42 protein-coding genes, 1 tRNA gene and 2 pseudogenes are annotated in these 44,799 nt (G+C 64.9%); 24 read left to right on the top strand and 21 right to left on the bottom strand.

Going from position 1 to position 44,799, the window contains the following annotated elements; translation table 11 throughout:
* From FJ414_RS28520 to FJ414_RS28510, 3 genes and pseudogenes are all read left to right on the top strand, one after another.
* Positions 1–674: pseudogene (locus FJ414_RS28520) on the top strand (EmrB/QacA family drug resistance transporter); the annotation flags it as partial.
* A gap of 149 nt (positions 675–823) precedes the next feature.
* Positions 824–1,114, top strand: coding sequence for a hypothetical protein (locus FJ414_RS28515; RefSeq protein WP_246672520.1), 291 nt, complete (start codon positions 824–826; stop codon positions 1,112–1,114).
* A 224-nt stretch (positions 1,115–1,338) separates the two neighbouring features.
* Positions 1,339–1,770, top strand: coding sequence for a cupin domain-containing protein (locus tag FJ414_RS28510; RefSeq protein WP_140647696.1), 432 nt, complete (start codon positions 1,339–1,341; stop codon positions 1,768–1,770).
* 42 nt (positions 1,771–1,812) lie between these two features.
* Here the strand turns inward: FJ414_RS28510 and FJ414_RS28505 are convergent, their stop codons facing one another.
* The gene (locus tag FJ414_RS28505; RefSeq protein ID WP_140647695.1) at positions 1,813–2,268 is read right to left on the bottom strand and encodes a carboxymuconolactone decarboxylase family protein; all 456 of its coding nucleotides are present in this window, start codon (positions 2,266–2,268) and stop codon (positions 1,813–1,815) included.
* Positions 2,269–2,449: 181 nt separating this feature from the next.
* Between FJ414_RS28505 and FJ414_RS28500 the strand changes: the two genes are divergently transcribed.
* Positions 2,450–3,205 carry a copper homeostasis protein CutC gene (locus FJ414_RS28500; protein WP_140647694.1) on the top strand — a complete coding sequence of 252 codons (756 nt, stop codon included), beginning with the start codon at positions 2,450–2,452 and terminating at the stop codon, positions 3,203–3,205.
* A complete protein-coding gene (locus tag FJ414_RS28495; protein WP_181181740.1) occupies positions 3,205–3,714 on the top strand; it encodes a GNAT family N-acetyltransferase in 510 nt (169 codons plus the stop codon). Before FJ414_RS28500 ends, FJ414_RS28495 begins: the two co-directional genes overlap by 1 nt.
* 133 nt (positions 3,715–3,847) lie before the next feature.
* On the opposite strand, the gene FJ414_RS28490 is transcribed toward FJ414_RS28495, so the two are convergent.
* The 4 genes from FJ414_RS28490 to FJ414_RS28475 form a co-directional block, all read right to left on the bottom strand.
* Positions 3,848–4,870 carry an acyltransferase gene (locus FJ414_RS28490; RefSeq protein ID WP_140647693.1) on the bottom strand — a complete coding sequence of 341 codons (1,023 nt, stop codon included), beginning with the start codon at positions 4,868–4,870 and terminating at the stop codon, positions 3,848–3,850.
* A 208-nt stretch (positions 4,871–5,078) separates the two neighbouring features.
* A complete protein-coding gene (locus tag FJ414_RS28485; protein ID WP_140647692.1) occupies positions 5,079–5,876 on the bottom strand; it encodes a xanthine dehydrogenase family protein subunit M in 798 nt (265 codons plus the stop codon).
* A gap of 12 nt (positions 5,877–5,888) precedes the next feature.
* Positions 5,889–8,237, bottom strand: coding sequence for a xanthine dehydrogenase family protein molybdopterin-binding subunit (locus FJ414_RS28480; protein WP_140647691.1), 2,349 nt, complete (start codon positions 8,235–8,237; stop codon positions 5,889–5,891).
* 113 nt (positions 8,238–8,350) lie between these two features.
* A complete protein-coding gene (locus tag FJ414_RS28475; RefSeq protein WP_140647690.1) occupies positions 8,351–8,851 on the bottom strand; it encodes a (2Fe-2S)-binding protein in 501 nt (166 codons plus the stop codon).
* Between the two features lie 260 nt (positions 8,852–9,111).
* Between FJ414_RS28475 and FJ414_RS28470 the strand changes: the two genes are divergently transcribed.
* Both FJ414_RS28470 and FJ414_RS28465 read left to right on the top strand, forming a co-directional pair.
* Entirely contained in the window at positions 9,112–10,296 is a 1,185-nt protein-coding gene (locus tag FJ414_RS28470; RefSeq protein ID WP_140647689.1) for an FIST signal transduction protein, read from the top strand.
* Between the two features lie 4 nt (positions 10,297–10,300).
* Positions 10,301–11,638 (top strand): hybrid sensor histidine kinase/response regulator, encoded by a 1,338-nt coding sequence (locus tag FJ414_RS28465; protein ID WP_140647688.1) that lies wholly within the window; start codon positions 10,301–10,303, stop codon positions 11,636–11,638.
* Positions 11,639–11,648: 10 nt separating this feature from the next.
* Here FJ414_RS28465 and FJ414_RS28460 read toward each other — a convergent pair whose 3' ends face one another.
* Positions 11,649–12,332, bottom strand: a complete 684-nt coding sequence (locus tag FJ414_RS28460) for a response regulator transcription factor (protein WP_040981753.1) — start codon at positions 12,330–12,332, stop codon at positions 11,649–11,651.
* A gap of 204 nt (positions 12,333–12,536) precedes the next feature.
* Here FJ414_RS28460 and FJ414_RS28455 point away from each other — a divergent pair, with 204 nt between their 5' ends.
* From FJ414_RS28455 to FJ414_RS28440, 4 genes are all read left to right on the top strand, one after another.
* Positions 12,537–13,235 carry a fumarylacetoacetate hydrolase family protein gene (locus tag FJ414_RS28455; protein ID WP_140647687.1) on the top strand — a complete coding sequence of 233 codons (699 nt, stop codon included), beginning with the start codon at positions 12,537–12,539 and terminating at the stop codon, positions 13,233–13,235.
* Positions 13,232–13,882, top strand: a complete 651-nt coding sequence (maiA, locus tag FJ414_RS28450; RefSeq protein WP_140647686.1) for a maleylacetoacetate isomerase — start codon at positions 13,232–13,234, stop codon at positions 13,880–13,882. The genes FJ414_RS28455 and maiA overlap by 4 nt, the downstream gene beginning before the upstream one ends.
* Positions 13,872–14,345 (top strand): DUF4262 domain-containing protein, encoded by a 474-nt coding sequence (locus tag FJ414_RS28445; protein WP_140647685.1) that lies wholly within the window; start codon positions 13,872–13,874, stop codon positions 14,343–14,345. Before maiA ends, FJ414_RS28445 begins: the two co-directional genes overlap by 11 nt.
* 171 nt (positions 14,346–14,516) lie before the next feature.
* Positions 14,517–15,557 carry a zinc-dependent alcohol dehydrogenase family protein gene (locus tag FJ414_RS28440; protein WP_140647684.1) on the top strand — a complete coding sequence of 347 codons (1,041 nt, stop codon included), beginning with the start codon at positions 14,517–14,519 and terminating at the stop codon, positions 15,555–15,557.
* 66 nt (positions 15,558–15,623) lie between these two features.
* Here the strand turns inward: FJ414_RS28440 and FJ414_RS28435 are convergent, their stop codons facing one another.
* Positions 15,624–16,487: a DMT family transporter gene (locus FJ414_RS28435; protein WP_140647683.1), complete on the bottom strand. Its 864-nt coding sequence runs from the start codon at positions 16,485–16,487 to the stop codon at positions 15,624–15,626.
* 101 nt (positions 16,488–16,588) lie between these two features.
* Between FJ414_RS28435 and FJ414_RS28430 the strand changes: the two genes are divergently transcribed.
* The 4 genes and pseudogenes from FJ414_RS28430 to FJ414_RS28415 all read left to right on the top strand — a co-directional run bounded on the left by FJ414_RS28430 (position 16,589) and on the right by FJ414_RS28415 (position 20,911).
* Complete coding sequence (locus tag FJ414_RS28430) at positions 16,589–18,010, top strand: PLP-dependent aminotransferase family protein (RefSeq protein ID WP_140647682.1); 1,422 nt, start codon at positions 16,589–16,591, stop codon at positions 18,008–18,010.
* A 299-nt stretch (positions 18,011–18,309) separates the two neighbouring features.
* Positions 18,310–19,502 (top strand): annotated as a pseudogene (gene cml / locus FJ414_RS28425) (CmlA/FloR family chloramphenicol efflux MFS transporter).
* Between the two features lie 30 nt (positions 19,503–19,532).
* Complete coding sequence (locus tag FJ414_RS28420) at positions 19,533–20,078, top strand: TetR/AcrR family transcriptional regulator (protein ID WP_140647681.1); 546 nt, start codon at positions 19,533–19,535, stop codon at positions 20,076–20,078.
* Complete coding sequence (locus FJ414_RS28415) at positions 20,075–20,911, top strand: EamA family transporter (protein ID WP_140647680.1); 837 nt, start codon at positions 20,075–20,077, stop codon at positions 20,909–20,911. The genes FJ414_RS28420 and FJ414_RS28415 overlap by 4 nt, the downstream gene beginning before the upstream one ends.
* A gap of 16 nt (positions 20,912–20,927) precedes the next feature.
* On the opposite strand, the gene FJ414_RS28410 is transcribed toward FJ414_RS28415, so the two are convergent.
* The 3 genes from FJ414_RS28410 to FJ414_RS28400 all read right to left on the bottom strand — a co-directional run bounded on the left by FJ414_RS28410 (position 20,928) and on the right by FJ414_RS28400 (position 23,453).
* Positions 20,928–21,425: a MaoC family dehydratase gene (locus FJ414_RS28410; RefSeq protein ID WP_140647679.1), complete on the bottom strand. Its 498-nt coding sequence runs from the start codon at positions 21,423–21,425 to the stop codon at positions 20,928–20,930.
* 180 nt (positions 21,426–21,605) lie between these two features.
* Positions 21,606–22,034: a TIGR01841 family phasin gene (gene phaP, locus FJ414_RS28405; protein ID WP_140647678.1), complete on the bottom strand. Its 429-nt coding sequence runs from the start codon at positions 22,032–22,034 to the stop codon at positions 21,606–21,608.
* Between the two features lie 123 nt (positions 22,035–22,157).
* Entirely contained in the window at positions 22,158–23,453 is a 1,296-nt protein-coding gene (locus FJ414_RS28400; protein ID WP_140647677.1) for a DUF445 domain-containing protein, read from the bottom strand.
* A 209-nt stretch (positions 23,454–23,662) separates the two neighbouring features.
* On the opposite strand from FJ414_RS28400, the gene rirA reads away from it, so the two are divergent.
* Positions 23,663–24,124: an iron-responsive transcriptional regulator RirA gene (gene rirA / locus FJ414_RS28395; protein ID WP_140647676.1), complete on the top strand. Its 462-nt coding sequence runs from the start codon at positions 23,663–23,665 to the stop codon at positions 24,122–24,124.
* Positions 24,125–24,366: 242 nt separating this feature from the next.
* Here the strand turns inward: rirA and FJ414_RS28390 are convergent, their stop codons facing one another.
* From FJ414_RS28390 to hemP, 5 genes are all read right to left on the bottom strand, one after another.
* Complete coding sequence (locus FJ414_RS28390; RefSeq protein ID WP_140647675.1) at positions 24,367–25,155, bottom strand: heme ABC transporter ATP-binding protein; 789 nt, start codon at positions 25,153–25,155, stop codon at positions 24,367–24,369.
* Between the two features lie 7 nt (positions 25,156–25,162).
* On the bottom strand, positions 25,163–26,260 hold the full coding sequence (locus tag FJ414_RS28385) for an iron ABC transporter permease (RefSeq protein WP_140647674.1): 1,098 nt from the start codon (positions 26,258–26,260) through the stop codon (positions 25,163–25,165).
* Between the two features lie 6 nt (positions 26,261–26,266).
* On the bottom strand, positions 26,267–27,160 hold the full coding sequence (locus FJ414_RS28380; protein WP_140647673.1) for a hemin ABC transporter substrate-binding protein: 894 nt from the start codon (positions 27,158–27,160) through the stop codon (positions 26,267–26,269).
* Positions 27,161–27,171: 11 nt separating this feature from the next.
* Complete coding sequence (locus FJ414_RS28375; protein WP_140647672.1) at positions 27,172–28,233, bottom strand: hemin-degrading factor; 1,062 nt, start codon at positions 28,231–28,233, stop codon at positions 27,172–27,174.
* A 67-nt stretch (positions 28,234–28,300) separates the two neighbouring features.
* The gene (gene hemP / locus FJ414_RS28370; protein WP_040981784.1) at positions 28,301–28,507 is read right to left on the bottom strand and encodes a hemin uptake protein HemP; all 207 of its coding nucleotides are present in this window, start codon (positions 28,505–28,507) and stop codon (positions 28,301–28,303) included.
* A 289-nt stretch (positions 28,508–28,796) separates the two neighbouring features.
* Here hemP and FJ414_RS28365 point away from each other — a divergent pair, with 289 nt between their 5' ends.
* The 4 genes from FJ414_RS28365 (at position 28,797) to FJ414_RS28350 (ending at position 32,822) form a co-directional block, all read left to right on the top strand.
* The gene (locus tag FJ414_RS28365; RefSeq protein WP_140647671.1) at positions 28,797–30,926 is read left to right on the top strand and encodes a TonB-dependent hemoglobin/transferrin/lactoferrin family receptor; all 2,130 of its coding nucleotides are present in this window, start codon (positions 28,797–28,799) and stop codon (positions 30,924–30,926) included.
* 7 nt (positions 30,927–30,933) lie between these two features.
* Positions 30,934–31,374 (top strand): hypothetical protein, encoded by a 441-nt coding sequence (locus tag FJ414_RS28360; protein WP_140647670.1) that lies wholly within the window; start codon positions 30,934–30,936, stop codon positions 31,372–31,374.
* 127 nt (positions 31,375–31,501) lie between these two features.
* Positions 31,502–32,464 carry a TonB family protein gene (locus FJ414_RS28355; RefSeq protein ID WP_140647669.1) on the top strand — a complete coding sequence of 321 codons (963 nt, stop codon included), beginning with the start codon at positions 31,502–31,504 and terminating at the stop codon, positions 32,462–32,464.
* Positions 32,465–32,507: 43 nt separating this feature from the next.
* On the top strand, positions 32,508–32,822 hold the full coding sequence (locus FJ414_RS28350) for an antibiotic biosynthesis monooxygenase (protein WP_140647668.1): 315 nt from the start codon (positions 32,508–32,510) through the stop codon (positions 32,820–32,822).
* A gap of 41 nt (positions 32,823–32,863) precedes the next feature.
* On the opposite strand, the gene putA is transcribed toward FJ414_RS28350, so the two are convergent.
* Positions 32,864–36,472 carry a bifunctional proline dehydrogenase/L-glutamate gamma-semialdehyde dehydrogenase PutA gene (putA, locus tag FJ414_RS28345; RefSeq protein ID WP_140647667.1) on the bottom strand — a complete coding sequence of 1,203 codons (3,609 nt, stop codon included), beginning with the start codon at positions 36,470–36,472 and terminating at the stop codon, positions 32,864–32,866.
* Between the two features lie 164 nt (positions 36,473–36,636).
* Here putA and FJ414_RS28340 point away from each other — a divergent pair, with 164 nt between their 5' ends.
* Entirely contained in the window at positions 36,637–37,089 is a 453-nt protein-coding gene (locus FJ414_RS28340; RefSeq protein WP_140647666.1) for an Lrp/AsnC ligand binding domain-containing protein, read from the top strand.
* Here the strand turns inward: FJ414_RS28340 and FJ414_RS28335 are convergent.
* Both FJ414_RS28335 and FJ414_RS28330 read right to left on the bottom strand, forming a co-directional pair.
* Positions 37,086–38,294: a cytochrome c peroxidase gene (locus FJ414_RS28335; RefSeq protein ID WP_140647665.1), complete on the bottom strand. Its 1,209-nt coding sequence runs from the start codon at positions 38,292–38,294 to the stop codon at positions 37,086–37,088. The two genes, FJ414_RS28340 and FJ414_RS28335, sit on opposite strands and share 4 nt — an antisense overlap.
* Positions 38,295–38,301: 7 nt before the next feature.
* Entirely contained in the window at positions 38,302–38,745 is a 444-nt protein-coding gene (locus FJ414_RS28330; RefSeq protein ID WP_140647664.1) for a FixH family protein, read from the bottom strand.
* 158 nt (positions 38,746–38,903) lie between these two features.
* Here FJ414_RS28330 and FJ414_RS28325 point away from each other — a divergent pair, with 158 nt between their 5' ends.
* The gene (locus FJ414_RS28325; RefSeq protein ID WP_140647663.1) at positions 38,904–39,821 is read left to right on the top strand and encodes a sugar kinase; all 918 of its coding nucleotides are present in this window, start codon (positions 38,904–38,906) and stop codon (positions 39,819–39,821) included.
* Between the two features lie 45 nt (positions 39,822–39,866).
* Here the strand turns inward: FJ414_RS28325 and FJ414_RS28320 are convergent, their stop codons facing one another.
* From FJ414_RS28320 to FJ414_RS28310, 3 genes are all read right to left on the bottom strand, one after another.
* Positions 39,867–40,892 carry an aldose epimerase family protein gene (locus FJ414_RS28320; protein ID WP_140647662.1) on the bottom strand — a complete coding sequence of 342 codons (1,026 nt, stop codon included), beginning with the start codon at positions 40,890–40,892 and terminating at the stop codon, positions 39,867–39,869.
* A gap of 95 nt (positions 40,893–40,987) precedes the next feature.
* A complete protein-coding gene (locus FJ414_RS28315; RefSeq protein ID WP_140647661.1) occupies positions 40,988–42,445 on the bottom strand; it encodes an NAD-dependent succinate-semialdehyde dehydrogenase in 1,458 nt (485 codons plus the stop codon).
* Between the two features lie 311 nt (positions 42,446–42,756).
* Positions 42,757–43,707, bottom strand: coding sequence for an AEC family transporter (locus tag FJ414_RS28310; RefSeq protein ID WP_140647660.1), 951 nt, complete (start codon positions 43,705–43,707; stop codon positions 42,757–42,759).
* A gap of 163 nt (positions 43,708–43,870) precedes the next feature.
* Here FJ414_RS28310 and FJ414_RS28305 point away from each other — a divergent pair, with 163 nt between their 5' ends.
* Together FJ414_RS28305 and FJ414_RS28300 are read left to right on the top strand one after the other, a co-directional pair.
* Positions 43,871–44,419, top strand: coding sequence for a histidine phosphatase family protein (locus FJ414_RS28305; protein ID WP_140647659.1), 549 nt, complete (start codon positions 43,871–43,873; stop codon positions 44,417–44,419).
* A 221-nt stretch (positions 44,420–44,640) separates the two neighbouring features.
* Positions 44,641–44,714, top strand: a tRNA-OTHER gene (locus FJ414_RS28300).
* Positions 44,715–44,799 lie beyond the last annotated feature (85 nt).

The raw sequence follows: 44,799 nt of genomic DNA, 5'->3' as shown, positions 1-44,799 counted from the left end.
CCTTCGACTACACCGCCACCCTTTCCGGTCTGTCGATGATGCCGGGCGGCATCGCCATGCTGATGCTGATGCCGATTTCGGGCCTTGCGGCCGGTGTCGTTCAGCCGCGCTATCTCATCATGATGGGCATGTCGGTGATCGCGGTCGCGCTTTGGCACATGACCTCGCTGACGCCCGACGCCAGCTTCGGTTTCTTCGCCTATGCGCGCATCTACATGATGATCGGCCTGCCGTTCCTGTTCATCCCGATCTCCACCGCCGCCTATGTCGGCCTGCCACCGCAAAAGACCGATCAGGCATCCTCGCTGATCAATGTCGCCCGCAACATCGGCGGCAGCATCGGCGTGTCGCTGTCCAACACTGTCATCGCCCAGAACGCCCAGTTGCATCAGTCGGTGCTGGTCGGCCACACGGCGCAGTCGAGCGAGGCCTATCAGCAGACTCTCCGCCAGGTGATGGACCATTTCGTCGCCGAGGGCTCGCCGCTGATCGAGGCCAGGCAACAGGCCGTCGGCTGGATCGGACAGGAAATCGGTCGCCAGGCTTCACTGCTCGCCTATGTCGACGTCTTCTTCTATTGCGCAATAGCGACGGCGCTGCTCGTGCCGTTCACCTTGCTGCTCCGGGCGCCGAAGCCCGGGCCTGGCAAACAGCAGGACAGCCCCGCTGCGTGACAGAGCCGCTTGGAGTGTTTCACCGCAACGTGATGGCGTGCTCATCAAGCGCCACTCCCGGTAACGACAAAGTGTCCACCCCGCGCTGCGGCTCGGCACGGTGGAGCCTCAGTCCGATGCTAGCCCCCCGCTTGGGGGAACTCGAAACAATGGAGATCGCAATGAAAGCCGCAGCACGTCTTCTTGCCTCTTTCGCTCTCGCGGGATTTGTCACCACCGGAGCCATGGCGGCGATGTCGACAACGACAACCACGCCCGCCGCCACCACGACAACGACCATGGCGCCAACCACGAAGAAGCCGAAAACCGCCATGACGCCCGAAAAAACCGCGATCTCGAAGCAATGCTCGACGCTCGCGGATCAAAAAGGCCTCCACGGCAAGGATCGCGAGAAGTTCCGCTCGGACTGCAAGAAGAACGGCGGCAAGGCACCGAGCTGATCCGCCGGATCACCTTCCCGGCACGTCCCTGATTTCCATCGCACAGCGAATCAGCCGGCCGAGCGGCTGAGGCGATGATTACAGTGCTGAGCCCCGGCATGTCCGGGGCCTTTCACGTCTTCCAGAGCAGCTTAGACCGCAACGCCCGAAAATTCGGCGCATGCAAAAGGATGCTTGCGCGTCAATTTTCGTCGGGCGATGGTGCGGCAACTTTGGAGGGGATCATGCGCAACATCACAATATCGGCACTGCTGGCGATAGCCACCGTCCATGCGACCGCGGCCAACGCGTTGGACAGCAGTAATACGCCGGTCGTGGTAACGACGTTGGCTTCGAAGACCACGACCGCGTCGGGCCAGCCGATCACGCTGCCGCAGAAGAATGTCGAGGTTCAGGTCTCGTCCTACCAGATCGCGCCGGGGGCGACCTTGCCTGTGCACAAGCACCCCTTCCCGCGCTACGCCTATGTCGAGCAAGGCACGCTCAAGGTGACCAATGTCGAGACCGGCGCTGCCAACACCTACAAGACCGGCGACTTCATCGTCGAGATGATCGGGCAATGGCACCAGGCCACCAATATCGGTGCCGATCCGGTGAAGCTTCTGGTGATCGACCAGGTCGAGCAAGGCGCCAAGAACACGATCCTGAAACAGTAGCCGGCGAAGTGCCGGCTCCGAAGCGGGCACCCTCCTCTCGCCTCACCCCCAGGCGCCTACCGGTTGCCGCGTGGTGGCGTTCAGCCGGTTGAACGCATTGATCAGCGCGATCTGGATCACCAGGGCGGCGAGCGCCTTGTCGTCATAATGGCGCGCGGCCTCGTCCCAAACCTCGTCCGGCACCGCGTCGGAACGATCGGCCAGGCGCGTCGCGGCTTCCGTCAGCGCAAGCGCCGCGCGTTCGGCTTCGTTGAAGTACGGCGTCTCCCGCCATGCCGACACGGCGAAAATCCGCTCGTCCTTCTCGCCGGCCTTCTTCAGCTCACGCGCATGCATGTCGACGCAAACGGCGCAGGCGTTGATCTGACTGGCGCGCAGATGAACGAGCTTGCGCGTCACATAAGGCACGTCGCCGGCTTCGGTCGATTTGTCGAGCGCCAGAAGCGCCTGCAGTGCGCCGGGAATGAGCATCACCGGGTTCTTCAATCTTGCTTCCATCGTCGATCTCCTTGGCCAACAGGGCTCGCACCAATCAATAACTTTTCAGTTATGAGTTATCCATAACCCTGCAGTTATGTATTGTCAAGCACCTCCATGGCTGGACCGATCGTTGCGGCTTTCGCGGTGGCCCGCCCGATGCTAGGGCTGCGCATCTCGTCGAAAGCATGGATGGAAACCGGTGGCGGACACGCAAAAACCCCTGATCGAAATCTGCGTCGAAGGCATTGACGGGCTGCTTGCCGCCCAGGCCGCCGGCGCCGACCGGGTCGAGCTCTGCGCCAGCCTCACCGAAGGCGGCATCACGCCGAGCATGGGCACGGTGCGCGCCGCGCTCCAAAGCGCGACCATTCCCTTTCATGTCATCGTGCGTCCGCGCGGCGGCGATTTCCTCTACAGCGAGGCCGAATACCGCTCGATGCTCGCCGATGTCGAAGCGCTGCGCGAGCTCGGCGTGGCCGGCGTCGTCGTCGGCTGCCTCACCGCCGACGGCGCCATCGACGAAGCGCGCATGAGCGCGCTGGTTGAGGCTGCCGGCCCGCTCAACGTCACCTGCCATCGCGCCTTCGACATGACGCGCGATCCGGTCGAGGCGCTCGAAGCCTTGATCCGCTGCAAGGTCGGTCGCGTGCTGACCAGCGGCCAGCGCGATACGGCGGTCGAAGGTGTCGAGCTTCTGGCGGAGCTCGTTCGCCAGGCGGGCGCGCGCATCATCATCCTCGGTTGCGGCGCCCTCGCGCCCGACACGATCGGCGAGGTGCGCAGGCGGACCGGACTGACCGAGATGCATTTCGCAGCACTGGCGGACGTGCCGAGCGCCATGCGCTACCGCAACCCGAATGTCGGCATGGGCGGCGCCGACCTCGATCGCGAATACCGCAACACGGTGACCGACCAAGCCAAGGTGGCGGCGACGATCGCGGCCGCGAGAGCCTGATGGCGAAGACGATGAGCAAGGAATTGTTGCCGATCGAACAGGTCTCGCCCGCCGATGAGGCCGCCATCCTCGCCCTCAACAACGAGCATGCGGCGGAGTTGTCCTGGCTCGAGCCGGAACGGCTCTCATTCCTGCTCAGCGAAGCATTCTACACCCGCCGCATCGGCGCGCTGGAAGCCTTCATCATGTGCTTCGACCAGGATGCAAACTACGACAGTCCGAACTTCCTCTGGTTTCGCGAGCGCTATCCGCGCTTCGTCTATGTCGATCGCGTCGTCGTGGCCGCGGACGCCCGCGGCCGCGGCCATGCCCGCCGGCTTTATGAGGACCTGTTCGAGCAGGCTCGCCTCGCCGGCCACACCATCGTCACCTGCGAGGTCAATGCCGATCCACCCAACCCGGCCTCCGACGCCTTCCACGCAGCGCTCGGCTTCGCCGAGGTCGGCGACGCAGTGATCCACGGCGGCAAGAAATCGGTGCGCTATTGGGCGAAGCCCATCGCCGCCTGAACGCTGCTGGCCAGGAAAACAGGCCGCAGCTAATATATCGGCTCCGCTGGCTGGGGGCGACATCATGGCGAGCAATGTCTTCCGCTTCGACGAAAGCTGGGACATCCCGAAGGCACGCCGCAGGAACCTGATCTCACCAGTTGCGGTTGAGCCAGCCGCGTGCGGGTTTTTCGACGATATAGTAGCTGGCCAGCGCGCAGGCGAATACAGCCGCCAGCATCGGTATCGGCGCGCGACCGTGTTCATCGACGAATTTGTAGAAAGGCTGCTGCCAGAGATAGAGCGAATAGGACCACAGGCCGAGCATCACCATCGGCCGCGACGACAGCGGCCCCGTCAGGTAGCCGCCCGCGAAGTCGAGCGTGTTGACGGCGAGCGCCAGCAGCGGCACGCCGACAAGATAGTGGATCGTGGTCGGCACCGGATCGAGGAACAGCAACAGGCAGCCAACCGCCGCCGCCAGCGCCACATGCTGGCTTTGCAGGAAAGCCGGCAGGCGCCCGTCGGCCTTGAGCAGGCAGATCGCGGCGGACAGCAGGATCGAGGCGATATGCACGTCGGTCCGCCAGTAGGTGGTCTCGTAGCCCATGCCGAGAACCCCGTACGAAATGGCGCCGTTGGCCATTGCCAGCAGCGCCAGCACGACCAGCAGCCGCACGACGTTCGTTCTTCCGGTTACCACCACGCTGATCAGCGCGAGCAGGATATAGGAATGCTCCTCGACGCAGAGCGACCAGATGTGGTCGAGCGCGCCGGCGCGGGTGATCAGGATGCCGGCGTAATTGTAGGTGAAGGTCAGCGCCGTCAGCGCCGCCTTCCACTTGAAGGCGATGAAGGTTCCGGTCAGGCCGATCATGGCGGCAATCACGAACACCAGCAGCGCGGGATAGATGCGCGAGAAGCGGCGCTTGAAGAATTTCTTCAGCGGAAAGCGCTCGATGAACAGGATTTCGCCCATCAGCCGGCCGCTCAGCACGAAGAAGAACTCGACGCCGAGCACACCGAGATTGAGTCCCGGGACCGGAAAGAAATGGCCGATCAGCACCATCGCGATCGACAGGCCTCGCCAGCCGTCGAGATAGGCCAGTCTTGTCCTGGCTTCCCTCTCGATTGCGGCCCGCGGCAGGACAACGGACGCTGCGGAGATGTCGGTCATACCGTGCCTTCGCAACTCGAGGTCCGGATGCGAAGCGTTGCCCGCGTCTCGGACCGTCTGGTATTCCCGCCGGAGTCATTTTGCAGTGCGGGATATTATTGTGCAAGTGCGAAACCGCGAATACTCAGGTAATTCACGCCAAGTCGTTGCGAGTACAAAAGAAAAAGGGGCCGCGAAGGCCCCTTTCCTTCACCCAGGCTGAGAGCGTTCAGGCGTTGGCGGCGGCCACGGCACGCTTGGCCATCACCGCGATCAGATTGGCGCGATAGTCGGCGGAGGCATGGATATCGCTCATCAGCCCCTTTGCCGACACTTTGAGGCCGCCGAGCGCCGCGACGTCGAAATTCTTCGCCAGCGCCGCCTCGATTTCCTTGGAGCGGAAAACGCCGTCCTCGCCGGCGCCGGTCACCGCCGCCCTCACGCCGTCCTTGCCCTTGGTCACGAACACACCGACGATGGCGTAGCGCGAAGCCGGGTTGCGGAATTTCTGGTAGGCCGCCTTGGCCGGAGCGGTAAAGCTTACCGCGGTGACGATCTCGCCTTCCTTCAGCGCTGTCTCGAACAGGCCCTTGAAGAATTTGTCCGCCGCGATCTCGCGCTTGTTGGTGACGATCGTCGCGTCCAGGGCCAGCAGCGCGGCCGGATAGTCGGCGGCCGGATCGTTGTTGGCGATCGAGCCGCCGATCGTGCCTTTATAGCGTACCGCCGGATCGCCGATCAGGGATGCCATATGCGCAAGCGCCGGGCAGGCCTTCTTCAGCTTGTCGTCGGTGGAGACGTCGTAATGCGTCGTCGCGGCGCCGATGGTGACCGTCTTGCCGGACACCTTGACGCCTTGCAGGTCCTTCAGCCGCGAGACGTCGACGAGGTCCGAGGGCGCCGCGAGCCGCGTCTTCATGGCGGGGATCAGTGTCATGCCGCCGGAGAGCAGCTTGGCGTCGCCATTCTTGAGTTGCCTGGCGGCGTCGGCGACGGAGGAAGCGCGATGGTAGTTGACGGAATACATGCTCGTTCCTCCTCAGTACTTCGTCGCGCGGATGGTTGCCCACACCGTCGCGGGCGACGCCGGCATGGCGATGTCGACGACGCCGAGCGCATCGGTGATGGCGTTGATGACCGCCGGCGGCGAACCGATGGCGCCGGCCTCGCCGCAGCCCTTGACGCCGAGCGGATTGCCAGGGCATGGCGTATTCGAGGTCGAGACCTTGAAGGACGGCAGGTCGCCCGCGCGCGGCATGGTGTAATCCATGTAGCTTGCCGTCAGAAGCTGGCCGCTTGAGTCGTAATGCGCGCCTTCCAGCAACGCCTGGCCCACGCCCTGGGCGATGCCGCCATGCACCTGCCCCTCGACGATCATCGGATTGATGATGTTGCCGAAATCGTCGGCCGCGACGAACTGGACGATCTCTGTCGTGCCGGTTTCGGGGTCGATCTCGACCTCGCAGATGTAGCAGCCGGCCGGGAAGGTGAAGTTGGACGGATCGTAGAAGGCCGTCTCCTTCAACCCGGGCTCCATGCCGGCCGGCAGGTTGTGGGCGGTGTAGGAGGCAAGCGCCACCTGGAACCAAGGCAGGCTCTTGTCGGTGCCCGCGACCTTGACCTCGCCATTCTCGATGACGATGTCGCCCTCGTCCGCTTCGAGCAGGTGCGCGGCGATCTTCTTGGCCTTGGCCTCGACCTTGTCGAGGGCCTTGACGATAGCCGACATGCCAACGGCGCCGGAACGCGAGCCGTAGGTGCCCATGCCCATCTGCACCTTGTCGGTGTCGCCATGCACGATCGAGACCGAGTCGATCGGCACGCCGAAGCGCTGGGTGACCAGTTGCGCGAAGGTCGTCTCATGGCCCTGGCCATGGCTGTGCGATCCGGTCAGCACCTCGATCGTGCCAACGGCATTGACGCGCACCTCCGCCGATTCCCAGAGGCCGACACCGGCGCCGAGCGAGCCGACCGCCGACGACGGCGCCAGGCCGCAGGCCTCAATGTAGCAGCTCATGCCGATGCCGCGCAGCTTGCCCTGCCTAGTGGCGTCGGCGCGGCGCTTGGTGAAGCCGGCATAGTCGGCGGCTTTCATCGCCGCATCGAGCGAAGCGTTATAATCGCCAGCGTCATAGGCCATGATCACCGGAGTCTGGTGCGGGAAGGACGTGATGAAGTTGCGGCGTCTGAGTTCCGCCGGCGGCACGCCAAGCTCGCGCGCCGCGGTTTCCATCATCCGCTCGAGCACGTAGGTGGCCTCCGGCCGCCCTGCCCCGCGATAGGCATCGACGGGCGCGGTGTTGGTATAGACGGTGCGCACATTGGCGTGGATCGCCGGGATGTTGTACTGGCCCGACAGCAGCGTGGCATAGAGATAGGTCGGCACGCAGGACGAGAACAGCGACATGTAGGCGCCGAGATTGGCTATTGTGTCGACCTTCAGACCGGTGATGCGGTTGTCCTTGTCGAAGGCCATCTCCACCGTCGAGACATGGTCGCGGCCATGCGCGTCCGACAGGAAGCTTTCGGTGCGGTCGGCGACCCATTTGACGGGAACGCCGGTCTTCTTCGATGCCCACAGGCAGACGATCTCTTCCGGATAGATGTAGATCTTGGAGCCGAAGCCGCCGCCGACATCGGGCGCTATCACGCGCAGCTTGTTTTCCGGCGCGACATTGTAGAAGGCGCTCATCACCAGCCGCGCGACATGCGGGTTCTGCGACGTCGTCCAGCAGGTATAGTGGTCCTCCGCCTTGTCGTAGTGCCCGAGAGCCGCGCGCGGCTCCATCGCATTCGGCACCAGCCGGTTGTTGACGATCTTCATGCGCGTGACATGGGCCGCCGACCTGATCGCCGCGTCGGTGGCCTTTGCGTCGCCGAGCTCCCAGTCGAAGATCAGGTTGTTCTCTGCCTCGGCATGGACCTGCGGCGCTCCGGGTTGGATGGCCTTGGTGGCGTCGACGATGGCCTTCAATTCCTTGTAGGTGATCTCGACCGCTTCCGCCGCGTCGCGCGCCTGGCCCTTGGTGTCGGCGATCACGATGACGACCGCGTCGCCGACATAGCGCACCTTGTCGACGGCCAGAGGCGACCACGCGCCCATCTTCATCGGCGTTCCGTCCTTGGAGTGGATCATCCAACCGCAGATCAGATTGCCGATGCCGTCGGCCTTGAGCTCCTTGCCGGTGAGCACGCCGACGACGCCGGGCATCGCTTGCGCCTTTTTCACATCGATCTTCTTGATCTGCGCATGCGCGTGCGGACTGCGCACGAACACGGCATGTTTCATGCCGGGGACCACCATGTCGTCGACATAGCGGCCGCCTCCGGTGATGAACCTCTTGTCTTCCTTGCGCGCCACGCGGGCGCCGACGCCTTCGATACCCATTTGCGGAAATTCCTCCGGAATTAAGGGAATAGGCAGTAGGGGGTTAGGCAGTAGTGAGGGGCTCGCGGTCGTATCGCCGTTTGCCTTATTCCCTATTGCCTACTGCCTACTCCCTAAGCTGCCTGCTTCGCCCTGCCCTTGGCGCCCTTCGCCATCGCCTCCGATGCGGCGAGGATCGCCTTGACGATGTTGTGGTAGCCCGTGCAGCGGCAGATATTGCCTTCGAGCTCGGCGCGCACCGTCGCCTCGTCGAGGCCCTCGGGATGGCGCGCGATCATGTCGGTCGCCGCCATGATCATGCCCGGCGTGCAGAAGCCGCATTGCAGCCCATGATGCTCCTTGAACGCGGCCTGCACCGGATGCAGCTCGGCCCCGTCGGCGAGCCCCTCGATGGTGACGATGGTCGAGCCCGAGGCCTGCGCTGCCAGCATGGTACAGGACTTCACCGCTCGGCCGTCGACATGGACGACGCAGGCGCCGCATTGCGATGTATCGCAACCGACATGCGTTCCGGTGAGTCCGAGATGTTCCCTGAGGAAATGCACCAGAAGCGTTCGGTCCTCGGCGTTCCCGCTGACCCGCCTCCCGTTCACAGTCAACGACACGTCCGACATGCAACCTCCCTGGGTATCAACCTTGGTCATTGCCGAATGCCGCGCTTGTGCTTCGGCAGTGCGTTATTCGGGTAGCGTACAACGGGCAAAACAGCGCTGCCAGCGCCGGTTCCATTGTACTTTCGATCATGGCGAAAGCTATGTGCAGCGCAGCAACCGGCCCCATTGCCAAAACCGGGATTGAAGGCAAAGATGCCTTCGACGCGAAGCGTGCCTGACACGCATAAGAAAAGACACGCACAAAACAGCGTTGGAGGAAATTGCGGAGACGGCAGCTGGCCAGTTCGAGCACACGCTATGCATCGGGCCTTTCGGCGCTCACCACGGATGAGCCCGACCCGAATGCCTTTGCGCGCGCCATCGCGGCTGAAGCGGCGGCCGTCGACGCCGGCTTTGCGCTTCTGTTCTTCTCCCAAAGCCTGGTCGACGCGGCGGCGCTCGCGCAAGCGCTGAAGGTCCATGCGCCGTCGCTCGCCTATGCCGGCTGCTCGACCGCCGGCGAGATCACGCCGCAGGGACTGGAGGAAGGGCATGCTCTTGCCCTGCTTTTGCCGTCGGCGTCGTTTTCGACCGTCAGCGCCATGGTCGAGAACCTCTCCTCCTCCGGCATGGACGGGATCACCGGCGAGGTCGTGGAGCTGCGGCGCCTGCTGCGCTGCCGCGCCGGCCAGGAACGGGCGAAGAGCGTGTTCGCCCTCTGCTTCATCGACGGGCTTTCCTATGCCGAGGAAGCGGTGACCTCGGCCATCCACTGGGGATTGGACGACATCCCGCTGATCGGCGGCTCGGCGGGCGACGACCTGAAATTCGAGACGACCAGCCTGATTTCGAACGGCAAGGTCACGTCCGACAGCGCCATCATCGTGCTGGTCGCGACCGAGATCCCCTTCCACGTCTTCAAGACCGACAATTTCATTCCGACCGACGAGAAGCTGGTGGTGACGTCGTCCGACCCGGACCATCGCATCGTGCGCGAATTCAACGCCACCAACGCGGCGGAGGAATACGCGGCCTCGGTCGGCACCGTGGCGCAGGCGCTGACACCGCTAAGCTTCGCCTCCCATCCCGTCGTGGTGAAAGTGGCCGGCGAATATTACTGCCGCTCCATCCAGCGCATGCATGTCGACGGCTCGCTGTCGTTCTTCTGCGCCATTGACGACGGCGTCGTTCTGTCCATCGCCCAGCCGAAGAACATGGTAGAAGCGACGCGCGCCGCGTTGCAGGACGCCGAACGCAAGCTCGGCGGCATCGACATGATCCTCGGCTTCGACTGCGTTCTGCGCCGGCTCGATGCGCGCAACCGTCAGGTTTACCGGGACATTTCGGAGCTCTACCGGACCAACAAGGTCATCGGCTTCGGCACCTACGGCGAGCAGTACCGCTCGATGCACCTCAACCAGACCTTTACCGGCATCGCCTTCGGCGAGCCCCAGGCAGCCGAGTAGCGAGATGCCGCTTCGCGACATCAACGACCTCGAAAGGCTGAAGAAGATCAACGCGGCCCTCGTCAGCCGCGTCGAGCGTTCGATGGACCAGCAGGGCAATGCCTTCTCGCTGTTCCAGACCGCCATCTCGCTGGAAAACCGGGTGCGCAACCGCACCGAGGAACTGCACGCGACGCTGCGCCGGCTCGAACAGTCGAACATCGACCTCAGCGAGGCGAAGGAGAACGCCGAACTGGCGAACCTCTCCAAGACCAGGTTCCTCGCCGCCGCCAGCCACGACGTGCTGCAGCCGCTCAACGCGGCGCACCTGTCGGTCTCGGCGCTGGCCGAGGTCCAGGCCAGCGAGGAAGGCAGGAAGCTTGTCCGGCAGGTCGAGCGCTCGCTGGAGACGATGGAAGACCTCTTGCGCACACTGCTCGACATCTCGAAGCTCGACGCCGGGGTGGTGCAACCGGAAGTCGTCGACGTCAGCCTGGAGGCGCTGTTTTCCTCGCTGCGCTCGGATTTCCTGCCCGAAGCGGAAAAGAAAAGCCTGTCGCTGAAATTCAGGCCGGTGAACGTGGTGGTGCGCTCCGACCGCACGCTGCTCAGGCGCATCCTGCAGAACATTCTCTCCAATGCGCTGCGCTACACCCGCTCGGGCGGCGTGCTGGTCGGCACCAGGCATCGCGGCGACATCATCCGCATCGACGTCGCCGACACCGGCTGCGGCATTCCCGAGGACCAGCGTGAGGCGGTGTTCGAGGAATTCCACCGCGGCACCTCGACGCTTAACAATGCGGAACTCGCCGGCGGGCTTGGCCTCGGCCTCGCGATCGTGCGCCGCATGGCGGCGGCACTCGGCCACCCCATCACCTTTTCCTCGAAGGTCGGGCGCGGCACCATCTTCCATATCGACGTGCCGGTCGGCATGGCCACGGCCGAGCCGGCGATGGCCGCCGCCGACATGGAGCGGCCGCGCGGTTACGGCCTGTTCGGCACCAGGGTGCTGCTGGTCGAGAACGACATGGAGGTGCTCTCCGCCATGACCTCGCTGCTCGAGCGCTGGCAATGCCTGGTGCGCGCCGCCACCTCGACCGACGATGCGCTCGACCTGCTCGGCGACACCGCCTGGGTGCCCGACATCATCATCGCCGACCAGCATCTCGACGGCGGCGACCTCGGCACCTCAACGATAGCCGAAGTGCGCGACTATCTAGGCCGCCCGGTGCCCGCGCTGATCGTCACCGCCGACGGCTCCGAGATCGTCGCCAAAGCGGCGCGAGCAGCCGGCATCGAACTGATGCGCAAGCCGCTGAAGCCTGCGCAACTACGCGCGCTGCTGGCGCATCTTCTGGCTTAGAAATGCCGCCTCAAAACCCGGCCTGGTCCCGAAACAGCTCCGCGTTGTCGAGCTTCGACACCTCGATCACCGCTTGCGTGCGGCTGTAGACATTGAGCTTGCGCAGGATCTCCGAGACATGCGCCTTGACGGTGGTCTCGCCCACCTGCAGCTCGTAGGCGATCTGCTTGTTGAGCATGCCCTGGCGCAACATCTGCAGCACCCTCAGCTGCTGCGGCGTCAGCCTGGCCAGGCGCTGTACCATGTCGGCGCGGTCGGTGCTGTCGGGATCGGGCGGCTGGCCCTCGTAATTTTCCGGCACATAGACCGCTCCATCCATCACCGAGCGGATGGCGGCGGCAAGATCGCTCTTTCGGGCCGATTTCGGGATGAAGCCGGCGGCGCCATAGGACAGCGCCTCCGAGATGATCTTCGGCTCCTCGTAGCCCGACACGATCACCACAGGCAGCCGCGGATAACGGGTCCTCAGCTGCAACAGCCCCTCGAAGCCATGCACGTCGGGCATGCTCAAATCGAGCAGCGCGAGGTCGAACGGCTTGGCGTCGGCAAGAAGCTCGATCGCTTCCGCGATCGAGCGCGCCTCGACCGTATCGACATCCGGATAGGCCATCTGCACGGCGCTGTGCAGCGCCTCGCGAAACAGCGGGTGGTCGTCGATGATCAGGAAGCGGGCGCGATCGCTGACGGAGGTCATTGCACGGGTTCAGGCTTCGGTTCGGTTTCAGCCGGCACAGGATAGTCCCGTGATCATGGCCAGATTATTGGCAAATAGTACACGCCCAATGGTACGGCGCATTGTCACTGAAACGACAGGCCGATGTGCAGGGACGTCGAGTCTTGCCCGCGGGTCGAAATCGGCCGAAGGTGCTAACGATTCATGCCAGCACAGAGAAAAATCATGCCAGAATTCGTCCTTCCGCCGCCGACGATTGCTTCGGTTGCCGTCGCGGGCGCGGCGGAGCGGTTTGCCGTGCGCCGCATCTTCTGCGTCGGCCGCAATTACGCCGCGCATGCGCGCGAGCTCGGCAATGACGAGCGCGATCCACCCTTCTTCTTCACCAAACCGGCCGACGCGGTGGTCGACAGCGGCGCCGAGATCCCCTACCCGCCGCTGACCTCGAACCTGCACCACGAGATCGAGCTGGTCGTCGCCATCGGCGAGGCCGGTTTCCGCATTCCGCGCGCCGATGCGCTCGCCCATGTCTGGGGCTATGGCGTCGGTGTCGACCTCACCCGCCGCGACCTGCAGGATCAGGCGAAGAAAGCAGCCCGTCCCTGGGACTGGTCGAAGGCTTTCGACCAGTCGGCGCCTTGCGGCCCGCTGGTTCCAGCCGCGAAATCAGGACATCCGGAAAAAGGCCGTATCTGGCTTGCCGTCAACGGCGCGGTGAAACAGGACGGCGACCTTGCCGAGCTGATCTGGCCTATCGCCGACATCGTCGCGATCTGCAGCGAGGCGGTCGAGCTTCTGCCCGGCGACCTGATCTTCACCGGCACGCCGGCCGGCGTCGGGGCGGTTCAGGCAGGCGACAGGATCACCGGCGGCGTCGACGGCATCGGCGAGATCACGGTGGCCATCGGGCAGCCGAGGCGATGAGCGACCTCGTTCTTCACAACTACTACCGCTCCTCCACCTCCTACCGGGTGCGGATTGCGCTGGAGATGAAGGGGCTGGACTACACTTATGTGCCGCATCATCTGCGCCACGGCGAACATCTCGAGCCCGCCTATCTCGCGGTGAACCCGCAAGGCCTGGTGCCGGCGCTGGTGTTGGATGGCGGCACGCTTTTGACCCAGTCGCTGGCGATCATCGAATATCTCGACGAGGTCCAGCCCGAACCGCCGCTGCTGCCGAAGGATGCGCTGGGCCGGGCGCGGGTGCGGATGCTGGCGCAGATGATCGCCTGCGACATCCACCCCGTGAACAATCTGCGCGTGCTGACCTCGCTGCGCACTTTGTTCGGCGCCGGCGACGAGGACGTCGTCAACTGGTTCCGGCATTGGGTGAATGAAGGTTTCCAGCCGCTTGAGAAGATTCTGGCTTCGTCGCCCGAGACCGGCGCGTTCTGCCATGGCGACACGCCGGGCCTGGCCGACATCTGCCTCGCCGCCCAGGTGACCAACAATGCCCGTTTCGGCGTCGACATGGCCTCCTATCCGGTGATCGCGCGCATCAACGCCGCCTGCATGGCGCTGCCGGCGTTCCAGAAGGCTGCGCCGCAGAACCAGATTGATGCCGAGTAGGGAAGCCAAAGACGCCGAGGAGGCCAAGGCACTCGCCGACATCGAAGAGTACGGCTGCCACATTCTCTATGTGCTGGAGGAGGACGAGCATCCGCCATTCGCATACTCGGTCGGGATAGAGCACAATTTTGGCGTCCCTGAATTGGTCGTTATCGGACTCAAGCCGGACCTTTCGCTAACCATCATCAACGAGTACTGCAGACGCGTGCGCGGCGGCGAGAGGTTCAGCGTCGGTGCGCGGGCGTCGGGTTTCCTGGGAGGAGGCTTCGATTGTCAGTTCGGTGCGGTCCATCCCGATCACTACCCGGAATATTTCGGTTGGGACATATGGTTCTACGACGGGCCGGATTTCCGGATCGTGCAGCTTATCTTTCCGACAACTTCCGGGATTTGGCCGTGGGATGTCGAGGCTGATGAATGGTTTCGCGAACGGCAGCCACTGCTCGATACTCCGCCGCCATAACTAGCGCCCTACCCTCACCGTCGCGGCCCAGAACGCCAGCGCCGACTTCCGCCAGCAACCGGAGTAACTGATCGGTCCGCCAGTCGCGGCGCTGGCAGAATCGATTTCCGGTCGACCAGCGGTGGAATCGGCTATCGTCAACTCAAAACGCACCAACGGTGGGAGTTGCCGATGAAAGCCGTCGTCTTCGAGAAATTCGGTCAGGCGCCGACGATCCAGACCGTTCCCGACCCGAAGCCGGCCGCCGACGGGGTGGTCATCAAGGTCGAGGCGACCGGTCTTTGCCGCAGCGACTGGCATGGCTGGATGGGCCATGACGACGGCATCACGCTGCCGCATGTTCCCGGCCACGAGTTGGCGGGCGTCGTTGTCGCCGCCGGCAAGCAGGTCAGCCGCTGGAAGGCCGGCGACCGTGTCACGGTGCCCTTCGCGGTCGGCTGCGGCCGCTGCTTCGAATGCACCTCCGGCAACCACCAGGTCTGCGAGCATCAGTCCCAGCCGGGCTTCAACGCCTGGGGCTCGTTCGCCGAATATGTCGGCATCGAGCACGCCGACACCAATCTCGTGCGCCTGCCGGAAGAGATGGAATTCGCCACCGCCGCCAGCCTCGGCTGCCGCTTCGTCACTTCGTTCCGGGCCATTGTCGACCAGGGCCGGGTGACGCCGGGCGAATGGGTGGCGGTGCATGGCTGCGGCGGCGTCGGCCTGTCGGCGATCATGATCGCCAGCGCCATGGGCGCCAATGTGATCGCCATCGACCTCACCGACGAGAAACTGGCATTTGCGAAGAAGATCGGCGCGGTGGCGACGATCAACGCCGCGACGACGCCGAACGTGGTCAAGGCGGTCAAGCAGATCACCAATGGCGGCGCGCATATGTCGATGGACGCGCTGGGACACCCGACCACGTCCTTCAACTCGATCGCCAATCTGCGCCGGCGCGGCCGCCACGTTCAGGTCGGCCTGATGCTAGGCGAGCACGCCCGGCCGCAGGTGCCGATGGACAAGGTGATCGCCTTCGAGCTCGAAATCCTCGGCAGCCACGGCATGCAGGCCTACCGCTACTCCGCGATGATGGAGATGATCCGCACCGGCAAGCTGAAACCCGAACTGCTGGTCGGCAAGAAGATCAGCCTCGAGGAAGCGCCCGCGGCCCTGATGGCGATGGGCGGTTTCGAGGGCATCGGCATCGGGGTGGTGACGAAGTTCTGAGCAATTCCAGGAAAAGTGTGAAACGGTTTTCCGTCCGGAATTGCGTCAAAACAAATCAGTAGGCGCCTACCGCGCGAACTTCTTCGCCCCGAACACGCAGGCCACGACGCCGAGCGTGACGACCACCATCATCGGGCTGACCTTTTCGTGCAGCAGGCTCGCCGCCAGCGCCAGGCCGAAGAAGGGCTGCAGCAATTGCAGCTGCCCGACGGCGGCGATGCCGCCTTGCGCGAGGCCGCGATACCAGAACACGAAGCCGATCAACATGCTGAACAGCGAGACATAGGCGAGGCCGATCCAGGCGCCGGAGCCGATGCCGGCGAAGGACGGCGGCAGCGTCAAAAAGCTCAGCGCCAGCATGATTGGCAGCGACAGCGCCAGCGCCCAGCATATCACCTGCCAGCCGCCGAGCTTGCGCGACAGCTTGGCCCCTTCGGCGTAGCCCAGCCCGCAGACGATGATCGCGCCGAGCATCAGGCCGTCGCCGACCGGCGAGGCAGTCAAGCCTTGCGACAGGGCAAAACCCGCGACCAAAGCGCTGCCCAGGCACGAGAACAGCCAGAAAGCCGGGCGCGGACGGTCGCCGCCGCGAAGCACCCCGAAGATCGCGGTCGCCAGCGGCAGCAGGCCGACAAAGATGATGGAATGCGCCGAAGTGACGTGTTTCAGCGCCAGCGCCGTCAGCAACGGGAAGCCGACCACGACACCCAGCGCGACGACGACGAGCGAGATCAGGTCGCTTCGCTCCGGACGCCTCTCGCGGAATAGCAGCAGCATCGCAATCCCGAGCAGACCAGCGATTGCCGCCCTGGCCGCCGTCAGGAAGGTCGGATCGAAATCCATCACCGCCACCCGCGTCGCCGGCAGCGACCCGCTGAAGATCAGCACCCCGATGAAGCCGCTGAGCCAGCCGTCAAAACTCTTTTCCATCATCTGCTCCGTTTGCGCTTCCGTACGAGGCAAGTGATGGCGTTACCAGAGACAATTGGGTACAATTCCACAAAACTGTAATGGTATTTCGGGCAGTACGGATGACAGACCTCGCTCTTGAAAATGATGGCTCGCGCACGCTCGTCGAAAGCGTGATGGCAACGATCCGCCATCGCATCGCGGCACGCACGCTGACGCCCGGCGCGCGCCTGCCGTCGATCCGGGCTCTCGCCAAATCCTTGCAAGTGTCGAAATCAACGGTGGTCGAAGCCTATGAGCGGCTCGCGGCGGAAGGCGCGATCCGTTCGCGGCCGGGCTCGGGTTTCTACGCCGCCGGCCAGCTCGCGCCGCTGTCGCTTGCCGAGATCGGTCCCAAGCTCGACCGGACCGTCGATCCGCTCTGGGTGTCCAGGCAATCGCTGGAAGCGGGCGAGGAGATGCTGAAGCCCGGCTGCGGCTGGCTGCCCGCGTCCTGGATGCCGCAGGCCGCCTTGCGCCGGGCACTGAGAACCGCGGCCCGAGCGGACGACGTGGCGCTTGCGGACTACGGCACGCCGCTTGGCCTGCCGCCGCTTCGCCAGTTGCTGGCACGGCGCATGGCCGAGCACGGCGTCGAAGCCTCGCCCGACCAGATCATGCTGACCGATTGCGGCACCCAGTCGATCGACCTTTTGTGCCGTTTCCTGATCGAGCCCAGCGACGCGGTGCTGGTCGACGACCCCTGCTATTTCAACTTCCACGCCCTGTTGCGCGCCCACCAGGCCAAGGTGATCGGCGTGCCGTACACGCCTTCGGGTCCGGATATCGAGCTCTTCGCGCAGGCGCTCGCCGAGCACCGGCCGCGCCTCTACATCACCAATTCCGGCATCCACAATCCGACCGGCGCGATCCTGTCGCCGGTCACCGCGCATCGGCTCCTGAAACTCGCCGATCAGGCGGACCTCACCATCGTCGAGGACGATATCTTCGCCGACTTCGAGCACAGCCCGGCCCCAAGGCTCGCGGCCTTCGACGGGCTGCAGCGTGTCGTCCAGATCGGCTCCTTCTCCAAGACGCTGTCGGCCTCGGTGCGCTGCGGCTTCATCGCCGCGCCACCCGACTGGATGGAAGGCCTGACCGATCTCAAGATCGCCACGACATTCGGCGGTGCGCGGCTGTCCTCGGAACTGGTGCTGAGCCTGTTGAAGGACGGCAGCTACCGCAAACATGTCGAACAGTTGCGCACGCGCCTGTCGCGCGCCATGGCCGAGACCGCCGGCAGGCTGAAAATGATGGGCATCACGCCCTGGATCGACCAGCCTGCCGGCATGTTCCTCTGGTGCCGCCTGCCCGACGGCATCGACGCCGCCGACGTCGCCCGCCATGCGCTTTCGGACAATGTCGTGCTGGCGCCCGGCAATGCCTTCAGCCTGTCGCACACCGCCGGCCGCTTCATGCGCTTCAACGTGGCCCAGTGCGCCGACGGGCGTATTTTCACCGCCCTGGAAAGAGCGGTCGCCGCATCCCGCCGCAAGGCGGCATAAGCGCGACCGTCGGTTGCCCGAGCGGCCTTCGGCTGGTAGTGAAACCGCGAGCACGCATGCCAGCCGGCATGCGCATCGTCACCGGGACCGACGGCCATGGGATCCAGCAAGTCAGCAGACAAGTAAGCCGCAACAGCGCTTCGTTGTTGCGGCAGTCTGTCCCGTCATTCCCGTGAGCAATTCCAGGAAAAGTATAAAGCGGTTAGGCTCAGCCCTTCGCCGTAGCCTTTCCGGAATTGCGTCAGAAAAGACTCAGGCAGATCGCCGCCGAATGTCACCATTTGAGCGGAACTCTCCTCATGTCTTCTCCGAACCAGCCGACATGGACCTTGTCCATGCCAGCAGCCTTGCTGCTTTTGTCTCCCTTCGACGTCCTGGCCTCCCTCGCCATGGATATCTACTTGCCCGTAGTGCCGATCATGCCGGGCGCGCTCGGCACCTCGACGGCCGTGGTGCAACTGACGCTCAGCCTCTACATGATCTGTCTGGGGCTCGGCCAACTTGCTTTCGGACCGATCTCCGACAGGATCGGTCGGCGCCCGGTGCTGATCGGCGGCGCCCTGTCGTTCGCGGCCGCCTCCTTCCTGCTCGCCGTTACGTCGCTTGCACCGGTCTTCCTTGCCCTTCGCATCGCGCAGGCCCTGAGCGCCTCGGCCATGCTGGTCGCTGTCTTCGCCACCGTCCGCGACATCTATGCGCAAAGGCCGGAAGGCGCCGTCATCTACGGCACGCTCGGCTCGCTGCTGTCCTTCGTGCCGGCGCTGGGACCGATCGCCGGGGCTTTGATCGCCAACAGTTTCGGCTGGCGGGCGATCTTCGTCGCGCTCGGCATTCTTGCCGTGGCCGCCACGCTCAACGCCTGGCCAAGATGGCGAGAAACGCGCCCGCTGACCCATGGCCCTGCCCTGGCTGGTTTCGGACCGATCCTGCGCAGCTTCGGCTTCTGGACCTACACGCTGGCCTTCGCCGCCGCCATGGGCTCGTTCTTCGTGTTCTTTTCGACGGCGCCGAGAGTGCTCATCGGCAAGGCCGGCTTTTCCCAGGTCGGCTTCAGCCTGGCCTTCGCCAGCGCGGCGCTGGTGATGATCGTCGCCACCCGCTTCGCCAAAAGCTTCGTCGCGCGCTGGGGCATCGAAGGCAGCGTCAGGCGCGGCATGGCGATGCTGCTCCTGGGTGCTGCCCTGCTGGCTGCAGGACAGTTGTTCGCCGAGCCATCCTTCGCGAGCTTCGTCATGCCGATGTGGATCATCGCCATCGGCATCGTCCTCACAGCGTCGGTCACGGCCAACGGCGCGCTGGGCCGTTCGGCGAGACCGCCGGCACGGCCGTCGCGCTCTATTTCTGCCTGCAGAGCGTGATCGTTTCCGCGGCGGGCACGCTGTTCATCATGGATGGCGACACGGCATGGCCGCTGGCCGGTTATTGCTCGCTGATGGCGGCGATCACGCTCGCCGCGCTCGGCGTATCTGTCAAACGAGCGGAAGCAGCCTGATCCAAGGCCACACAGGCGGAGAGGCAGCACATCGTTGAAACCGCCTACGGGCTGTTCAAGCGCGTGGGCTTTCACGCCACCGGCATCGACCGCATCATCGCCGAAGCCGGCGTGGCCAAGATGACCATGTATCGTCACTTCCCCAGCAAGGACGATTTGATGGTTGAGGTCCTGGCCTACCGTGCAGGGCGGTTCGATCGCCAGCTCGACCGCCTCGCCGAACAGGCGGCCACACCCGAGCAGAAGATCGGCACAATCTTTGACTGGTACGGGCGCTGGTTCCGCAGCGCCGATTTCCACGGTTGCCTGTTCGCGCATGCCCTGGCCGAGTTCGGCGATCCGGCGCACCCGGTGTTCCAGGCCGCCGTCAGACAAAAGAACGGCCTGAAGCGGCGCATGCGCCTGATCCTCGAAGAAACGATGCCCGCCGATGCGGCGGAAAGCGCTTCGGCCGCCCTGCTGATGCTGCTTGAAGGCGCAACGCTGATGGCCCGGATGGGCCGGCCCAACGCCGCCATTCGCGATGCCCGCAGTGCGGCAATGGTCATTCTCGCCACGCGGGAGAGACCGCAATGAGCGCGACAGTCATCAGCCTGGCACTGTTCGCCGCGATCCTGCACGCCGGCTGGAACGCGTTTCTGCGAACCGGCAGCGACAGGCTTTGGACCGTCACGGTCATGAGCTTCTCGGCAACGATCGCCGCCATTCCGCTGGCGATCTTCAATCCCCTGCCGGCGGCGTCTGCCTGGCCGTATGTCATGCTCTCCGCCTGCCTTCAGGTCGGCTACAGTCTCTTTCTGGTGGCAGCCTACCGTTATGGCGAATTGGGACAGGTCTACCCGATCGTTCGCGGCTCGGTGCCGCTTCTGGTGACGCTAGGCGGTTTCGTTCTGGCGGGCGAGCGTCTGAGCTGGCATCAGTCGCTTGGCGTCGTTCTCGCCGCGCTTGGCATCATGAGCCTTTCGCTTGGCAAAGGGCGCGCGGCAACGACATCAATCCTATATGCCCTGGCGACCGGCACGATCATCGCCGCCTATGCGACGGTCGATGCTATCGGTGTCCGATCGGCGGGAAGTTCAGGCGCCTACACGGCTTGGGTGCTGTTGGTCTACGGCGTGCTGCTGCCGGTCACCTTCATCATCTGCCGCGGCAAGCTCACCGTTGACTTTCGTTCGCCCGATGCGCTGAAGGCGCTTGGCGGCGGGATTTTCGCCTTGGTTGCCTATGGCGCCGTGCTCGCAGCCTTCGCGCTCGGGCCGGCCGGTCCGATCACCGCCATGCGCGAGACGAGCGTGGTTTTCGCGGCGCTGATCGGCCGGCTGTTTCTGGGAGAGACCCTGACGCCGAGACGTATTGCGGCTTGCGGCATTGTCGCGCTAGGCGCGATCTGCCTCGGCTATCAAGGGTAATGCTGTTCCCGCCCCACTAAGCCCCTGCCCGTTTGCGGCGCTCATACATCATCACCAGCGTTTCGGCCGTCAGCGCCGGCTTCTGCTCGCCTTCGATCTCGACGGTGTTGGCCGCCTTCATCAGATACTGGCCAGGACCGCGGTCCTCCATGGAAAGCAGCGTGGTGCGCAGCCTGATGCGCGCGCCGGCTTTGACCGGCGCCAGGAAGCGCACCTTGTCGAAGCCGTAGTTGAAGGCGGCCTGGGTGTTCTCCGGCACGATGCCCATCTCCAGCGCCAGCGCGCCGATGATCGACAAAGTCAGGTAACCATGCGCGATCGTGGTGCGGAACGGGCTCTGCCGTTTCGCCCTTTCGGGGTCGACATGGATCCACTGATGGTCGCCCGTGCATTCGGCGAACTGGTCGATGCGCTGCTGGTCGACCGTCGTCCAGTCGGACACGCCGAGTTCCTGCCCGGACATCGTGCGCAACTGTTCGAAGGTCGGCGGCGTTCTCGGCCGTGCTTCCGTCATTCCGGCTTTCCCATCACTCTTGCCTGTCTCCCGACCATGAAGCGGCGGCCTCTGTCAATTCGCCGCCCCGCGATTTTCGCCGGTAGAGTTGATGCTTTTACGGCAAGCCGAGAACGCTCGGGCGACAGGGCCGGTTGCATCGCATGTCGGTCGATGGTGGGTCCGAAACCGCCGGATAGGCTATTTCTTTTCGTAACCGGCGCGGATCTCCGCCATCGCATCCCTGATCCGCTCGCGCAGTATCTCGACCGATTCGGTGCTGGATTTCCGCAGAAGGCCAGCCACTTCGCTGGCATTCTTCAGCGTCGTCTCGAACGACCGGCGGGCAAATTCAGCCTGCTTGGTCATGAGGTCCTGCGGATTGCCGGGCGTCTGGTAATTCTGCGCCATCCGCGTGATCTCGTGCATGGCATTCTGCACCATCTCATGCTGCCTCGCCAGCACCGAGGATGCCCCTGCCGCACCCGCCCTTGCCGACTTTTCCAGGGCTTCGAGATTCTTGCGATGATGATCCAGGATCGCCTGGACATCGACATTCGGCAGCTTGAGGTCGCGACCGAACCTGCTGAACATGTCGAGGAACGAATAGGATTCCGGTTGTTTTGCCATGCTCTGCCTCCCGTTTTGCCACGTTCGCGGCGCCCTCAAAAGCAATTCCAGGAAAAGTGTGTAACGGTTTTCCGCCCCGAATTGCTTAAGACCCAAGGCAGAATAGTGCGCCTTGGGCCGGCGTCAATTGACGAGAAACAGCCGCTCCGCCGTATAGAGCGCCAGCCCGGCAAGCCCGCCGATGATCATGCCGTTGAAGCGGATATATTGCAGGTCCTTGCCGATGTTCGTCTCGATCAGCCGCGTCAGCTGCGCCAGGTCCCAGCGCTTGACCTGGTCGGCGATGAATTTCGACACGCCGCTCTTCTGGCTTTCCACGAACGAAGCCAGCGCCACGACAAAACCCTGGTTCATGTCGGCCCTGATCTGGGCGTCGTCGGCCAGATGCCTGCCGACCTCGACGAACATGTTGGCGAGGTGCGGGCGGATCGTCGAATTCGGAGCATTGATGTCCTGCTCGATGAACAGGCGCAGGCTTGTCCACGCATCGCCGGCCAGCGCCCTCACCTCCGGACGGCCGAGAAAATCGCGCTTCAGCTTCTCGGCGCGCCTTGCATATTGTTTCGAGGTCCTGAGCCGCTCGATGAAGCTGAGCGCGAAGCGGTCGAATTCGGCGCGCATCGGGTGATCTGGATCGGCCCGCACCTCATCGAGCAGTGAGCCCGCCGACGCGACGATCTTTTTCAAGAGATAGGCATCGGCGCGAAACAGGTTGAACAGCGACGGCAACTCCTCGCGGATCTTTTCGCGCATCGTCTCGAGCGCCTGCTCGTCGTTGAGGAAACGCCCGATCACCCTGGTGAACTCGTCGAACAGCTTCTGGTGGCGGCGATCGTCGGTCAGCGCCGACAAAAGATCGGCCGCGAGCGGCGCCAGCGGCACCTTCTCGATCTGCTCCAGCATGCGGCTGGTGACGAAGTCACGTAGGCCTGATTGTTCCACCGCCGTCAATGTCTGCGGCACTAGGCGTACGACGAATCGCGACAGATCGGAGGCGCGTTCGGCGTCGGCCAGCCAGTCGGCGACCAAAGCGGCGAAATCGACCTCGGCGAGCTTCTCGCGCACCGGCTCCGGCGCCAGGAAATTGGCCTCGATGAAGCGGCCGAGATTATCGGCGATCCGGTGCTGGTTCTCCGGAATGATGGCCGTGTGCGGGATCGGCAGCCCGAGCGGCCGCCGGAACAGCGCCACCACGGCATACCAGTCGGCGAGGCCGCCGATGGTCGCCGCCTCGGCGAAAGCCGCGACGAAGCCGAGCCACGGATGGCCGCCCTCGAAGGACTTGGCGAGCGCAAAGATGAGGACGCACAGCGCGAGCGCTGCGGCGGCGATGAATTTGGTCCGCCGCAACGCCGATAGCTTCGCCTTGGCATCGGCGTCGAATCGAACCGGCGCGAAAGCCGGAGCTGACTGTGACATGGAAAGGCCGTTTCCTGTTTGCACCCGCATCTATCTAGTGGCTGCGCCGCCAAAACGCTCGCTCGAAGCGCAGGAGCGATATCCGGCGACTGTCCGCGCCGGCATGCACAAAAAGTTGACACGATTATTCAGCTATGTACCCGTCCAGTCTGGAATTGTTCCAAACTATGGGCCATATTCGGCCCAAGCTAATATTTCGCGAGGATACCATGCGGCTCACGCGCCAGACCAACTATGCGATGCGCATCCTGATGTATTGCGCCGCAAACACCGACAGGCTGAGCCGCATCCCCGAGATCGCCGCCGCCTATTCGGTGTCGGAACTGTTCCTGTTCAAGATCCTGCAGCCGCTGGTCGAGGCCCGCTTGGTCGAAACCGTGCGCGGCAGGAATGGCGGCGTGCGGCTCGGCCGTCCGGCCGAACAGATCAACCTGTTCGATGTCGTGCGCGTCACCGAAGAGAGCTTTGCCATGGCCGAGTGCTTCGAGAACGACGCCGCCGAATGCCCGCTGGTCGACAGCTGCGCCCTGAATTCGGCGCTGCGCGAGGCGCTCAACGCCTTCTTCGCCGTGCTTTCACGCTACACGATCGCAGATCTCGTCGCGGCGCGCCCGAATGTGCGCAGCCTGCTCGGCATCGACCTTCTGGAGCAGCGCGCGCCTGCTGCGTGATCAAGACCTGGCGACCTGCTTCTCGAAGGCCACCGCCCACGGCTTCCCGGGTGTGGCGCCACCCTCGACTTCGTCATTCTAGGGCGGAGCAAGGAGCGCAGCGACGCAGAACTGGCGGCGTCGGCGCCAGCGTTCCTTCTGGACCGCTGCTTTCTTCGGTTGATGTCACGGAATGGATCCTCGGGTCTCCGCGTCCGCTTCGCTCCCGATCCGCCCGTGGATGACGAAGTTCGCCGCCAAGCCTACGCCGCCGATTGCGGCAACACGAACGGCATGTTCGCGGCCGGCAGCGCGCCGACCTTGAGCCGGCAGTCGAACACCTTCTCGATCAGCTCGTCATTGAGCACGCCCGTCGGTGCCCCGGCGGCGGCCAGCTGGCCGCGAGAGAGCACAAAAATGCGGTCGGCGTACATCGCGGTCAAATTGAGGTCGTGCAGAATCGCCACCACGCCGCCGCCGCGCCGGGCGAAATCGCGCGCGATGTTCATGATGATGAGCTGGTGCTTGATGTCGAGGCTGGAGACCGGCTCGTCGAGGAAGAGGTAGCGCGGCCGCCCTTCGAGCACCGGCGCCCAGACTTGGCAGAGCACGCGGGCGAGCTGCACGCGCTGCTGCTCGCCGCCGGAAAGCTCCTGGTAAAAGCGGCCGGCAAAACCGCCGAGGTCGACGCGCGCCAGCGCCCGCTCCGGCAAACGCGCATCCTCGCCGGGCAGCACGCCGGAGCGCCCGCCGATGAGGCCAAGGCGAACGATCTCGCGCACGGTGAACGGGAAGGACAGCGTCGTGGCCTGTGGCAGCACGGCGCGCAGCGTGGCTGCCTCGACCGGCTTCATGGCCGACAGGTCGCGGCCGTTGAGCGTGACGGTGCCGGTATAGGCGAGCTCGCCGGTCAGCGCCTTGAGCAAGGTCGTCTTGCCGGACCCGTTCGGGCCGACGATGGCCGAGACCTCGCCGGGCCGTGCGGCGAAATCGACATGCGAGACGATGCGCTTGCCGCCGATCGCCACCGAGATGTCGCGCGCTTCGATCATGGCAAGCTCACAAATCGATGACGCCGCGCTTGCGCAGCAGGATCCACAGGAAGAACGGCGCGCCGGCAACCGCCGTGACGATGCCGATCGGCAGTTCGGCCGGCGCGACGATGGTGCGCGCGACCGCGTCGGCGATGAGAAGCAGCGAGGCGCCGAGCAGGGCGGAAGCCGGCAGCAAATAGCGGTTGTCCGGGCCGATCGCCAGCCGCAGGACATGCGGCACGACGATGCCGATGAAGCCGATGCCGCCGCTGACCGCGACCGAAGCGCCGACCGCCGCCGACACCGCGACGATGGCCGTGTATTTCAGCCGCTGCACCGAAATGCCGAGATGGCTCGCGGTCGCTTCACCCAGCGCCAGCGCGTTGAGGCCGCGCGACAGGAACGGCATCGCGGCCAGCGCCAGCACGATCACCGGCCCCACGGTGCCGATCTTCGGCCATGTCGCGCCGGCAAGCGAGCCGAGCTGCCAGAAAGTCAGGTCGCGCAGTTGCCGGTCGTCGGCCATGAAGATGAGGATGCCGGTGAGCGCCATGGCAAGGGCGCTGATGGCGATGCCGGCAAGCAGCATCGTGGCGACCGACGTCCGCCCCTGGCGCGTGGCGATGGCATAGAGCAGCAACGTCACCGCCAGCCCGCCGAAGAAGGCCGCGAGCGGCAGCGCGAGCGTGCCGAATGCAAGCGTGACGGGCGCAAGCCACGTGGTGCCGAGCACGATGATCGCCACAGCGCCGAGGCTGGAGCCGGCGGAAACGCCGATCAGGCCGGGATCGGCAAGCGGATTGCGGAACAGCCCCTGCATCACCGCGCCACAGACGGCGAGCGCGGCGCCGATCAGCGCCCCGAGCAGCACGCGCGGCATGCGGATGTCGTAGACGATCAGCTGGTCGCGCGCGGCCAGCGCCGCGTCGGCGGGCATGGCGCCCGTAAACCAGTCGCGGATGACGCGGACGGCGGAGGCGTCGGAGGCGCCTGACGTCAGCGACAGGAACACGCAGAGCGCGAGCGCAAGGCACACGAGCAGGATGACAAGCCTTGCCCGGGCCGACCGGTCGCCATCGGCCGCCATCACCCTGACCGCGCCGGCAATGGACTGTTCGGTCATCGCCGCTCAGTCCGTGACCTGGTTGCCATAGAGCGAGACGGCAAGATCATGGATGGCTTCGGCCGTGCGCGGACCGAAGCCGAGCAGGTAGCCGCCCCACATGCTGATCATCTTGCGGCTCGTGCCCGCCGGTGTCGAAGCGACGGCCGGGTTGGCGAACAGCTCCTCTTCCGAGATCGGCGGTCCGCCGCCCTTCATCGTCAGGATGACATCCGGCCTGGCGCTGACGATCGCCTCGTCGGTCATCCCTTTGTAGCCGGAAAAGCCCTCGACCGCGTTGACCGCGCCGGCAAGCTTGACGATGCCGTCGGCCGCCGTGTCGCTGCCCGCGGCAAGGATCTTGCCGCCTTGCGTCGACAGCACGAACAGCACGCGCTTGCGATCCTTGATCGCAGCCGTCTGCTTTTCGGCCGCCGTCAGCTTCGCGTCGGTCTCCGCGGCGAGCTTCTCCGCCTTCGCCTCGACCCCCAGCGCCTTGCCGATGATGCGGATCTTTTCGAGAATACCCTCACGATTGTAGTGGTCCGGCACCTCGATGAAGGGCACGCTCGACTTCTTCAGCACGTCGACCGCTTCTTTAGGACCGCTGCCGTGCAGCGCCAAGATTCCGGTCGGATTGACCGACAGGACGCCCTCGGGCGAGAGCGCGCGCATGTAACCGACGTCCGGCAGCTTCGCCGCCGCCTCGGGATAGTTGCTGGTCGAATCGCGGGCCACGAGACGGCCTTCCTCGCCGAGCGCGTAGACGATCTCGGTGATCGAGCCGCCTATGGAGGCGATCCGCGAGGTGTCCGAAAAGACGGCCACCCCCTCGTTAGCGCCAGCCGGCGGCGCGGTGAACGCAAGCAGGACACCGAGCATCGGCGCAAGCGCCGCGCGGAAACTGAGAACAAAGCGCATTGGGTGCTACCTCATGCAGCGGTCGGATTGGGGATGCGGGGCAGGTTCTCGGCCAGGAGGCGCCAGTCTTCCCGCTCGCCTTCGCCTTCATGACGCTTGCCGAAGAACTGGATGATCATGTCGCCATTGGCGTCATAGGCCTCCACCGACGTGACATGACCGTCCTTGGTGGGCTTGCGCACCGCCCAGACCTCGTGGATGTGGTCGGTCCTCAGGTGCAGATGGAAGGTTTCGTCGAGCACGTTGATCCACGGCCCCATCGGCTTGACCGACTTGATCGGACCGGAATGAATCTGGATGCAGCCGCGGTTGCCCACGAAGCACATGATGGGCATCTCGCCTGCCGCCGCGTGATGGAACATGGCGCTCACCGCGTCGTTGTCGAGCAGCCAAGCATAGTCCTGGCCCACCATGCGCACCGCCTCGCGGCGACTGAGCTTCAGCGTCTTCAGCATGCCGAAGAACTGATGCACGTCGGTGAGCCGGCTCCAGCGGTCGCGCAGATCGTCGATCGAGGCGGCAGAACCCTGCCCCTCACCCTCCCCTTCCGCCTCGCTTGGGAGGATCGCGACGGTCGGCTCCTGGTTCGACGATTCGAGGCTCGCCACCAATTTCTGGTAGGCATAGAGATTGGATGCGGGCTTCAGATGCACCTTGTGCACCGCCTCGCCCGCCGCATCGAAGAACTGCAGACTGCGGCGGATTTCGCCGCCGTCGCGTTTCTCGACGGCAAAGCCATGCGCCCAGACCTTTGGGGAGATGCGCAGGTCGATGTTTTCGCCGAGCACCATGGCGTTGTGGTTGCCGGTGACGACCTTGTCGTAGACGCCGATTTTTTCATGCACGGCGCTTTCGTTGCGGGTCAGCGCCATCACCTCGCCGACCGCCTCGAGACCGGTCAGCAGATCGTTGACGCGCGGCTCGACGCGGACAGCGCCGACGCCGCAATGCGCCGCGACCAGCTCCGCTTCCGAAATGCCCAATTGCGCCGAAAGATCGCGCTCCCGCATTTTCGGATTTTCTTCTCGCGCCCGCCGGATTTCCTCCGGCGACGGCTTAACGCGCTGGTCCATGACTTCCACCTGCAATGTCTTCCACCTGTGATGCCTGATCTGTGCTCGCCTGCCCCACCGCCGATCCTCACTTGTTGAGGATCAGCTTGCCCTGGCGGGTGATCTTCAGGCGGTAAAGCGCGCCGTGATGCTCGATGCCGATCTCGTGCTCACCCTGGAACAGCGTGTTGCTGGACAGCGTCCTCACCGCCAACGGCACCCTTTCGTAACGCATCTGCGTGTCCTCCGGGCGGCGGACGCGATAGCGAAAATCGTTGGGATTGTGCGTGTTCATCGGGTCGGTCCTTTCCTCTGACGGCCATCTTGGCCGCAGCCTCGTAAAATGCCGATTAAATTCTTGACTCGAATAATCATGTTTACTAGTCAGTGCATTACCGGACTAAATGAGTCAACATTTAAGACGCCGGACGTGATCAAAAATGCGAGCGAGCCACTGGCCAGCCAGCTGTGAGCCTGGAATCTGGAGTTGGGGCATGGGGTTGGTGACTTGGGGACGGACGGGCCTGGCGGGCGACAGCGCGGGCCCGGGCTTCCGATCGTTGGCGCGGGCGGTGGCGGTATTGATGGCCGGTTCAGCGGCGATCGCGCTTGGCGCGCCCGCCGCCAAAGCGCAGCAGGCCGCGCAGCCGGCGGCCGACCAGCAGCAGGCCGATCAGAAAAAGAAGGCTGATGAAAAGGCCGCGGCCGAAGGAACCCTGCTCGACAAGATCCTCGTCATCAGCCGCACTGGCGAAACGGCGATCCAGTCGCTGGCCTCGGCCAGCCATGTCGACCAGGAGCAGCTCGACCGCCGCATGGCGACCACGCCGAACGAAATGCTGCTCGGCGTGCCCGGCGTCGCCGTGCAGGCCGACGCACGCCGCGTCAGCTCCAGCATCAACATCCGCGGCCTGCAGGATTTCGGCCGCGTCGCGGTCATCGTCGACGGCGCCCGACAGGACTTCCAGCGCTCGGACCACGGCACGCAGTCGACCTTCTATGTCGATCCCGAGATCATCAAGTCGGTCGACGTCATCCGCGGTCCGGTCGCCAATACCTACGGTTCCGGCGCCATCGGCGGCGTCGTCTTCTTCGACACCAAAGACGCCGAGGATTTCCTCAAGCCTGAGGAGACATGGGCCGGGTCGCTGACCGGGCGCTATGAAAGCAACGGCAAGGGCTGGACCACCAGCGCCACCGGCGCCTACCGGATCAACGAGAACTGGGACGTTCTGGGCAACATCGTCTACCGCGACTACGACGACTACAAGAATGGCGGCGGCGATACCGTTGCCGGCACCGGTTTCGACGTGTTGAGCGGCCTGCTCAAGACCTCGATCCGCCCGACCGAGAACAGCGAACTGAAGCTCGGCTGGGTCGGCTCGAGCGACGGATGGACGGAAACCAGCGGCGGCGTGCCGGCCAATGACGTCGATCTGAAGTCGAACACCTTCACGGCCCGCTACAACATCACAGACGACGCCAGGAGCTGGCTCGACCTCCACATCAACGCTTCCTACAACAAGACAGTTCTAGACCTGACCACGCTCACCGCGCAGAATCGCTTCGACCCGACCACCGGCCTGCCCGTGGTGCTGCCGGCCGGCTCGCTGTCCACTTTCGACGTCGGCACGACCGGCATCGACATCTGGAACACGTCGCGCTTCGAGACGGCGAGCGTCGCCCACGAATTGACCTATGGCGGCGACTGGGTCGGCGACGATGTCGAGACCGGCGGCACAGCCGGCGGCGACAGCTTCTACACGCCGTCGGGCAAGCGCAACGTCTCCGGCGCCTATATCCAGGACAAGCTGACCTGGGAGTGGCTCGAGGTCATTGGCGGCCTGCGCTACGACAATTACAGCCTGAAGGACGACACGAATGAGACCTCCGGCGACCGGGTATCGCCGCGCATCACCATCGGCGTCTCGCCCTTTGAAAGCGCCGGCCTGGCCGGCCTGCAATTCTACGGCACCTACGCGGAAGGCTATCGCTCGCCCTCGCTGACCGAGACGCTGATCAGCGGCAACCATCCGGCCGGCGTCAGCTTCCCGTTCCTGCCCAACCCGAACCTGAAGCCCGAGACCGGCAAAACCGTCGAGTTCGGCGTCAACTACAAGCAGAACGATATCATCGAGGGCGGCGACGCGCTGCGGCTCAAGGCTGCCTATTTCAACAACAATGTCGACGACTACCTCGACGGCGTGACGCTCTCGCCCTTCGATCCGACCAGCGGCTGCCCGTTCGGCCCGGGCATTCCGATCTGCTTCCAGTACCAGAATTTTGCCAAGGCCAAGATCGACGGCTTCGAGCTGGAAAGCGTCTACGACGCCGGCTGGGGCTATGCCGGCCTGTCCGCCTCCATAATCAATGGCCACACCATCTCCTATGAAGGCGAGCGCGCCGACCTGGCCACCGTCCCCTCTTCCCAGGTGACGGCCCAGCTCGGCCTGCGCTTCCTCGCGGACAAGCTGACCGTCGGCGGCGAAGTGCAGTACAACGGCAAGCCCAAGGGCAATCCGGTGGCCAAGGACTTCACGCTGGTCAACGCCTTTGCCAGTTACCAGGCGACGGACAATCTCAAGCTCGACTTCCGCGCCGACAATCTGTTCGACGTCAAATACACCAACCCGCTCAACGGAAGCACGACCGCCGTTCTCTATGAACCCGGCGTCACGCTGAAGCTGGCGGCAACCATGCGCTTTGGAGGTTGAGGAAGACATGAAACGCTTGACGGCATCCTTTCGTCTGCTGACCTCGACGTTTGCGATGTCGCTTGCGATGGTGCCGGCGTGGGCCCAGTCCGCGCCGGCTCCGGCCCTGAACCTGGAGCTCAATGCGGCACGGCCTTCGGACAAGGGCTGCCGGCTGACCTTCGTCGTCAACAACGCGCTCGGTGCCGACCTGTCCAAGGCGGCTTTCGAGATTGCGCTGTTCAACGAGGCCGGAATCGTCGACCGCCTCACGGTGCTCGACTTCAAGGACCTGCCGGCCGGCAAGACCAAGGTCACGCGCTTCGACCTCGCCGGCGCCGACTGCGGCAAGCTCAGCCGCGTGCTGATCAACAGCGCGACCGAATGCGCCGGCACCGGCGTCGAGCCGGCGGCCTGCATGCGCGGCCTGAAGACCTCGACCAGGATCGCCATCGCTTTCGGCGTATAGGGTGGGACTGCATCCGGCCTTCCCGCTTGACGCAATGGCGTGGCCTGCCTGCGGTCCACCGCCATGGGCGGCAACCGATCTTGACTTGACAATTCCTTGTCGCGTGCGGCAGGTCTCGGCGCGAGACATGCAGGATATCGATCACCCTTCCGATGCAGGCAGTGAACTGGCGATCAAGCCGGCCGAGCCGCTCATGCGGACGCGGCAATCCGCCGGAGACCGCAGATGGACGGTGGCGATCATCGCCTCCGGCCTGCTCCATGGCGCCGCCGCGGCGGCGTTTCTGATCGCACCCGCGGGGACTTTCGACTCTGCGGACGCGATCAGGGCCGAGGGCGCCGACCAGTCCGGCGCCAACGTCATCGGCAGCGCCTTGGATGACCAGGCGTCCGGCGCGGTGGATGTTACCCTGGTGCCGGATCCGCAACCGGCAAAACGCCAGGCTGTCCAGCCCGCTCCGCCGGCCGAGTCGCCGCAGCCGGTAAGTGAACAGGTGACGCCTCAGCCTCCGCCCGAAGCCGTCAAGGAGCCGGCCCCCACGCCGGATATCCTGGCGGCCGCCACACCGCGCCAGGATGATCGGAGCGTCCCCACGGACAGCAAGCCGACGCCCGCGATCGAGCCGCAAAGCACACAAGCGCCCCCTGCCGAGCCCGAGCAATCACCGATCCCGAGCGCGACATCGAGCGCACCAGCCGGATCGGCGGGGCCAAGTGAAACCGTTGAACCGCGCGGCACGGCGGATGGCGATACGCGCGATGCGCCGGTCATCGCCAGCAAGGGTAAGAAACAGGCCGCCGGCAATGCGCTCGAATCCCGCTACAGCGGTGAAATCCAGAAGAAGCTTGCCCGCGCCAACCGTCGCGTTTCGAAATCGATCCAGGCCAAGGCTCGCAACAATGCCAGGGTGGTTTTCGTCGTCGCGGCCGACGGCAGCGTCAGCGACCTGCAGCTCGCTGAGAGTTCAGGGTCCGCCGAGCTCGATCAGTTCGCTTTGACGCTGGTGCGCAAGCAGGCACCGTTCCCTCCCATTCCACCCGAGACCGGAAAATCAAGTTGGGTGTTCAAGGCGCGGATCGGCCCTTTTTAAACCTTCGCCATCCTAGGAATTCGTCCATTTCGAAAGGAACCAGATGTATATCGCCATGAACCGCTTCAAGGTCCAGAACGGCTCGGAAGAAGCTTTCGAGGACGTCTGGAAGAACCGCGATTCAAGCCTCTCCGAAATGCAGGGTTTCAGGGAGTTCCACCTGCTGCGCGGGCCGGTCAACGAGACCGAGGGCTACACGCTGTTCGCCTCGCACACCGTCTGGGCAAGCCAGGAGGATTTCGTCGCCTGGACGAAATCGGAGAACTTCCGCGCCGCCCATCGCAATGCCGGCGGCTCGAAGGTGCACTATCTCGGCCATCCCCAATTCGAGGGCTTTTCGGTCGTCGAAGGCGCCTGACCGTCGCCGGTTCGCGACGGCGCTTCCAGCCTTGCTGCCTGTTATGCAGCCGCCAGCAGGCTGGCGTTACCGCCTGCGGCCGTCGTGTCGACGCAGACCGCGCGCTCATGCGCGTAAGCCGTCGGGTTGAGCACCTCGCTGACCAGCGGCACGATCGGACCGGAGCGCTCGGCAATCACCTTGCGCACGATCCGCGCCGCCTCCGGCGTGCCGGAGAAGGCGACGACATCGACCCGCAGCGAGCGCGCCTCGACCGGATCGGGCCGGCCGTCGATAGCCGCCAGCGGCAGGCCCTTGCCGGTCAGCGCCGACAGCGCCGCCGGAGCGCCCGGCGCCACCGCCAGCACGGCATTGCCGGCCGCGAGCGCCTGGATCGTCTGGGAGAGCAGCGTCTCGGCATCCGGGCCGAGGCACAGCACCCTCCCGCGCGGCGACAGCGACAGCGTGTTGGCCTCGCCGGTCGGTCCCGGCAGGTCGACCTGGCCGAAATCGAGGCTTGCTGCCGCGGCGATCGCCGCCGCGCCCTTGCCGCGCAGATGCTTTCTCAGGATCGCCACGCGATCCGGCCGCGTCGACCAGCCGCCGAGCGTCGGATCCGGCAGATTGTCGGCAAGCTCCGTCGCGGTCACCTTGTGACCCTCGCCAACCTCGGTGCCCGCCTCCCGCCCCTTGCGGAAGCGGCGCAGGTAATGCGGCCCGCCGGCCTTCGGGCCGGTGCCGGAAAGCCCCTCGCCGCCGAAGGGCTGCGAGCCGACGACGGCGCCGATCTGGTTGCGGTTGACATAGATGTTGCCGGCATGGATGCCGTCGACGAAATGCTGGACGCGGCCCTCGATGCGGGTGTGCAGGCCGAAGGTCAGGCCGTAGCCCTTGCGGTTGATGGCGGCGATCACCGCGTCGATCTCGTCGGCATCGAAGGTCGCGACATGCAGCACCGGGCCGAACACCTCGCGCTCCATTTCCTCTATGCCTTTGACGCGGAAGACATGCGGCGCGACGAAACGGCCGGTTGCCGGCGCTTCCAATTTCGCGATCAGCCGGCCCTCCAGACCTTTCTTCTTGCAATAGTCGCTGATCGAAGCTTGCGCCTCGTCGTCGATGACCGGGCCGACATCGGTCGAGATGGCCCAGGGATTGCCGATAGTGAGCGCTTCCATCGCGCCTTTCAGCATCTCCAGCATCTTCTTCTCGACGTCCTTCTGAACGTAGAGCACGCGCAGCGCCGAGCAGCGTTGGCCGGCGCTCTGGAAGGCCGAGGCGAGAATGTCGCGCACCGCTTGCTCCGGCAGCGCGGTGGAATCGACGATCATCGCATTCAAGCCACCGGTCTCGGCGATCAGCATGGCATCGGGCGCCGCGATTTCGGCCAGCTGCTTTTCGATCAGCTTGGCAACCTCGGTCGAGCCGGTGAAGCAGACACCGGCGATGCGCGGATCGGCGGTGAGCGGCGCGCCGACCGACGGGCCATCGCCCGGCAGAAGCTGGATGACGTCCTCCGGCACACCGGCCTCGCGCAGCATCTCGACGGCGCGGAAGGCGATCAGCGGCGTCTGCTCGGCCGGCTTGGCGACGACCGAATTGCCGGTGACCAAAGCCGCGGCGATCTGGCCGGTGAAGATCGCCAGCGGGAAGTTCCACGGCGAGATACAGACGATCGCGCCGCGCGCTTGCGTGCCCGCTTCGGCATTCGCCGCCTCGGTCGCGTAGTAGCGCAGGAAGTCGACCGCCTCGCGCACCTCGGCGACCCCGTCGGCCAGCGACTTGCCGGCCTCGCGAGTGGCGAGAGCGAAGAATTCGGCGGCATTGGCTTCGTAGAGGTCGGCGGCGCGGTTGAGGATCGCGGCGCGCTCGGCAACCGGGCGCTTCGCCCAGGCGGGTTGCGCGTCGACGGCGATGCGCACGGCGGTCGCCACCTGTTTGGCGGCCGCCTCGTGCACCGTGCCGACGACCTCGTCGGGCTTTGCCGGATTGACGATCTGGCGCGGCTTGCCGTAGCCGGCGGCGCGCGTGACCGGCTTGGCGTGCCAGCGGTCCGTTCCGGCGAATTCCGCCCTCGCCTTGTCGATGGCCGCAAGCGTCACCGGATCGGTGATGTCGAAGCCCCTGGAATTGCGGCGTCCGGCGCCGAAAATCGCGGCGGGGCGCGCAATCGCCGGATTGGCGGCCGGCCCCTGCGTCTCGACGGCCTCGAGCGGATCGCGCGCGATCTCCTCGGGCTCGACTTCCTCGTCGGTCAACTGGTGGACGAAGGAGGAATTGGCGCCGTTTTCCAGCAGACGCCGCACCAGATAGGCGAGCAGGTCGGAATGCGCGCCGACCGGCGCGTAGATGCGGCAGCGCGTGCCTTCGGCCTGGCGCACCGTCTCGTGCAGCGCTTCGCCCATGCCGTGCAGACGCTGGAACTCGAAGCTGTCGCGGTCCTTCGCCATCGACAGGATGGCGGCAACCGTGTGCGCGTTGTGGGTGGCGAACTGCGGGTAGATGCGGTCGGTCATCGACAAAAGCTTCTTCGCGCAGGCCAGATACGAAACGTCGGTGTTGGCCTTGCGGGTGAAGACCGGATAGCCGGACAGGCCGAGCGTCTGCGCCCGCTTGATCTCGGTGTCCCAATAGGCGCCCTTCACCAGCCGCACCATGATCCGGCGGTCGTATTTTTTCGCGAGCGCATAGAGCCAGTCGATGGCGAAGGCCGCGCGCGGCCCATAGGCCTGGACGACGACGCCGAACCCGTCCCATCCGGCGAGTTCCGGCTCGGCCAGCACGCGTTCGATGACGTCGAGCGACAGGTCGAGCCGGTCTGCTTCCTCGGCGTCGATGTTGAGGCCCATGCGCGAATGCCGCGCCGCTAGCGCCAGCGACAGAAGCCGCTCGGCCATCACCGGCAGCATCTTTTCCTTCTGCGCCTCCTCGTAGCGCGGGTGCAGCGCCGAGAGCTTCACCGATATGCCGTGGTTGTAGCGGATGTCGGGCCCGTTGGAGCCGGAATCGAGCGAGGAGATCGCGTCGGCATAGGCGCGGTGGTAGCGCAGCGCATCGGCTTCCGTGCGGGCCGCCTCGCCCAGCATGTCGAAGGAATAGAGATAGCCCTTCTGCGTCATCGGCCGGCCGCGCTTGATCGCCTCGGCGATGGTGCGTCCAAGCACGAACTGCTCGCCCATCTCGCGCATGGCGGCGGCCACCGCCTTGCGGATCACCGGCTCGCCCAGCCGGCGCACCATGGCGCGCAGCGTGCCTTCGATGCCGCCCTCGCCTTCGTCGAGCACGCGGCCGGTCAGCATCAGCGCCCAGGTCGAGGCGTTGACGAAGATGGAGCTCGAGCCGCCAGAATGCGCCGACCAGTCATGCGGCGCGATCTTGTCGGCGATGAGGTCGTCCATCGTCTCGGTGTCGGGCACGCGCAGCAACGCTTCGGCCAGGCACATCAGCGCCACGCCTTCCTTGGTCGACAGGCCGTAGGCCGAGAGGAAGACCTCCATCAGCCTGGGGTCGGTCGAGCCGCGCACCGCGCGCACCAGTTCGGCCGCGCGGGCCGAGATCGCCTTGCGCTCCTCCGCCGAAAGCCCCGCCGTCGCTGACAGGCGCTTCACCGCCTCGTCTTCGTCGGGCAAATAATTGGCGCGGATCTGCTGGCGGATGGCGTCGAGCGGCATGTCGGGTCCATGAAAGCGAGCGTGAGCGAGCGGTCTGGCGGTCGCCGGACCGAATGGCGCAAGCTAGCACAGCTGCGAATTTCAGTCGGTCCAAAGAAATCGACAAAGCAGCCCATTCGATCTATCATATGGGTATCCTTTCAATCGTGTTGACTGCAATATCGATGATTGAAGACCAATTGGACCGCATCGATCGCAACATCCTGGCCGCGCTTGGGCGCGACGGCCGGCTTTCCATGTCGGAACTCGCAAGCAAGGTCGGCCTGTCGAAGACACCGGTTCAGGCGCGCGTGAAGCGGCTGGAAAAGGATGGCTATATCAGAGGCTACCGCGCAGTCATCGACCGCGAGCGCATGGGCGAAGGCCATGTCGCCTTCGTCCAGGTGAAACTGTCGGACACACGCTCGGCGGCATTGGACGCGTTCAACCGCGCGGTGCAGGGCGTGGCGGAGATCGAGCAGTGCCACATGATGGCGTCGAGCTTCGATTATCTCTTGAAGGTCCGCACCACCGACATCGCCGCCTATCGGCGGGTGCTCGGCGAGCGCATCTCGGCCCTGCCCCATGTCGCCCAGACCTCGACCTTCGTGGCGATGGAGACGGTGAAGGATCGCTAATCCGACAGCGTTTTCAGGAAAGCCACCAGCGCCGCCCGCTCGCGCTCGGAAAGGTCGAGCGAGTGCACTTCGGAAACGCCTTCGACGGCAAGCGGCGCTTTCGAATAATGCGCAACCACCTCGTCGAGTGTCGAGAACTGGCCGGCATGCATGTAGGGCGGCCGGCTTGCGGCGCCCCTGAGCGACGGCGTCTTGTAGGCGCGCATGATCTGCGGACCGTCCTTGACCATGAAGCGCAGCTCGCGGCAGGCGCTTTCGTCGCCGTCGCGGAATTTGCCGAGGCAGTTGAACGGGTCGGCCTCGACCTGCGCCACCGCATCGACGCGCCCGCGGTCCGGCGGCAGCCCTTCGACCGGCGGCACGCCGGTGTTGTGGAAGGAATTGTCGGTGAAGCGCGGGCCATTGTGACAGGTCACGCAGTTGGCCTTGCCGATGAACAGCTTCAGCCCGAGAATCTCCTCCGGCGAGAACGCGGCGTCGCCTTGCGGCGCTGCCCCGGTGGCCAGATCGATGGCGAAGCGGTCGAAGCGCGTTTGCCGAGGCTCGATCGAGCGTTCGAAGGCGGCGATCGCCTTGCCGATATTGGCATAGACGCGGTTGACGTCGTCTTGCTGGCCGGCGGACATGGCGTTCCACGCCGCCTTCTCGGCATCCGTGCCGAGCGGGCTGGCGTTGGCCGGCACGGTCGAAAGGTCCGGCAGCGGCCCGAAGATGCGTTCATAGCGCTCGCCGAACCGCTTCTTGATGTAATGCGCGAAGGCGGCGCGGTTTCCCGCCTGCTCCAGCGGATTTTCCAGCGGCGTCAGCGCCTGCGCCCACAGGCTGTCGCGCCTGCCGTCCCAGAAGAACCAGGGATCGCGCGCCACGCCTGCCAGCGGCATGGTGCGGCGGTTGGTGCGGCTGACGCCGACCGCCTGCGGCAGGTCGTCCTGGAACTGGCGGTCGATCTTGTGGCAGGTCGAGCAGGACACCGTCCCGTCGCGGCTCATGTCGACATCGAAGAACAGCGTCGAGCCAAGCGCGGCGGCCGCCGGCACATCCGCATACTGGTTCGTGGTGTCGGGTTTGAGCGAGGGCAAGGTGTTCAACGCCAGTGAGGCGATGGTCTTCTTCTCCGCATCGCTGAACTGCGGCTTGCCGCAACCGCCGAGGAGCAAAAGCGTCGCCAATGCGAGCAGACCTGCAACGCTGGTCAACCGTCTCATCGCCAGCTCACAACACGACGTTGAAGACGACGGAATCGGACCCGGCCGCCGCCGAAATACCGAAGTGCAGCTGCCACCAGCCGCTCATCGTGAACTTCACGCCGTCGATGCGGTAGCGTCCGTCGCCGAGGTAATCGGTCGCCTGCGGACTGGTCGGCAGGCCGTGGTCGTGCTGCGGCATCCCGCCGGAGACGGTGATGGCTGCCCCCTCCACCGGCGCGCCGGCGGCGGTCTTCAGCGTCAGCAGCCAGGACTGCAGCTCGCCCTGCCGGATCACGCCGCGCTCCGGCTCGAAGCTCGCGACGAACAGGCCGTTCGCCGTCTTCTTGGAGCGTGAAATGTCCGGGCCGGACGCCGATTGCGGCAGCATCAGATAGACCGCGGCCACGATGCCGACCAGCAGAGCGGCCAGGCCGAGACCCGCAAGAATGTAACGCCATATCGATGCCAAACCCGTTCCTCTTCGGCTGTTAACGTCGCGGTTCGCTTGTGGCGTCCCGCCCTGCCTGTGGGAAATCGCTTCTGGCGCAAAATTCGCCGCTAGCCAAGCATGGCGCTGCCGGCCGCAAAAAGCTACAGCAACAATATCTTAGGAAGGGACAAGCCCGCATGGACAAGGGTATCGCGTCGATCGGCGAATGCATGCTGGAACTGTCGGGCCAGGCCGGCCCGAACTGGCGCATGGGTTTTGCCGGCGATACTTTCAACACGCTCTGGGCGTTGCACGCCTTGAGCCCGGATCGGCCCGCGACCTACGTGTCGGCCTTCGGCGACGACCCCTTCTCGCGCGACCAGATCGCCTTCCTTGCAGAGAACGGCATAGGCGTCGGCAACAGTCCGGTCATTGCCGGCGCGCGCCCCGGCCTTTACGCCATAACGCTCACCGGGGCCGAGCGCGCCTTCACCTACTGGCGAAGCGACGCTGCCGCGCGCCAGCTTGCCTCCGATCCGGCAGCACTCGTGAAAAGCCTTGAAAACCAGGCTCTTGTCTATCTTTCCGGAATCACCCTGGCAATTCTGGACGAGGCCGCGCGGAAAACTTTGCTGACGGCCATAGTTGCGGCCCGGGCCGCCGGTTCGCTCGTCGCTTTCGACCCGAACTACCGGCCGCGTCTGTGGCCCAGCCGCGAGGCGGCGCAGGCCGCGATCCTGGAGGCGCTTGCCGTGGCAGACATCGCGCTGCCGACTTTTCCTGACGAGCAGATGCTGTTCGGGGATCCGACGCCGCGGGCGACGGCGGAGCGCCTTGCCAAACTGACCGGCGAGGTCGTGGTCAAGAATGGCGAGCAGCCGGCCCTGATTGCGCTGAACGGCGTTTTACAAACTGTCGACGCGGTGCATGTGGCCGCCCCCGTCGACACCACCGGCGCTGGTGATTCCTTCAATGGCGGCTATCTCGCTGCGCGGCTTGCCGGCCATGCGCCCGACGCCGCCGCTCGCCGCGCGCATAAAGTCGCCGCCGCGGTCGTGCAGGTTCGCGGCGCGCTTGCCCCGTTCGATACGTTGAGGGCAGCCTTCGACAGTTAAGCGCCGTCGAAGCTTAGGCGGGCATCACTTCAATATCCTAGAACTTTAAGGCAGCCGGAACCGATATTCCGTCACCTGATGATAGATCTGTCCCGGCCACAGCGTCGCCTGCGGGAAATAGGGCCGGTTCGGCGCGTCAGGCCAGGTCTGCGCTTCGAGGCAGAGGCCCGAAAACGCCCTGTAACGGCGGCCGTCGAGCCCCGGCGATGTCGGCGCGACGAACTGACCGCTATAGAGCTGCACTCCCGGTTCGGTGGTCCACACTTCCATCTCGACGCCGGAATTGGCGCCTTGCACCCAGGCAGCCTGGTGTAGCGGCCCGCGGCTGGAGGCCAGGCAGTAATTCAGGTCATAGCGAAGCTGCTCGCCCTCCATTTCCATGCGCAGCGCCCGCGCCTGCCGGAAATCGAAAGGCGTGCCGTCGACCGGCTTCACCACGCCGGTCGGGATCATCTCGTCATCGACGGGCGTGTAGGCGCCGGCGTTGAGCATCAACCGATGGTCGAGGATGTCGCCCGCCCCGCCATCGTCGAGATTGAAATAGGAGTGCTGCGCGAGGTTGCAGAGCGTCGGCTCCTCGCAGGTCGCGGTCAGTTCCATGCTGAGCGTGCCGGGGATCTTCAGCCGGTAGGTGCAGGTGACGTCGAGCGCGCCCGGGAATCCCATGGCGCCGTCCGGATCGTGCAATGTCAGCGTCACGAAATCGCGGCCGTGCAGCGAGACAGTCCATGGCCGGTGGAAAAAGCCTTCCGAGCCGCCATGCAGCGTGTGCTTGCCGAGAAAATTCTGCTCGGTCTGATAGCGGTTGCCGGCGATGGTGAAGCGGCCGCCGCCAATACGGTTGGCGAAGCGTCCGACCACCGCCCCGAAGAAGGCGCGGTCGCTCTCGTAGGGTTCGAAACGGTCGTAGCCGAGCACCAGCGGCGCATCGTGGCCGCTGAGCCTGAGATCCTGGACGATGGCGCCAAGCCCGATGATGTTGGCGGTGATGCCGCCGCCGCGAATGGTGAAGCGGCGCACAGCCTCGCCCGCTTGCGTCGTGCCGAAGACCTCGCCGTCTTTCATCGCCATGCCCGAAATGTCATTTCCTGATCCGTGGATTTAGGCCGACGGCGCATCATCCGGCAAGGGCAGGCCAAACGCCTGCCCTGTCCCAGGGATCGATATCAGAGTCCGAGGCCGCCAAAACAGGCATATTTGGTATCGAGATAGTCCTCGATGCCCTGATGCCCGCCTTCACGGCCGAGACCGGATTCCTTGACGCCGCCGAACGGCGCCTCGGGTGTGGTGATCAGGCCTTCATTGACGCCGACCATGCCGTATTTCAGGCCTTCCATTACCCGGAAAGCGCGACCGAGATCGCCAGTGTAGAAATAGGCGGCGAGGCCGAACTCGGTGTCGTTGGCCAAGGCGACCGCCTCTTCCTCGGTCTCGAACTTGAACACGGGCGCGATCGGCCCGAAGATCTCTTCCTTCATGAAGCGCATCTTCGGCGTCGCGTCGGCAATGACCGTCGGCTGGAAGAAGGAGCCGCCCAGCGCATGGCGCTTGCCGCCGGCGACGACCTTGCCGCCCTTCGAGGTTGCGTCGGCGATGAACTCCTCGACCTTCTCGACCGCCTTCTCGTCGATCAGCGGCCCCTGCTGCACGCCTTCCTCGAGGCCCGAGCCGACCTTGAGGTTGTTGCTGGCGGCGGCGAGCTTCTCGACGAACTTGTCGTAGATGCCGGCCTGCACGAGGAAGCGGTTGGTGCAAACGCAGGTCTGGCCGGAGTTGCGGTACTTGGCGGTGATGGCGCCGGCCACCGCGCGGTCGACATCAGCATCGTCGAAGACCAGGAACGGCGCGTTGCCGCCGAGCTCCATCGACACTTTCTTGACCGTCGTTGCCGACTTCTGGATGAGGATCTTGCCGACCTCGGTCGAGCCGGTGAAGGTGATCTTCTTGACCAGCGGATTGGCGCAGATTTCGTCGCCGATCTCGCCAGCCGAACCTGTCACGACATTGACGACGCCTTTCGGGAAGCCGACTTCCTCGACCAGCGCGCCCCAGGCGAGGCCCGAATAAGGCGTCTGCGAGGCGGGCTTGACCACCGCCGTGCAGCCGGCGGCCAAAGCCGGGCCGATCTTGCGGGCGAGCATCGAGGACGGGAAGTTCCACGGCGTGATGGCGGCGATGACGCCGACCGGCTCCTTGGTCACCAGGATGCGGCGGTCGCCCCATGGCGACGGCACGATGTCGCCATAGACCCGGCGGCCTTCCTCGGCGAACCACAGGATGTAGGCTGCGGCCGAGCCGATCTCGCCCTTGGATTCGGCGAGCGACTTGCCCTGCTCGATGGTCAGCAATTCGGCCAGCACGTCCTGATTGTCCATCATCGCGTCATGCAGCTTGCGCAGGAGCTTCGAGCGCTCGAGCGCGGTGGTCTTGCGCCAGCTCTTGAAGGCCTCCTCGGCCGCCTCGATGGCGCGGCGGGTCTCCGCCTTGCCCGCCTTCGGCACGGTGCCGATCTTGAGGCCCGTCGCCGGATTGTTGACGTCGATGGTCTGGCCGCTGTCGGCCTGCACCCATTCACCATTGATGAGATTGGCCTGGCGCATGAAATGACTGGTTTTCTGAAGCATGGTCTGGCCTCCGTTCGGCGCGCTGATCGGCCGTTTTTCTGGATATCCGTTGAAGCGTGCTCGCTAGCCGCACGCAGGCGCATTGCTCTTACCTAGGGAAAGGCGGGCAAGCAATCACAAGATGGCATATAGGGGTTGGGCCAGCAAAGGCGAGCGCCTCAATTGCTGGCAGGGATGTTGAGATTCAGGTCAGGCCGAGCCGAAAATGGCGATTTTCGAGAACCGGAGCGGAGCGTATTTGAAGTACGTGAGCACCGGAAGCGCAGGGAATTGCCATTTGCAGGCCGGCCTCACCTGAATAACGACATCCCTTATCCGAAGACGTGGATCACCACCGTCAACCAGAACGACGTGGTCACTACCGCGCTTGCGGTGGCAAGCGTCATCTGGTTCGAGGCCAGCGCCTGGCCGGTGTTGAACTGCACGGCGATCAGGTAGGAATTGATTCCCGAAGGGAGTGCTGCAACCACCACGGCGACCTTGGCAGTCAGTGGCGGCAGTCCGAGCAGCCACACGAACGCCAGCACCAGCGCCGGCATCAGGAACAGTTTAAGGCCAGACAGCGCCAGCGCCGGCCGGAGGTTGCCGGAGATGCCGAAGCGGCGCAGGCTGAGCCCCATGGCGAACAGCGCCACCGGACCGGCCGTGCCGGCGAGCGTGTCGACCAGCCGCTCGACCAAGTCCGGCATCGGTGCGCCGGTGAGGCGCCAGGCGAGCCCCGCCAGGATGCCGATGATAAGCGGATTGATGAACAGCCGCCGGAGGAAGCTTTTGACGACGCGCAACGGATGCACCGTCTCGCCGCTGCCGCGCCCGAACATCTCGAACAGCACGATAGAGGCCATCATCATGATCGGCAGGTGGACCGAGACCAGCAGCGACAGCACCTCGAAGCCGCTGGCGCCGAATATGCCGAGGACGAAGGGCGCGCCGAGCAGCACGACATTGGAATAGGCCGAGGACACGCCGCCGACGATGCCCGCCCGGGCGTCCCGGCCGAAGACGCGCGTCACCACCAGATGGCCCGCGGCCCAGGTGACGGCGGCGGCCGCGAAATAGGCGCCCCACAGCGACCAGGGCGCGACGCCACGGAAATCCGATTTCACCATGGTCTGGAAGAGCAGCAACGGCATCGCCACGTTGACGGCGAATTCGGAAATGCCCTCCCCGCTCGCCGGCCTCAGATAGCCGGTGAGCCCGGCCAGATAGCCGAGCGCAACAAGGCTGAAGACGAAGAGGACGGTTTCGGTGAGCGGAGTCATTTTCTGGGCGGAGACATTTTTCCCGTGATAGGCGAGCCCTGTTCGCCATGCAATTGGCGCCGCGCGCCTATCTCCAGGGCCTCTGCTTGTTTTCCGGCCGGCTTTGCGATCCCTATATGCCGATCACGGTCTTGGCCCCCGCCGGGCCGCCAAAGGACTTCCGATGCTGCGAATTGTTCTGGCGCTTTTTCTCCTGGCCGCTCCGAGCCTTGCCCACGCGACGGACGCCGGCTGGGCGCTGCTGCGCGACGGCGGCCATGTCGTGCTGCTTCGCCATGCCTTCGTCACCGGAGCTGCCGACCCGGCCAATTTCGACATCGGCAATTGCGCCACGCAGCTCAACCTGTCGGAGCGCGGCAAGCAGCAGGCAAGCCGCATCGGCGCGCTGTTCGCGGCCCGCGCGGCTCCGATCGATCACGTGCTCTCGAGCCGCTACTGCCGCTGCCTCGACACTGCCCGCATCGCTTTCGAATCCGAGCCGCAGCCCTTCGCGCCGCTCGACCTGCTGAAAACCGACCCGGCCGAAAAGGCCGCGCAAATGGAAGCGGTTATGAAGGAAATCCGCGGCTATTCCGGCTCCGACAATCTGGTGCTGGTCACGCACGTGGAAAACATCGAGGCGCTCACCGGCGTAGCGCCGCGCGAGGGCGAAGCCGTGGTTGTGGTGCCGGAAGGCGACGCCCTCAAGGTGCTCGGCCGCGTCACCTTCTGAGGGCGTCGGCCCGCGCGGCTCGCTACCGTGGCCGAAATGCCACATCCGGAAGAAGCCGCACATCCGCCGCGACAATGCCGCTTGCGACAACCCGTCGCAGGGTCTATAGGCGCGCTCCCGGTCACGAAAACCGAAGCGAGCACAACGGTTGGAGCTTTCGTCTCCGCCCGCGCAGCCGGCTTTGCCGCGCTGTGTACGGCGCCGTTTCGGGGATTGGGATCGCGGATGTAGCTCAGAGGGAGAGCGCCGGATTTGGGTCCGGAGGTCGGGGGTTCGAGTCCCTTCATCAGCACCACGGATAGCTCGGTCCGTTCCGGACACATGGGTTACGGTTTATACCGGAGACATGGGTAACACTTTTGGCCCGAAGGGGTTTTGGA

Source organism: Mesorhizobium sp. B3-1-6 (genome assembly GCF_006439555.1).
Taxonomy (GTDB): domain Bacteria; phylum Pseudomonadota; class Alphaproteobacteria; order Rhizobiales; family Rhizobiaceae; genus Mesorhizobium.
The sequence above is the reverse complement of the archived record's forward strand: the minus strand, read 5'-3'. Positions and strand labels throughout refer to the sequence as shown.

Coding starts and splice junctions, on each gene's coding strand:
- FJ414_RS28430 (WP_140647682.1), top strand. CDS start 16,589: ATGACAGACCTCGCTCTTGAAAATGATGGCTCGCGCACGCTCGTCGAA.
- FJ414_RS28385 (WP_140647674.1), bottom strand. CDS start 26,260: ATGACCGAACAGTCCATTGCCGGCGCGGTCAGGGTGATGGCGGCCGAT.
- FJ414_RS28435 (WP_140647683.1), bottom strand. CDS start 16,487: ATGGAAAAGAGTTTTGACGGCTGGCTCAGCGGCTTCATCGGGGTGCTG.
- FJ414_RS28375 (WP_140647672.1), bottom strand. CDS start 28,233: ATGGACCAGCGCGTTAAGCCGTCGCCGGAGGAAATCCGGCGGGCGCGA.
- FJ414_RS28505 (WP_140647695.1), bottom strand. CDS start 2,268: ATGGAAGCAAGATTGAAGAACCCGGTGATGCTCATTCCCGGCGCACTG.
- FJ414_RS28335 (WP_140647665.1), bottom strand. CDS start 38,294: ATGAGACGGTTGACCAGCGTTGCAGGTCTGCTCGCATTGGCGACGCTT.
- FJ414_RS28485 (WP_140647692.1), bottom strand. CDS start 5,876: ATGTATTCCGTCAACTACCATCGCGCTTCCTCCGTCGCCGACGCCGCC.
- FJ414_RS28410 (WP_140647679.1), bottom strand. CDS start 21,425: ATGACGGAAGCACGGCCGAGAACGCCGCCGACCTTCGAACAGTTGCGC.
- FJ414_RS28440 (WP_140647684.1), top strand. CDS start 14,517: ATGAAAGCCGTCGTCTTCGAGAAATTCGGTCAGGCGCCGACGATCCAG.
- FJ414_RS28400 (WP_140647677.1), bottom strand. CDS start 23,453: ATGTCACAGTCAGCTCCGGCTTTCGCGCCGGTTCGATTCGACGCCGAT.
- FJ414_RS28475 (WP_140647690.1), bottom strand. CDS start 8,851: ATGTCGGACGTGTCGTTGACTGTGAACGGGAGGCGGGTCAGCGGGAAC.
- FJ414_RS28515 (WP_246672520.1), top strand. CDS start 824: ATGGAGATCGCAATGAAAGCCGCAGCACGTCTTCTTGCCTCTTTCGCT.
- FJ414_RS28490 (WP_140647693.1), bottom strand. CDS start 4,870: ATGACCGACATCTCCGCAGCGTCCGTTGTCCTGCCGCGGGCCGCAATC.
- FJ414_RS28355 (WP_140647669.1), top strand. CDS start 31,502: ATGCAGGATATCGATCACCCTTCCGATGCAGGCAGTGAACTGGCGATC.
- FJ414_RS28325 (WP_140647663.1), top strand. CDS start 38,904: ATGGACAAGGGTATCGCGTCGATCGGCGAATGCATGCTGGAACTGTCG.
- hemP (WP_040981784.1), bottom strand. CDS start 28,507: ATGAACACGCACAATCCCAACGATTTTCGCTATCGCGTCCGCCGCCCG.
- FJ414_RS28445 (WP_140647685.1), top strand. CDS start 13,872: ATGCCGAGTAGGGAAGCCAAAGACGCCGAGGAGGCCAAGGCACTCGCC.
- FJ414_RS28460 (WP_040981753.1), bottom strand. CDS start 12,332: ATGACCTCCGTCAGCGATCGCGCCCGCTTCCTGATCATCGACGACCAC.
- FJ414_RS28380 (WP_140647673.1), bottom strand. CDS start 27,160: ATGCGCTTTGTTCTCAGTTTCCGCGCGGCGCTTGCGCCGATGCTCGGT.
- FJ414_RS28495 (WP_181181740.1), top strand. CDS start 3,205: ATGGCGAAGACGATGAGCAAGGAATTGTTGCCGATCGAACAGGTCTCG.
- FJ414_RS28455 (WP_140647687.1), top strand. CDS start 12,537: ATGCCAGAATTCGTCCTTCCGCCGCCGACGATTGCTTCGGTTGCCGTC.
- maiA (WP_140647686.1), top strand. CDS start 13,232: ATGAGCGACCTCGTTCTTCACAACTACTACCGCTCCTCCACCTCCTAC.
- FJ414_RS28480 (WP_140647691.1), bottom strand. CDS start 8,237: ATGGGTATCGAAGGCGTCGGCGCCCGCGTGGCGCGCAAGGAAGACAAG.
- FJ414_RS28360 (WP_140647670.1), top strand. CDS start 30,934: ATGAAACGCTTGACGGCATCCTTTCGTCTGCTGACCTCGACGTTTGCG.
- FJ414_RS28305 (WP_140647659.1), top strand. CDS start 43,871: ATGCTGCGAATTGTTCTGGCGCTTTTTCTCCTGGCCGCTCCGAGCCTT.
- rirA (WP_140647676.1), top strand. CDS start 23,663: ATGCGGCTCACGCGCCAGACCAACTATGCGATGCGCATCCTGATGTAT.
- FJ414_RS28320 (WP_140647662.1), bottom strand. CDS start 40,892: ATGGCGATGAAAGACGGCGAGGTCTTCGGCACGACGCAAGCGGGCGAG.
- phaP (WP_140647678.1), bottom strand. CDS start 22,034: ATGGCAAAACAACCGGAATCCTATTCGTTCCTCGACATGTTCAGCAGG.
- FJ414_RS28340 (WP_140647666.1), top strand. CDS start 36,637: ATGATTGAAGACCAATTGGACCGCATCGATCGCAACATCCTGGCCGCG.
- FJ414_RS28465 (WP_140647688.1), top strand. CDS start 10,301: ATGCCGCTTCGCGACATCAACGACCTCGAAAGGCTGAAGAAGATCAAC.
- FJ414_RS28310 (WP_140647660.1), bottom strand. CDS start 43,707: ATGACTCCGCTCACCGAAACCGTCCTCTTCGTCTTCAGCCTTGTTGCG.
- FJ414_RS28365 (WP_140647671.1), top strand. CDS start 28,797: ATGGCCGGTTCAGCGGCGATCGCGCTTGGCGCGCCCGCCGCCAAAGCG.
- FJ414_RS28350 (WP_140647668.1), top strand. CDS start 32,508: ATGTATATCGCCATGAACCGCTTCAAGGTCCAGAACGGCTCGGAAGAA.
- putA (WP_140647667.1), bottom strand. CDS start 36,472: ATGCCGCTCGACGCCATCCGCCAGCAGATCCGCGCCAATTATTTGCCC.
- FJ414_RS28415 (WP_140647680.1), top strand. CDS start 20,075: ATGAGCGCGACAGTCATCAGCCTGGCACTGTTCGCCGCGATCCTGCAC.
- FJ414_RS28390 (WP_140647675.1), bottom strand. CDS start 25,155: ATGATCGAAGCGCGCGACATCTCGGTGGCGATCGGCGGCAAGCGCATC.
- FJ414_RS28510 (WP_140647696.1), top strand. CDS start 1,339: ATGCGCAACATCACAATATCGGCACTGCTGGCGATAGCCACCGTCCAT.
- FJ414_RS28315 (WP_140647661.1), bottom strand. CDS start 42,445: ATGCTTCAGAAAACCAGTCATTTCATGCGCCAGGCCAATCTCATCAAT.